This is a genomic window from Pseudomonas sp. AL 58, assembly GCF_036348395.1.
Classification (GTDB): Bacteria; Pseudomonadota; Gammaproteobacteria; order Pseudomonadales; family Pseudomonadaceae; genus Aquipseudomonas; species Aquipseudomonas defluvii.
Window position 1 is genome coordinate 394,963 of sequence record NZ_JAZBQR010000002.1, and the last position, 56,566, is coordinate 451,528.

At 59.2% G+C, this 56,566-nt stretch carries 54 protein-coding genes (2 of these 54 running past the window's edge); 41 read left to right on the top strand and 13 right to left on the bottom strand.

The window, feature by feature from the left end; all coding sequences use genetic code 11:
• A protein-coding gene (gene tcdA, locus UIA24_RS02220) for a tRNA cyclic N6-threonylcarbamoyladenosine(37) synthase TcdA (RefSeq protein WP_102052874.1) crosses the window boundary here: on the top strand, positions 1-176 show its 3' portion. It extends 649 nt beyond the left edge of the window; only the last 176 of its 825 coding nucleotides appear in the window; its start codon lies off the left edge, out of view; its stop codon occupies positions 174-176.
• Here tcdA and UIA24_RS02225 read toward each other — a convergent pair.
• Genes UIA24_RS02225 through UIA24_RS02240 form a run of 4 tightly spaced genes read right to left on the bottom strand, consistent with a single transcriptional unit; the run spans position 155 to position 3,239 of the window.
• Positions 155-565 (bottom strand): SufE family protein, encoded by a 411-nt coding sequence (locus UIA24_RS02225; RefSeq protein ID WP_330522081.1) that lies wholly within the window; start codon positions 563-565, stop codon positions 155-157. The genes tcdA and UIA24_RS02225 overlap by 22 nt on opposite strands.
• Entirely contained in the window at positions 562-1,767 is a 1,206-nt protein-coding gene (locus tag UIA24_RS02230) for an aminotransferase class V-fold PLP-dependent enzyme (protein WP_102052912.1), read from the bottom strand. Before UIA24_RS02230 ends, UIA24_RS02225 begins: the two co-directional genes overlap by 4 nt.
• A gap of 54 nt (positions 1,768-1,821) precedes the next feature.
• On the bottom strand, positions 1,822-2,856 hold the full coding sequence (dapD, locus tag UIA24_RS02235; protein ID WP_099773709.1) for a 2,3,4,5-tetrahydropyridine-2,6-dicarboxylate N-succinyltransferase: 1,035 nt from the start codon (positions 2,854-2,856) through the stop codon (positions 1,822-1,824).
• Between the two features lie 41 nt (positions 2,857-2,897).
• Positions 2,898-3,239: an ArsC family reductase gene (locus tag UIA24_RS02240; protein WP_256587616.1), complete on the bottom strand. Its 342-nt coding sequence runs from the start codon at positions 3,237-3,239 to the stop codon at positions 2,898-2,900.
• Positions 3,240-3,493: 254 nt separating this feature from the next.
• On the opposite strand from UIA24_RS02240, the gene UIA24_RS02245 reads away from it, so the two are divergent.
• Positions 3,494-5,152 (top strand): Na+/H+ antiporter, encoded by a 1,659-nt coding sequence (locus UIA24_RS02245; protein WP_102052911.1) that lies wholly within the window; start codon positions 3,494-3,496, stop codon positions 5,150-5,152.
• 98 nt (positions 5,153-5,250) lie between these two features.
• Here the strand turns inward: UIA24_RS02245 and dapC are convergent, their stop codons facing one another.
• Genes dapC through map form a run of 3 tightly spaced genes read right to left on the bottom strand, consistent with a single transcriptional unit; the run spans position 5,251 to position 9,977 of the window.
• Positions 5,251-6,444 (bottom strand): succinyldiaminopimelate transaminase, encoded by a 1,194-nt coding sequence (gene dapC, locus UIA24_RS02250; RefSeq protein WP_330522082.1) that lies wholly within the window; start codon positions 6,442-6,444, stop codon positions 5,251-5,253.
• 22 nt (positions 6,445-6,466) lie between these two features.
• Positions 6,467-9,166, bottom strand: coding sequence for a [protein-PII] uridylyltransferase (locus tag UIA24_RS02255; RefSeq protein ID WP_099773712.1), 2,700 nt, complete (start codon positions 9,164-9,166; stop codon positions 6,467-6,469).
• 28 nt (positions 9,167-9,194) lie between these two features.
• Positions 9,195-9,977: a type I methionyl aminopeptidase gene (gene map, locus UIA24_RS02260; protein WP_102052870.1), complete on the bottom strand. Its 783-nt coding sequence runs from the start codon at positions 9,975-9,977 to the stop codon at positions 9,195-9,197.
• Between the two features lie 341 nt (positions 9,978-10,318).
• On the opposite strand from map, the gene rpsB reads away from it, so the two are divergent.
• The 23 genes from rpsB (at position 10,319) to ispD (ending at position 36,314) form a co-directional block, all read left to right on the top strand.
• Positions 10,319-11,059, top strand: a complete 741-nt coding sequence (rpsB, locus tag UIA24_RS02265) for a 30S ribosomal protein S2 (RefSeq protein ID WP_099773714.1) — start codon at positions 10,319-10,321, stop codon at positions 11,057-11,059.
• 195 nt (positions 11,060-11,254) lie between these two features.
• Positions 11,255-12,118, top strand: coding sequence for a translation elongation factor Ts (gene tsf / locus UIA24_RS02270; RefSeq protein WP_099773715.1), 864 nt, complete (start codon positions 11,255-11,257; stop codon positions 12,116-12,118).
• 181 nt (positions 12,119-12,299) lie between these two features.
• Complete coding sequence (pyrH, locus tag UIA24_RS02275) at positions 12,300-13,043, top strand: UMP kinase (protein WP_099773716.1); 744 nt, start codon at positions 12,300-12,302, stop codon at positions 13,041-13,043.
• Positions 13,040-13,597, top strand: a complete 558-nt coding sequence (frr, locus tag UIA24_RS02280) for a ribosome recycling factor (protein WP_099773717.1) — start codon at positions 13,040-13,042, stop codon at positions 13,595-13,597. Before pyrH ends, frr begins: the two co-directional genes overlap by 4 nt.
• A gap of 15 nt (positions 13,598-13,612) precedes the next feature.
• Positions 13,613-14,368, top strand: coding sequence for a polyprenyl diphosphate synthase (uppS, locus tag UIA24_RS02285; RefSeq protein ID WP_099773718.1), 756 nt, complete (start codon positions 13,613-13,615; stop codon positions 14,366-14,368).
• Positions 14,368-15,183: a phosphatidate cytidylyltransferase gene (locus tag UIA24_RS02290; protein WP_099773719.1), complete on the top strand. Its 816-nt coding sequence runs from the start codon at positions 14,368-14,370 to the stop codon at positions 15,181-15,183. Before uppS ends, UIA24_RS02290 begins: the two co-directional genes overlap by 1 nt.
• Positions 15,180-16,370: a 1-deoxy-D-xylulose-5-phosphate reductoisomerase gene (gene ispC / locus UIA24_RS02295; protein WP_099773720.1), complete on the top strand. Its 1,191-nt coding sequence runs from the start codon at positions 15,180-15,182 to the stop codon at positions 16,368-16,370. Before UIA24_RS02290 ends, ispC begins: the two co-directional genes overlap by 4 nt.
• Positions 16,371-16,427: 57 nt before the next feature.
• Positions 16,428-17,780: a sigma E protease regulator RseP gene (gene rseP / locus UIA24_RS02300; protein ID WP_330522083.1), complete on the top strand. Its 1,353-nt coding sequence runs from the start codon at positions 16,428-16,430 to the stop codon at positions 17,778-17,780.
• A gap of 74 nt (positions 17,781-17,854) precedes the next feature.
• Positions 17,855-20,203 carry an outer membrane protein assembly factor BamA gene (bamA, locus tag UIA24_RS02305; RefSeq protein ID WP_102052869.1) on the top strand — a complete coding sequence of 783 codons (2,349 nt, stop codon included), beginning with the start codon at positions 17,855-17,857 and terminating at the stop codon, positions 20,201-20,203.
• 44 nt (positions 20,204-20,247) lie between these two features.
• The gene (locus UIA24_RS02310) at positions 20,248-20,751 is read left to right on the top strand and encodes an OmpH family outer membrane protein (RefSeq protein WP_099773723.1); all 504 of its coding nucleotides are present in this window, start codon (positions 20,248-20,250) and stop codon (positions 20,749-20,751) included.
• A gap of 1 nt (position 20,752) precedes the next feature.
• Positions 20,753-21,808: a UDP-3-O-(3-hydroxymyristoyl)glucosamine N-acyltransferase gene (lpxD, locus tag UIA24_RS02315; protein WP_330522084.1), complete on the top strand. Its 1,056-nt coding sequence runs from the start codon at positions 20,753-20,755 to the stop codon at positions 21,806-21,808.
• Between the two features lie 111 nt (positions 21,809-21,919).
• Positions 21,920-22,360 carry a 3-hydroxyacyl-ACP dehydratase FabZ gene (gene fabZ, locus UIA24_RS02320; RefSeq protein WP_099773725.1) on the top strand — a complete coding sequence of 147 codons (441 nt, stop codon included), beginning with the start codon at positions 21,920-21,922 and terminating at the stop codon, positions 22,358-22,360.
• Positions 22,357-23,133: an acyl-ACP--UDP-N-acetylglucosamine O-acyltransferase gene (gene lpxA / locus UIA24_RS02325; RefSeq protein WP_099773726.1), complete on the top strand. Its 777-nt coding sequence runs from the start codon at positions 22,357-22,359 to the stop codon at positions 23,131-23,133. The genes fabZ and lpxA overlap by 4 nt, the downstream gene beginning before the upstream one ends.
• Positions 23,134-23,135: 2 nt before the next feature.
• Positions 23,136-24,263, top strand: coding sequence for a lipid-A-disaccharide synthase (gene lpxB / locus UIA24_RS02330; protein ID WP_330522086.1), 1,128 nt, complete (start codon positions 23,136-23,138; stop codon positions 24,261-24,263).
• Positions 24,264-24,893 (top strand): ribonuclease HII, encoded by a 630-nt coding sequence (rnhB, locus tag UIA24_RS02335; protein WP_099773728.1) that lies wholly within the window; start codon positions 24,264-24,266, stop codon positions 24,891-24,893. It begins immediately after the preceding gene.
• A 104-nt stretch (positions 24,894-24,997) separates the two neighbouring features.
• A complete protein-coding gene (dnaE, locus tag UIA24_RS02340; RefSeq protein WP_330522087.1) occupies positions 24,998-28,519 on the top strand; it encodes a DNA polymerase III subunit alpha in 3,522 nt (1,173 codons plus the stop codon).
• A 98-nt stretch (positions 28,520-28,617) separates the two neighbouring features.
• Positions 28,618-29,565 carry an acetyl-CoA carboxylase carboxyl transferase subunit alpha gene (gene accA / locus UIA24_RS02345; RefSeq protein WP_099773730.1) on the top strand — a complete coding sequence of 316 codons (948 nt, stop codon included), beginning with the start codon at positions 28,618-28,620 and terminating at the stop codon, positions 29,563-29,565.
• A 100-nt stretch (positions 29,566-29,665) separates the two neighbouring features.
• A complete protein-coding gene (tilS, locus tag UIA24_RS02350; protein ID WP_330522088.1) occupies positions 29,666-30,973 on the top strand; it encodes a tRNA lysidine(34) synthetase TilS in 1,308 nt (435 codons plus the stop codon).
• Between the two features lie 271 nt (positions 30,974-31,244).
• A complete protein-coding gene (locus tag UIA24_RS02355) occupies positions 31,245-32,873 on the top strand; it encodes a CTP synthase (protein ID WP_099773732.1) in 1,629 nt (542 codons plus the stop codon).
• A 3-nt stretch (positions 32,874-32,876) separates the two neighbouring features.
• Complete coding sequence (gene kdsA / locus UIA24_RS02360; RefSeq protein ID WP_099773733.1) at positions 32,877-33,722, top strand: 3-deoxy-8-phosphooctulonate synthase; 846 nt, start codon at positions 32,877-32,879, stop codon at positions 33,720-33,722.
• Positions 33,723-33,881: 159 nt separating this feature from the next.
• Positions 33,882-35,171 (top strand): phosphopyruvate hydratase, encoded by a 1,290-nt coding sequence (eno, locus tag UIA24_RS02365; RefSeq protein ID WP_099773734.1) that lies wholly within the window; start codon positions 33,882-33,884, stop codon positions 35,169-35,171.
• A gap of 160 nt (positions 35,172-35,331) precedes the next feature.
• Positions 35,332-35,610, top strand: a complete 279-nt coding sequence (gene ftsB, locus UIA24_RS02370) for a cell division protein FtsB (protein WP_099773735.1) — start codon at positions 35,332-35,334, stop codon at positions 35,608-35,610.
• Positions 35,607-36,314, top strand: coding sequence for a 2-C-methyl-D-erythritol 4-phosphate cytidylyltransferase (gene ispD, locus UIA24_RS02375; RefSeq protein ID WP_099773736.1), 708 nt, complete (start codon positions 35,607-35,609; stop codon positions 36,312-36,314). Before ftsB ends, ispD begins: the two co-directional genes overlap by 4 nt.
• 26 nt (positions 36,315-36,340) lie before the next feature.
• Here the strand turns inward: ispD and UIA24_RS02380 are convergent, their stop codons facing one another.
• Positions 36,341-37,240 (bottom strand): LysR substrate-binding domain-containing protein, encoded by a 900-nt coding sequence (locus tag UIA24_RS02380; RefSeq protein ID WP_330522089.1) that lies wholly within the window; start codon positions 37,238-37,240, stop codon positions 36,341-36,343.
• Between the two features lie 108 nt (positions 37,241-37,348).
• Between UIA24_RS02380 and UIA24_RS02385 the strand changes: the two genes are divergently transcribed.
• From UIA24_RS02385 to rpoS, 8 genes are all read left to right on the top strand, one after another.
• On the top strand, positions 37,349-38,461 hold the full coding sequence (locus UIA24_RS02385; protein ID WP_163938001.1) for an S-(hydroxymethyl)glutathione dehydrogenase/class III alcohol dehydrogenase: 1,113 nt from the start codon (positions 37,349-37,351) through the stop codon (positions 38,459-38,461).
• Positions 38,462-38,469: 8 nt separating this feature from the next.
• Positions 38,470-39,312: an S-formylglutathione hydrolase gene (gene fghA / locus UIA24_RS02390; protein ID WP_099773739.1), complete on the top strand. Its 843-nt coding sequence runs from the start codon at positions 38,470-38,472 to the stop codon at positions 39,310-39,312.
• Positions 39,313-39,388: 76 nt separating this feature from the next.
• Positions 39,389-39,862, top strand: coding sequence for a 2-C-methyl-D-erythritol 2,4-cyclodiphosphate synthase (ispF, locus tag UIA24_RS02395; RefSeq protein WP_330522090.1), 474 nt, complete (start codon positions 39,389-39,391; stop codon positions 39,860-39,862).
• Positions 39,859-40,917 (top strand): tRNA pseudouridine(13) synthase TruD, encoded by a 1,059-nt coding sequence (truD, locus tag UIA24_RS02400; protein WP_102052862.1) that lies wholly within the window; start codon positions 39,859-39,861, stop codon positions 40,915-40,917. The genes ispF and truD overlap by 4 nt, the downstream gene beginning before the upstream one ends.
• Positions 40,905-41,654 (top strand): 5'/3'-nucleotidase SurE, encoded by a 750-nt coding sequence (surE, locus tag UIA24_RS02405; RefSeq protein WP_099773742.1) that lies wholly within the window; start codon positions 40,905-40,907, stop codon positions 41,652-41,654. Before truD ends, surE begins: the two co-directional genes overlap by 13 nt.
• Positions 41,655-41,689: 35 nt before the next feature.
• On the top strand, positions 41,690-42,328 hold the full coding sequence (locus UIA24_RS02410) for a protein-L-isoaspartate(D-aspartate) O-methyltransferase (protein ID WP_177442435.1): 639 nt from the start codon (positions 41,690-41,692) through the stop codon (positions 42,326-42,328).
• Positions 42,329-42,506: 178 nt separating this feature from the next.
• A complete protein-coding gene (locus UIA24_RS02415; RefSeq protein WP_099773744.1) occupies positions 42,507-43,364 on the top strand; it encodes a peptidoglycan DD-metalloendopeptidase family protein in 858 nt (285 codons plus the stop codon).
• 107 nt (positions 43,365-43,471) lie between these two features.
• Entirely contained in the window at positions 43,472-44,479 is a 1,008-nt protein-coding gene (rpoS, locus tag UIA24_RS02420) for an RNA polymerase sigma factor RpoS (RefSeq protein ID WP_099773745.1), read from the top strand.
• 512 nt (positions 44,480-44,991) lie between these two features.
• On the opposite strand, the gene fdxA is transcribed toward rpoS, so the two are convergent.
• Positions 44,992-45,315 carry a ferredoxin FdxA gene (fdxA, locus tag UIA24_RS02425; RefSeq protein ID WP_065760817.1) on the bottom strand — a complete coding sequence of 108 codons (324 nt, stop codon included), beginning with the start codon at positions 45,313-45,315 and terminating at the stop codon, positions 44,992-44,994.
• 139 nt (positions 45,316-45,454) lie between these two features.
• Positions 45,455-48,025, bottom strand: coding sequence for a DNA mismatch repair protein MutS (gene mutS / locus UIA24_RS02430; protein WP_330522091.1), 2,571 nt, complete (start codon positions 48,023-48,025; stop codon positions 45,455-45,457).
• A 318-nt stretch (positions 48,026-48,343) separates the two neighbouring features.
• On the opposite strand from mutS, the gene UIA24_RS02435 reads away from it, so the two are divergent.
• The 3 genes from UIA24_RS02435 (at position 48,344) to recX (ending at position 50,476) form a co-directional block, all read left to right on the top strand.
• Positions 48,344-48,826: a CinA family protein gene (locus tag UIA24_RS02435; protein WP_065760815.1), complete on the top strand. Its 483-nt coding sequence runs from the start codon at positions 48,344-48,346 to the stop codon at positions 48,824-48,826.
• Between the two features lie 103 nt (positions 48,827-48,929).
• Positions 48,930-50,000 carry a recombinase RecA gene (gene recA / locus UIA24_RS02440; RefSeq protein WP_065760814.1) on the top strand — a complete coding sequence of 357 codons (1,071 nt, stop codon included), beginning with the start codon at positions 48,930-48,932 and terminating at the stop codon, positions 49,998-50,000.
• Positions 50,001-50,008: 8 nt separating this feature from the next.
• Positions 50,009-50,476, top strand: coding sequence for a recombination regulator RecX (gene recX, locus UIA24_RS02445; RefSeq protein ID WP_065760813.1), 468 nt, complete (start codon positions 50,009-50,011; stop codon positions 50,474-50,476).
• A gap of 32 nt (positions 50,477-50,508) precedes the next feature.
• On the opposite strand, the gene UIA24_RS02450 is transcribed toward recX, so the two are convergent.
• A complete protein-coding gene (locus UIA24_RS02450; protein WP_330522092.1) occupies positions 50,509-51,627 on the bottom strand; it encodes a TIGR00730 family Rossman fold protein in 1,119 nt (372 codons plus the stop codon).
• A gap of 421 nt (positions 51,628-52,048) precedes the next feature.
• Between UIA24_RS02450 and UIA24_RS02455 the strand changes: the two genes are divergently transcribed.
• The gene (locus UIA24_RS02455) at positions 52,049-52,243 is read left to right on the top strand and encodes a hypothetical protein (protein ID WP_330522093.1); all 195 of its coding nucleotides are present in this window, start codon (positions 52,049-52,051) and stop codon (positions 52,241-52,243) included.
• 5 nt (positions 52,244-52,248) lie between these two features.
• On the opposite strand, the gene UIA24_RS02460 is transcribed toward UIA24_RS02455, so the two are convergent.
• Positions 52,249-52,668, bottom strand: coding sequence for a quorum-sensing-regulated virulence factor family protein (locus UIA24_RS02460; protein WP_330522094.1), 420 nt, complete (start codon positions 52,666-52,668; stop codon positions 52,249-52,251).
• Between the two features lie 204 nt (positions 52,669-52,872).
• Here UIA24_RS02460 and UIA24_RS02465 point away from each other — a divergent pair, with 204 nt between their 5' ends.
• From UIA24_RS02465 to UIA24_RS02475, 3 genes are all read left to right on the top strand, one after another.
• Complete coding sequence (locus UIA24_RS02465; RefSeq protein WP_163931816.1) at positions 52,873-53,583, top strand: tRNA-uridine aminocarboxypropyltransferase; 711 nt, start codon at positions 52,873-52,875, stop codon at positions 53,581-53,583.
• Positions 53,584-53,828: 245 nt separating this feature from the next.
• Positions 53,829-54,479: a response regulator transcription factor ErdR gene (erdR, locus tag UIA24_RS02470; RefSeq protein WP_065760808.1), complete on the top strand. Its 651-nt coding sequence runs from the start codon at positions 53,829-53,831 to the stop codon at positions 54,477-54,479.
• A gap of 74 nt (positions 54,480-54,553) precedes the next feature.
• Positions 54,554-54,916, top strand: coding sequence for a diacylglycerol kinase (locus UIA24_RS02475; RefSeq protein ID WP_065760807.1), 363 nt, complete (start codon positions 54,554-54,556; stop codon positions 54,914-54,916).
• Here the strand turns inward: UIA24_RS02475 and UIA24_RS02480 are convergent.
• The gene (locus UIA24_RS02480; protein WP_065760806.1) at positions 54,913-55,839 is read right to left on the bottom strand and encodes a LysR family transcriptional regulator; all 927 of its coding nucleotides are present in this window, start codon (positions 55,837-55,839) and stop codon (positions 54,913-54,915) included. The genes UIA24_RS02475 and UIA24_RS02480 overlap by 4 nt on opposite strands.
• Positions 55,840-55,959: 120 nt before the next feature.
• Between UIA24_RS02480 and fpr the strand changes: the two genes are divergently transcribed.
• Positions 55,960-56,566, top strand: partial view of a ferredoxin-NADP reductase gene (fpr, locus tag UIA24_RS02485; RefSeq protein WP_065760805.1) — the 5' portion only. Its footprint extends 173 nt past the window's final position; only the first 607 of its 780 coding nucleotides appear in the window; its start codon is at positions 55,960-55,962; its stop codon lies beyond the right edge, outside the window.

Genomic DNA, 56,566 nt, shown 5'->3' on the forward strand with positions numbered 1-56,566 from the left:
AGAAAAGTTTTGTCGGTGATGGGGTCAAGCTGGACTGCTCTGGTGGCTTCGGTGCGGTCATGATGGTCACCGCGACCTTCGGCATGGTCGCGGCGAGCAAGGCACTGGACAAACTGGTGGCGGGTACCCGGCGCCCATCCGAGCGCAAGCCGGCTCAGGCGCCAGAGGCGAGCTGAGCCATACGTTGCAGCACGGCATTGAGGCCGTTGCTGCGCGAGGGCGATAGTTGTCGCCCCAGGCCCAACTGGTTGAACCAGCCGGGCAGATCCAGCTGTTGCAAGGCGCTGCTGGACAGGCCTTCAACCCGGACCAGCAGCAGGGCGAGCAAGCCACGGATCATCCGGGCATCGCTGCTGGCGCGAAAGTGCCAGTGCCCGGCGCGCTGTTCGGCTACCAACCACACCTGGCTTTCACAGCCATGCACGCGGTTGGCTTCGCACTGTTCGTCACTGCTCAAGGCTGGCAGGCGCTCGCCCCATTGCATCAGCAAGCGGGCACGTTGCTCCCAGCCTGCGGCCTGTTCAAAGCTATCAAGTGCCTCTTGGGCAGCGATTGGCAGGGTCATCGCAGCAGCTCCAAGGACTGGTCCAGTGCTTCAAAAAAGCGTTGCAGGTCATCCGAATCGCTATACAGGGCCAGTGACACCCGTACCGCACCTGCAAGGCCGAGGCTTTTCAGCAGTGGCATGGCGCAGTGGTGGCCGGCACGTACGGCGACGCCCTGCTCGGTCAACAGGTGGGCCAGATCGGCGCTGTGTACACCGTGGATGACGAAGCTGGCCACTGCCACGTCGGGCGTACCGAGCACCCGCACACCTTCACGGTCGTTCAGGCCGCGCAGCAGCAGGCGGTGCAGGGTGGCCTCGTGTTCGTCAACGGCGGATGGGTCCAGGCTGGCCAGGTAATCAAGGCTGGCGCCCAGGCCGATGACGCCGGCTATCGGCGGTGTACCCGCTTCAAAACCCAACGGGGCGGGGCGGAACGTGGCCTCTTGATAGTCGGCCAACTGCACCATCTCGCCGCCGAACTGCCAGTGCTGCAGCAGGTTCAGTGCCTGGTACCGACCGTAAAGCACGCCGACACCGTCCGGGCCATAGAGCTTGTGGCTGGAAAAGACATAGAAGTCACAGCCCAGTTGCTGGACATCATGCCGCCCATGGACCACGCCCTGGGCGCCATCGACCACACTCAGTGCTCCTTGAGCCCGGGCATGGGCCAGCAAGGGCGCGAGGGGTTGCCAGGTACCCAGTACATTCGACAGTTGACTGAGTGCGACAAGGCGTGTGCGCGGGCCAATCAACTGCAGCGCAGCCTCGACATCGATGAAGCCCTCAGGGGTGATGGGCAATATCACCAGCGTGAGGCCGCGTCGCCGGGCCAACTGCTGCCAGGGCAGCAGGTTGGCATGGTGTTCCAGGGCGCTGACCGCGATCTCATCGCCGGGATGAAAGCGCGCTTCCAGGCCGTAGGCCAGCAGGTTCAGTGCCGAAGTGGCGCCGTGGGTGAAGATGATCTCGTCGGTGCTGGCGGCATTCAGCCAGCCGGCAACCTTCTCCCGGGTGCGTTCAAAGGCTTGTGTCGCCAGCGCGCCGGGCAGGTGTTGGGCACGGTGAACATTGGCGGCACCGTGACTGTAATAGTGGCTCAGGGCATCGAGCAGGGCTTGAGGCTTCTGAGTAGTCGCAGCATTGTCCAGATAGGTCTGGTGCTGTCGTTGCAGGGCAGCGATGGCCGGAAAGTCAGCGCGCCATGGAGAAGGCAGGAACATGATGGTCGGGCTCTGGGCATCGGGCTTGGCAAGCGCCAAGCCCGATCGTACCACTTAGTTGTGAGCGTGCAGCGCTTCGTTCAGCTCGATAGCCGACTTGTGGGTCTTGCACTCCACTGCGCCGCTGACCGAGTTGCGACGGAACAGCAGGTCTGGCTGGCCAGCCAGGTCGCGTGCCTTGACCACTTTGACCAGTTGGTTCTGCTCGTCAAGCAGGGCCACCTTTGTGCCTGCTGTGATGTACAGGCCTGCTTCAACGGTATTGCGGTCGCCCAGCGGAATACCGATACCGGCGTTGGCGCCGATCAGGCAGCCTTCACCGACCTTGATCACGATATTGCCGCCACCCGACAGGGTGCCCATGGTCGAGCAGCCGCCGCCCAGGTCCGAGCCCTTGCCGACGAATACGCCTGCCGAAACACGGCCTTCGATCATGCCCGGGCCTTCGGTGCCAGCGTTAAAGTTGACGAAGCCTTCGTGCATGATGGTGGTGCCTTCGCCGATGTAAGCACCCAGGCGTACCCGTGCGCTGTCGGCGATACGTACGCCGCTCGGCACGACGTAGTCGGTCATCTTCGGGAACTTGTCTACCGAGAAGACTTCCAGCAACTCGCCCTTCAGACGTGCTTCCAGTTGCAGCTCGGCCAGCTCGGCCAGGTCGATGGCGCCCTGGCTGGTCCAGGCCACGTTCGGCAGCAGCGGGAAAATGCCGGCCAGGCTCACGCCATGCGGTTTGACCAAGCGGTGCGAGAGCAGGTGCAGCTTCAGGTACGCTTCTGGGGTGGAGGTCAGGGCACCGTCTTCGGCCAGCAGGGTAGCGACCAGCGGCTTGCTGCTTTCTGCCAGGCGAGTCAGCAGGGCGGCCTGTGCGGCGTCGACGTTTTTCAGCGCTTCGGCCAGTTGTGCGGCCTGGGTGGTGTTGAAGGCAATGGCCTGGTTGCCACCTTCGTAACCGAGGATCGGGGCAATGGCCGCGATCAGTTCGGCAGCCGGGTTCACCAGCGGTTGTGCGTAGAAGACTTCCAGCCAGGCGCCTTGGCGGTTCTGGGTGCCAACACCAAAGGCCAGGCTGAACAGGGTAGTGGACATGCGGTTACCTCTTGGGAAATTGAATGAATGCGTGGCGCCGGTCAGGACAGGGCGGCCGCGTAAAGGTCGGGCTTGAAGCCGACCAGGGTTCGTTCACCCAGGTCGAGTACCGGGCGTTTGATCATCGAGGGCTGGGCGAGCATCAACGCGACGGCCTTGGCCTGATCAAGGTCGGCCTTCTGCGCATCGTCGAGCTTGCGGAACGTCGTGCCTGCACGGTTGAGGACAACCTGCCAGCCATGCTCGTCACACCAGCGTTCGAGGCTTTCGCGGTCGATACCCTGGCTCTTGTAATCGTGAAAGTCGTAGGCAATGGCATTTTCTTCGAGCCAGGTACGGGCTTTCTTCATGGTGTCGCAGGCCTTGATTCCGTAAAGGCGCAATGGCGTGTCGCTCGTAGTCAAGTCATGCCCCTCCTGGGAAAAAATGATGACGGATTATGCCACGACCTACACCGGGGAGTGGCGCTGGTCATGGTTCTTTGTAGCATTGTGTTACAGGTTGCGGCAGTGCTTGCGACTTTTGTGCAGCGGTGTGCGCGCAGCCTAAGCGGCTAATATGTCGCTTCAATGGCGTTTTCCGGCGCAGGATGCCTATCGCTATTGAACGCTTTGAAATCGAACAGGAATTACGCCGCATGCAGTCAGCCTATACCGTCTTAATTCTGCTGATGCTGGTCAGCGTTTCCAAGTTGGTCGGAAGGCTTGTTCCGCTACCTTTGCCGTTGGTACAGATTGCCGCTGGAGCCTTGCTGGCCTGGCCAACCCTGGGGCTTCACGTTGCCCTCGACCCTGAGCTGTTCCTCTTTTTGTTCCTTCCGCCGCTATTGTTTTCCGATGGTTGGCGCATGCCCAAGCGCGAGTTGTGGCGCCTGCGAGGGCCAATCCTGACCCTGGCGGTCGGGCTGGTGCTGTTTACCGTCGTCGGCGCGGGCTACTTCATCCATTGGATTCTGCCGAGTATTCCGCTGCCGGTGGCCTTTGCCTTGGCGGCCGTGCTGTCGCCGACTGATGCCGTTGCCGTTTCGGCCATTACCCAGGACCGTCTGCCGACACCCTTGATGCACATGCTTCAGGGCGAAGCCCTGATGAACGATGCCTCGGGCCTGGTGACCTTCAAGTTTGCCCTGGCAGCAGCCATTACCGGGGTATTTTCCCTGGCCGAAGCAAGCCTGACCTTTGTTTTGGTTGCGGTAGGCGGGCTGGCTATCGGCGTGGCGTTGAGCTGGCTGGTCGGACGTTTGCGTGCCTGGATGATTGCACGGGGGTGGGATGATCCGGCCACCCACGTCGTATTTATGTTGTTACTGCCGTTTGCCGCCTACGTGTTGGCCGAGCGTCTTGGGGCTTCGGGCATTCTGTCTGCCGTAGCGGCAGGCATGATGCAGAGCTGGCTTGATCTGTTGCCACGTCAGACCAGTACTCGCCTGCTCAATCGCAGTGTCTGGTCGCTGTTGGAGTTCGCCTTCAATGGTCTGATCTTCTTACTGCTGGGCCTGCAGTTGCCGGATATCGTCAAGGCGGTGACCAGTCACGAAGCGTCACTGTGGCCAACCCTGCTGTGGCGCTGCCTGGATGTACTGGCGATTTTCCTGGTGTTGATCGCACTGCGTTTTGTATGGGTGCAGAGCATCTGGCGCCTGATCGGTGCGATTCGCCGCTGGCGGGGCAAGGACGACCTGGTTCTGGTGCCCACCGCTCGTTCGTGCTGGCTGTTGACCCTGGGCGGTGTGCGTGGTGCGGTGACCCTGGCGGGTGTCATGTCGGTCCCGCTGTTGATCAGCGCAGGTAAAGCCTTCCCGGAGCGAGACCTGCTGATCTTCATCGCTGCCGGAGTGATTTTGCTTTCGTTGATCTCGGCCTGCATTACCTTGCCAGTGCTGCTGCGCGGTGTGACCAAAAGCCCGGACGATACCTTGCGCCAAGAGGCCAAGGAGGCCTGGCGGCGCACGGCTGAGGCGGCCATTCATGCGCTGGAGGCAGAGGAGGCGGTGGAATCAAGCCTGCCTCAGGATGCCGCGCAGGATGCCAATCACGCGGCGTTGGCGATAGAACTCAAGGGGCGTTTGATGGCGGAGTATCGGCATCAGCTCGATACCTTCAATGACAGCGCCGAAGCACAGGCGTTGGCCGAGCAGATGGACCATTTGGAGCGGCGTCTGCGCTTGCGCGCTCTGCGTGCGCAGCGGCTGGAGCTGTACAACCTGCGTCGCAATCATGAAATTGGTGATGACGTACTGCGTCAGGTATTGGGCGAGCTGGACATGAGTGAGGCCAACCTGGGGCCGGTCAAGTAGCCGGCTCAGGTGAAAAGCAGCGCCGACGGTCGCTCACGTGTGCCGACTCCCGTTTACTGTCTACGGGGGCCGGCTTGCCACGGTACTGGAGCCGCTGCTTAACCCTCGATGAACGCACGAATCCGCTGTGCGGCTTCAACGCACTCGGCCAGTGGTGCGACCAGTGCCAGGCGCACGCGGCTGGCGCCAGGGTTGACGCCATTGACCTCGCGAGACAGGTAAGAGCCCGGTACCACGGTCACGTGCTGCTGTTCGAACAGGTTGCGGCAGAAGGTGGCGTCATCCATCGGCACTTTCGGCCACAGGTAGAAGCCGCCGTCCGGTTTCTTCACATCCAGCACCGGCCCGAGGATTTCCAGCACAGCGTCGAATTTTTCGCGGTACAGGTCGCGGTTGGCGCGTACATGCGCTTCATCGTTCCACGCAGCAATGCTTGCCAGTTGGGTTTGTACCGGCATGGCGCAGCCGTGGTAGGTGCGATAGAGCAGGAAGCCCTTGAGTACATCGGCATCACCGGCGACGAAGCCTGAGCGCAGGCCCGGCAGGTTGGAGCGTTTGGACAGGCTGTGGAACACCACGCAACGCTTGAAGTCGCTGCGACCCAGTTCCGCACACGCACTCAGCAGGCCCGGTGGTGGGCTTTGCTCGTCGAAGTACAGTTCGCTGTAGCATTCGTCGGCGGCGATGATGAAATCGTACTGGTCAGCCAGGGCAATCAGTTTTTTCAGGGTATCGAGCGGAATCAGTGCGCCGGTCGGGTTGCCCGGGGAGCAGAGGAAGAGAATCTGGCAGCGTTGCCAGATTTCGGCTGGCACGGCGTCGAAGTCCGGGTTGAAGCCGTTCTGATCCAGGCATGGCAGGTAGTGTGGCTGTGCACCTGCCAGCAGGGCCGCACCTTCGTAGATCTGGTAGAAAGGGTTGGGGCTGACCACCAAGGCATCGTCGCTACGGTTGACGACGGCCTGGGTGAAGGAGAACAACGCCTCCCGGGTGCCGTTGACCGGCAGTACATGGCGGGCCGGGTCGATCCAGCCCGTTGGCACGTTGAAACGGCGCTCGCACCAGTGCGCAATCGCCTCGCGCAGTGCCGGCAGGCCCAGGGTAGTGGGGTAAACAGCCATCTGATCCAGATTGTCGGCCAGTGCCTTGGCGACGAACGCCGGTGAGGTGTGCTTCGGCTCACCGATCGACAGGGCGATGGCGCGTTTGTCCGCGGCCGGTTGTACAGCGCCGAGCAGGGCGCGCAGTTTTTCAAACGGGTAAGGCTGAAGCTTTTGCAAGGCGTTGTTCATCGGCGCTGAATCTCGTCAAACGTTAAATGGTCAAGCGGGACATTTCGACACCGGCCTGGTCGGCCTGCAGCTGCTGCACGATCGCATCCTGCAGGCGGCTGCACAGCTGCGGGTCGGAGAGCGGCTGGTTGTTGGCATCGGTAATGAAGAACACATCTTCCACGCGTTCGCCCAAGGTGGCGATCTTGGCGTTCTGCAGCGACAGGTCGAACTGCAGGAAGATGAGGCCGATCCGCGCCAGCAGGCCAGGGCGGTCGGGGGCGTTCAGCTCAAGCACGGTGACCGGGCGCTGGGCATCGTTGTGGATGGTCACCTGCGGGGCAAAGTTGAAATGCTTGAGTTGGCGCGGTACTCGGCGCTGGATGATGGTCGGGTAGTCATCCGGGTTGCGCAGTGCTTCAGTCAGGCCGTCGCGGATTTGCTTGACCCGTTTTGGATTGTCGCCAATTGCACCGCCGTCGTTGTCGAGCACGATGTAGGTGTCGAGGGTGAATTGACTGCTGGAGGTGATGATCCGGGCGTCATGGATGTTCAGGTTGAGCTGGTCCATGGCCGCCACGGTCACGGCGAAGAAGTCATGCTGGTCGGGGGCATAGATGAAGATCTGGGTGCCGCCCTCGAACTCGCGTTGCGTGGTTTCCTTGATCAGCACCAGTGGCCCGCCATCCGCGGGTTGCTGCAGGATCGCATCGCTGTGCCAGGCCACATCGGCCGCGGTGTGGCGCAGGAAATAGTCGTCGCCCAGTTGTGACCAGAGTTGCTCGACGTCATCCGGGTCTGTGCCCTCTCGCACCAGGATGTCCAATGCGGCGCTCTGGGTCTGGCGGATCTGTTCCTCGCGGTCCAGCGGGTTCTCAAGGCCACGACGCAGGGCGCGCTTGGTCTCTGTGTAGAGTTGGCGTAGCAGGCTGGCTCGCCAGGAGTTCCACAGGCTCGGGTTGGTGGCATTGATGTCGGCCACGGTCAGTACATAGAGGTAGTCAAGGTGAACCTCGTCGCCGACCAACTGGGCGAAGTCGTAGATCACCTGCGGGTCAGAGAGGTCTTTTCGCTGGGCTGTGGTGGACATCACCAGGTGGTTCTGCACCAGCCAGACGATCAAGCGACTGTCCCAGACGGGCAACTGATGACGCTTGCAGAAGCTTGCGGCATCAATGGCGCCGATCTCGGAGTGGTCGCCTTTACGGCCTTTGCCGATATCGTGGTACAGCCCGGCCAGGTAGATCAGTTCAGGCTTGGGCAGGCGGCCCATGAGCTTGCTGGCCAGCGGGAATTTTTCCGATACAGGCGTGTACTGCAATTTTCGCAGGTGCTTGATCAGGTTCAGCGTGTGCGCATCGACCGTATAGATGTGGAACAGGTCGTGCTGCATCTGCCCAATGATCAGGCCGAACTCCGGCAGGTAGCGACCGAGGATGCCGTAACGGTTCATGCGGCGCAGGTTACGGTGAATACCGATCTCACACTTGAACAGCTCGATGAACAGGCTGGTGTTGCGGATGTCGTGGCGAAATTCGCTGTCGATCAGGTGGCGATGCTGGCGCAGCAAGCGGATGGTGTCGGCGCGTACGCCCTTGATCTCCGGGTGCTGGGCCATCAGCACGAAGATTTCCAGCATGGCGAATGGTGTGCGCTTGAACACATTCGGGCGCACCGCTTCGATGTAGCCGTCGTGCAACTGGAAGCGCGGATTCAGCGGCTGAGTGCTGCTGCAGCTGTCATCGGCGAGGATCACTTCCTCGAAGTGCTGGATGATCAGATCGCTCAGCTCGGCGATGCTCATGACCACCCGGTAATACTGCTGCATGAACTGTTCGATGGCGCGCTTGGGGTTCTCGTCGGTGAAACCCAGCAGCGCGGCAATGCTGCGCTGGTGATCGAACAGCAGGCGGTCTTCGGCGCGCCCTGCAAGCATGTGCAAGGCATAGCGGACCTTCCACAGGAACTCCTGGGAAGAAGCCAGCAGCTCGTTTTCGCTTTCCAGCAGGAAGCCTTCATCTGCCAGGGCGTGCAGGTTGAGCGTGCCGTACTGGCGGCGCGCAACCCAAAGTACGGTCTGGATGTCGCGCAGGCCGCCAGGGGAGCCTTTGACATTGGGCTCCAGGTTGTACTCGGTGTCGTTGTACTTGTGGTGCCGAGCTTTCTGCTCGGCGCGCTTGGCCAGGAAGAACTCCCGGCTTGGCCACATGTGCGCCGTGCTGGTGACTTCGAGCATGCGCTGGCGCAGGCGCTCGGGGCCGGCAATGGTGCGGCTTTCCATCAGGTTGGTAATCACCGTCAGGTCGGCGCGGGCCTGTTCGGCGCACTCGTCGACCGAGCGCACGCTCTGGCCGACTTCAAGTCCGATATCCCACAGCAGGGTCAGGAAGCGCTCAATCGAGTCGCGGAACACTTCATGGTCGGCGCTGTCGAGCAAAATCAGCAGGTCGATGTCCGAGTAGGGGTGCAGTTCGCCGCGACCATAGCCGCCGACCGCAACCAGGGCGATATCGGCCTCGTCACTCCACTCGAAGTGGTTCCAGGCCTGCTGCAGGATATTGTCGACGAACCAGGCGCGGTCTTCGATCAGTCGGCGGATCTCGCGGCCATCGCGAAAGCGCTGATCCAGCACCTCTCGAGCCTGGCGGATGGCCTTCTTGAAGGCGGCGATGGGGCTTGCCTTGAGAGCCAGTTCCGCCTGGAACTGGCCTCGGTCGAACAGCTCGGGATCCACCTGGGGCATCGAATCAAGTTCCTACAGTAGGGCGGGTTCAGGCCGAAGTGCGGGGGATGGTGTCGTCTTTGCGCAGGGTGAAGATCTCATACCCGGTGGCCGTTACGACCAGGGTGTGTTCCCACTGCGCAGAGAGCTTGCGGTCCTTGGTGATGGCTGTCCAGCCGTCGCCCAGTACCTTGGTGTCGGCACGCCCCTGGTTGATCATCGGTTCAATGGTGAAGGTCATGCCTTCCTGAAGTTCCATGCCGGTGCCGGCACGCCCATAGTGCAGGATCTGTGGTTCTTCATGGAATACCTTGCCGATACCGTGGCCGCAGAATTCGCGAACCACCGAGAAACCGTTCTTCTCGGCATGCTTCTGGATCACTTCACCGATATCACCGAGGCGGCAGCCAGGCTTGACCAGCTCGATGGCCTTGTACATGCATTCCTGAGTGACCTTGGACAGCCGCTCGGCCCAGACCGGCACGGTGCCGACGTGGAACATGCGGCTGGTGTCGCCATGGTAGCCGTCCTTGATGACGGTGACGTCGATGTTCAGGGTATCGCCATCTTTCAGCGGCTTCTCATTCGGAATGCCGTGGCAGACCACGTGGTTGATCGAGGTGCAGATCGACTTCGGGTAACCCTTGTAGTTGAGCGGTGCAGGGATGGCCTGCTGGACATTGACGATGTAGTCGTGGCAGATGCGGTCCAGCTCTTCAGTGGTCACGCCGGGTTTGACGTACTCTTCGATCATCTCCAGAACGTCGGCGGCCAGGCGGCCGGCGATGCGCATCTTTTCGATGTCTTCGGCGGTTTTGATGGTGACGGTCATTGCAGGCTCTCTACAGCGCGGTGTCGCGCGAATAAACGGATAAAGGCAGGATTCTAACAGAGCGACGTAGCCAGCAGGCGCCAGCAGCGTGTTTGCTGCCACTATTAGGGCGCATAATGGCGTGATTGCGCAGGCGGTGCAAAAGTCGCCCGGTTGCGTTGGTATTTCGGGTTTCGCTGCGCGCGCTTCTGTGGTATAAAATGCGCCGCTTTCCGGGGATAGCCCCGAAAGCACTAACCCACACACGTGTCGACACGATGGCCTGGGTGCCTTCGATCTTAGGATCGCTGGTTGGTCATTGGGATGCGTGGAGGCCCAACCCGACTTATCAAGGAACTATCATGTCCCAAGTCAACATGCGCGATATGCTGAAGGCCGGTGTGCACTTCGGTCACCAAACCCGTTACTGGAACCCGAAAATGGGCAAGTACATTTTCGGCGCGCGCAACAAGATTCACATCATCAACCTTGAAAAAACCCTGCCAATGTTCAACGAAGCACTGACTTTCGTTGAGCGCCTGGCTCAGGGCAAAAACAAGATTCTGTTCGTCGGCACCAAGCGTTCCGCTGGCAAGATCGTTGCTGAACAAGCAGCTCGTTGCGGCTCGCCGTACGTCGATCACCGCTGGTTGGGCGGCATGCTGACCAACTACAAGACCATCCGTGCTTCCATCAAGCGTCTGCGCGAGCTGGAAACTCAGGCTGAAGACGGCACTTTCACCAAGCTGACCAAGAAAGAAGCCCTGATGCGCTCCCGTGATCTGGAAAAACTGGATCGCAGCCTGGGCGGTATCAAGGACATGGGCGGCCTGCCTGATGCACTGTTCGTCATCGACGTTGATCACGAGCGCATCGCGATCACCGAAGCCAACAAGCTGGGCATCCCTGTTATCGGCGTTGTCGATACCAACAGCAGCCCAGAAGGTGTTGACTACATCATCCCAGGTAACGACGACGCCATCCGCGCCATCGAACTGTACATGGCTTCCATGGCAGACGCCGTTATCCGTGGCCGTAACAACGTCGCTGGCGGTACCGAAGAGTACGTCCAAGACGCTCCAGCTGCTTCGGTAGAGGGCTGAGTCGGTAACGCTTTGCGTTGACTCAGTGCGCAAAAAGGGGGCTAGGCCCCCTTTTTGCCACCTTGAAATCCGCTTGTCAGCATTGTCGTTGCATCATCTTTGTCTGTGTGTGCAGTTGGCAGTGGATTTCCACAGAATTGAACGCCCGTTCCGATCGGGTGGAATGGTTGAAAACCTATCCAAGAGGATTTTGAAATGGCAGCAATTACTGCAGCGCTGGTAAAAGAACTGCGCGAGCGTACTGGCGAAGGCATGATGGACTGCAAGAAAGCCTTGGAAAAGGCTGGCGGCGACATCGAAAAAGCCATTGATGACATGCGTGCTTCGGGCGCCATCAAGGCTGCCAAGAAGGCTGGCAACGTTGCCGCCGAAGGCGCCATCGCCATCAAGGCTGACGACAAGTCCGCCGTCCTGCTGGAAGTGAACTCGCAGACCGACTTCCTGGCTCTGCAAGATGACTTCAAAAACTTCGTTGCCGAAAGCGTTGAACAGGCTTTCGCTGAAAAGCTGACCGATGCCGCTCCGCTGATCGCTTCGCGTGAAGCTGCTCGTGAAGCCCTGGTTGCCAAGTGCGGCGAAAACGTCAACATCCGTCGCCTGGTGCGCGTTGAGGGTGACGTTGTCGGTACCTACCTGCACGGTAACAAGATCGGTGTTGCTGTTGTCCTGAAGGGCGGCGACGTCCAGCTGGCCAAAGAAATCGCCATGCACGTTGCTGCCAGCAACCCTGAGTTCCTGCTGCCATCGCAGGTTTCTCCTGAGGCCATCGAGCGTGAGAAGAACGTCTTCATGACCCTCAACGAAGACAAGATGAAGGGCAAGCCAGCTGAAATCGTCGAGAAGATGATTGCTGGTCGTATCACCAAGTTCCTGGCTGAAGCCAGCCTGGTCGAGCAAGCCTTCGTGATGAACCCAGAAGTCACCGTTGGTGCTCTGGCCAAGAAAGCTGGCGCTGAAATCGTTTCCTTCACCTACTTCAAGGTCGGCGAAGGCATCGAGAAGCCAGTTGACAACTTCGCTGAAGAAGTTGCCGCTCAGCTGGCTGCTGCCAAGCAATAAGACGGATTCATCTGTCTGCCCCAAAGAGGCTGCCCGCTCACGCGCGCAGCCTCTTTGTCAAAGCGGGGGTGGTTTACGAGACCTGTTCCCGCAGGCGCTGTAGCAGCGCCACGCTAGAGTTAGAGCCGGCTGAAAACAGCCCGCCAAGAATTTTATACAAACGCCGCAGGAGAGATTCGCAATGGCTCAGCAGGTGAGTGGTCGTCAACCTCGCTATAAACGCATTTTGCTCAAACTTAGCGGCGAGGCCCTGATGGGCTCGGAAGAGTTCGGCATCGACCCGAAAGTCCTGGATCGCATGGCCCTTGAAGTCGGTCAGCTGGTTGGCATCGGTGTTCAGGTTGGCCTGGTCATTGGTGGCGGTAACCTGTTCCGCGGCGCCGCCCTGAGTGCTGCGGGCATGGATCGCGTTACTGGCGACCACATGGGGATGCTGGCTACCGTGATGAACGCCCTGGCCATGCGTGATGCGCTTGAGCGCTCGAACATCCCGGCAATCGTCATGTCGGCTATCTCCATGGTCGGTGTGACTGATCACTACGACCGCCGCAAAGGTGTGCGTCATCTCAATTCCGGCGATGTGGTGATCTTTGCCGCCGGTACCGGTAACCCGTTCTTTACCACCGATTCGGCCGCGTGCCTGCGCGCCATCGAAATCGATGCCGATGTGGTATTGAAGGCGACCAAGGTCGATGGCGTGTACACTGCCGATCCATTCAAGGATCCGCATGCTGAGAAGTTTGACCGTCTGACGTACGATGAAGTGTTGGATCGCAAACTCGGCGTGATGGACCTCACCGCAATCTGCCTGTGCCGTGATCACAAGATGCCATTGCGGGTATTTAACATGAACAAGCCTGGCGCTCTGCTGAATATCGTAGTGGGCGGCGCTGAAGGAACTCTGATCGAGGAAGGCGAAGAATGATCAACGAAATCAAGAAAGACGCTGAAAGCCGCATGGGCAAGTCCCTGGAATCGCTGGCTCGTAACCTGGCTTCCATTCGTACTGGCCGTGCGCACCCAAGCATTCTCGATAGCGTCAAGGTGCCGGCCTATGGCAGCGACATGCCATTGAATCAGGTCGCCGGTATCAGCGTGGAAGATGCGCGTACCCTGAAAATCGTTGCGCACGACAAGACGCTGATCGCTGCCATTGAAAAGGCGATCATGACCTCTGATCTGGGCCTGAACCCAAGCAGTGCCGGCACCACCATCCGTGTGCCAATGCCTGCCCTGACGGAAGAAACCCGTAAGGGTTACACCAAGCAGGCGCGTGGCGTTGCCGAAGATGCCAAGGTCGCCGTGCGTAACGTGCGTCGTGATGCCCTGGCAGACCTGAAGAAGCTGTCCAAGGACAAAGAGATCAGCGAAGACGAAGAACGTCGTGCGGCCGATGAGTTGCAGAAGCTGACCGACAAGTTCGTCGCGGAAGTCGACAAGGCGCTGGAAGCCAAGGAAAAGGATCTGATGGCTGTTTGAGGCCGGGACTTTTTCATGGAAAAGAGCAAGCAGGGTGTGTCCCCGTCGGTGCCGCGCCATGTCGCGATCATCATGGACGGAAACAATCGCTGGGCGAAGAAACGTCTGCTGCCCGGCGTTGCCGGGCACAAGGCTGGTGTTGATGCCGTCCGTGCGGTGATCGAGGTGTGCGCCGAAGCCAAGGTCGAGGTACTGACCCTGTTCGCGTTCTCCAGTGAGAACTGGCAGCGGCCGGCTGATGAGGTCGGTGCGTTGATGGAGCTGTTCTTCTCGGCCTTGCGCCGCGAAGCCAAGCGCCTGAACGAGAACAACATCAGCCTTCGGATCATTGGCGATCGGTCGCGCTTTCATCCGGAGCTGCAGGCTGCCATGCGTGAGGCTGAAGCGCTGACTGCGGGCAGTGGTCGCTTTATCCTGCAAATCGCTGCCAACTACGGTGGCCAGTGGGATATCGCCCAGGCTGCCCAGCGCTTGGCGCGGGAAGTTCAGGCGGGGCATTTGCGCCCGGAGGACATCACGCCGGAGCTGCTGCAACCCTGCCTGGCTACCGGTGATCTGCCGTTGCCTGATCTGTGTATTCGCACAGGGGGGGAGCACCGTATCAGCAACTTCCTGCTTTGGCAGTTGGCCTATTCCGAGTTGTATTTCTCCGACCTGTTCTGGCCGGACTTCAAACACGAAGCCATGCGCAAGGCGCTGGCCGATTTTGCTTCGCGTCAGCGCCGCTTTGGTAGAACCAGCGAGCAGGTCGAAGCAGGAGCCCGTGCTTAATGCTTAAACAACGCATCATCACTGCGCTGATCCTGTTGCCGATCGCTCTGGGTGGTTTCTTTCTGCTCGAAGGTGGCGATTTCGCCTTGTTCATTGGTGGAGTTGTGACCCTGGGCGCTTGGGAATGGGCGCGTTTGTCGGGGCTGGTCGCCCAGGCATTGCGTATCGCTTACGCCGCCGTGGTAGCCGGTTTGCTGATGCTGCTGCACCTGATGCCGGATCTGGCCCCTTGGGTGCTCGGTGCGTCGGTGTTGTGGTGGGGGGTGGCAACCTGGCTGGTCTTGACCTATCCCGCGAGTAGCGAGTTGTGGGCCAGTGCCGCCTGCAAGCTGCTGATCGGTTTATTGATCCTTCTGCCGGCATGGCAGGGGCTTATCCTGCTCAAGCATTGGCCGCTCGGTAACGGGTTGATCATGTCGGTCATGGTGCTGGTGTGGGCTGCCGATATTGGGGCCTACTTCTCCGGTAAGGCCTTTGGCAAGCGTAAGCTGGCACCGCAGGTCAGCCCAGGCAAGAGCTGGGAAGGCGTTTATGGTGGTGTAGCGCTGAGCCTGGCCATTACCGTGGCGGTCGGCGTGAATCGTGGCTGGTCGGCCACTGAGTTGCTGTTGGGGGTGCTTGGCGCGGCATTGGTTGTTGCTGTTTCGGTCGTGGGTGACTTGACCGAGAGCATGTTCAAGCGCCGTGCAGGGATCAAGGACAGCAGCAATCTGCTGCCAGGTCATGGCGGTGTGCTGGATCGTATCGACAGCCTGACGGCTGCCATTCCGCTATTTGCTGTGCTGCTTTGGGCAGCTAACTGGGGCGCGATGTGAGCGGTCTGCAACGTATTACCGTGCTTGGGGCCACTGGCTCCATCGGTCTCAGCACGCTTGATGTAATTGCTCGTCATCCCGAGCGATACCAGGTGTTCGCATTGACCGGTTACTCGCGCTTGAGCGAGTTGCTCGCACTTTGCATTCGCCATGCCCCGTCCTATGCCGTGGTGCCAAGCGTCGAAGCCGCGCAGCAGTTGCGTGCTGACCTGCGCGCAGCCGGCTCGGCTACCGAAGTGCTGGTTGGCGAAGCGGGTTTGTGCCAGGTTGCGGCTGCCTCTGAAGTGGATACCGTCATGGCGGCCATTGTCGGTGCGGCGGGTTTGCGTCCTACCTTGGCAGCTGTCGAAGCTGGCAAGAAAGTGTTGTTGGCCAACAAGGAGGCGCTGGTCATGTCCGGCGCACTCTTCATGCAGGCTGTGCGTCAGAGTGGCGCAGTGTTGTTGCCGATCGACAGCGAGCATAATGCGATATTCCAGTGCCTGCCGGGCGATTTCTCCCGCGGCCTGCCTCAGGTTGGCGTACGGCGAATCCTGTTGACTGCGTCAGGTGGCCCGTTCCGGCAAACCCCGCAAAGCGAACTGGCTGACGTGACGCCAGAGCAGGCGTGTGCGCACCCGAACTGGTCGATGGGGCGGAAAATCTCTGTCGACTCGGCAAGCATGATGAACAAGGGGCTGGAATTGATCGAGGCCTGTTGGCTGTTCGATGCCCGGCCGGCCCAGATTGAGGTGGTCGTTCACCCACAAAGCGTAATCCACTCTCTGGTCGATTATGTGGATGGCTCTGTGCTGGCGCAGTTGGGCAATCCCGATATGCGTACACCGATTGCCAATGCGCTGGCCTGGCCTGAGCGGATTGACTCAGGGGTTGCACCACTGGATCTGTTTGCGATTGCCCGGTTGGATTTTCAGGCGCCGGATGAGCAGCGTTTCCCTTGCCTGCGCCTGTCGCGTCAGGCTGCTGACGCTGGGGGTAGTGCCCCGGCGCTGCTCAACGCAGCCAATGAGGTGGCGGTGGCTGCATTTCTTGAGCGGCGCATCCGCTTCCCGGAGATCGCGAGTATGATCGAAGATGTACTCGATCATGAGTCGGTGGTAGCGGTCGATACGCTTGAAGCCGTGTTTGCGGCTGATCACCAGGCGCGCCTTTTGGCCGGTCAGTGGTTGAGCCGTCACGGACGCTGATGCGCCGCGCTTCATGGCGCAGCGTCAGCGTCCGATGAACGTCATTCGGAGAGAGACATGAGTGCGCTCTATATGATTATCGGCACCCTGGTTGCATTGGGTGTGCTGGTCACCTTTCACGAGTTCGGTCACTTCTGGGTGGCGCGCCGCTGCGGCGTCAAGGTTTTGCGTTTTTCAGTGGGTTTCGGTCTGCCACTGTTTCGCTGGCATGATCGGCACGGCACTGAGTTTGTGGTCGCGGCGATCCCGTTGGGTGGCTACGTCAAGATGCTCGATGAGCGAGAGGGTGAGGTGCCGCCCGATCAGCTGGATCAGTCGTTCAATCGAAAGTCGGTGCGCCAGCGCATCGCTATCGTCGCAGCCGGCCCAATTGCCAATTTTTTGCTCGCCATTCTGTTTTTCTGGGTGCTGGCCATGTTGGGCAGCCAGCAGGTGCGCCCGGTCATTGGTGCAGTCGAGGCCGATAGTATTGCTGCGGCTGCCGGTCTGGGCGCCGGTCAGGAAGTCATTGCCGTAGACGGCGAGTCGATCAACGGTTGGGCTGCGGTCAATCTCCAGTTGATCCGTCGCCTTGGTGAGACCGGTTCGCTGCAGGTGACGGTCAGGGAAGAGGGCAGCAATGCTGAGAGCACCCATGTGCTCAAGCTCGATAAGTGGCTAAAGGGTGCTGATGAGCCGGACCCGATCAATTCCCTGGGGATTCGTCCGTGGCGTCCTGCGTTGCCGCCAGTGTTGGCCGAGCTCGACCCTAAAGGCCCCGCTCAGGCTGCGGGCCTGAAACCCGGTGATCGTCTGCTGGCACTCGATGGTCAGGCGGTGAATGAGTGGCAGCAGGTGGTCGACAAGGTGCGCAGTCGTGCCGGCGGTCGCGTAACGCTGAGCGTTGAGCGCGATGGTGCCACGCTGGAGTTGCCGGTGAACCTGGCCACGCGTGGCGAAGGCAAGGCTGCCAGTGGTTATCTTGGTGCTGGGGTGAAGGCAGTCGAATGGCCGCCAAGCATGCTGCGCGAGGTGCGTTACGGGCCGCTTGCAGCGGTTGGCGAAGGGCTTTCTCGCACGTGGAACATGAGTGTTCTGACCCTGGATTCGCTCAAGAAAATGCTGTTCGGCGAGCTCTCGGTAAAAAACTTGAGCGGACCGATAACCATTGCTAAAGTGGCGGGCGCTTCGGCCCAGTCCGGTGTAGGTGATTTCCTTAATTTCCTCGCCTATCTGAGCATTAGCCTGGGGGTTCTGAATTTGCTGCCTATTCCAGTGTTGGATGGGGGGCATTTGCTGTTTTACCTGATCGAGTGGGCGCGTGGTCGCCCGCTCTCTGATCGGGTGCAAGGTTGGGGAATCCAGATCGGTATCAGTTTGGTAGTCGGGGTGATGTTGCTCGCCCTGATCAACGATTTGGGTCGTCTGTAACGCTTCGCTCAATTGCGAACCCGCCGTCTTTCGCGGAGGGTCGTTTATTGCCAGTTGGAATAAGAAAGGACTTCATGAAACGTCTGCTGCTAACTGCGGTTCTCGCCGTACTGATGATCGCTGAAGTTCACGCCGAGTCCTTCACCATCTCCGATATCCGTGTCAATGGCCTGCAGCGGGTTTCCGCTGGCAGCGTATTTGGCGCATTGCCGTTGAACGTCGGTGACGACGCCGATGACCGCCGCTTGGTGGAGTCCACCCGTGCGTTGTTCAAAACCGGCTTCTTTCAGGACATCCAACTGGGGCGTGAAGGCAACGTTTTGATCATCAACGTGGTCGAGCGTCCTTCGGTTTCGAGTATCGAGATCGATGGTAACAAGGCCATCAGTACCGAGGACCTGCTCAAGGGCTTGAAACAGTCCGGGCTGTCCGAAGGTGAAATCTTCCAGCGCGCAACCCTCGAAGGTGTGCGTAACGAGTTGCAGCGTCAGTATGTTGCCCAGGGTCGTTATTCGGCTGAGGTTGACACTGAGGTTGTACCGCAGCCGCGTAACCGCGTAGCACTGAAGATCAAGATCAACGAAGGCACCGTTGCGGCGATTCAGCACATCAACGTGGTTGGTAATACCGTCTTCTCCGATGAAGAGCTGGCCAGCCTGTTCGAGCTCAAGACCACCAACTGGCTGTCGTTCTTCAAGAACGATGACAAGTACGCTCGCGAAAAGCTCTCGGGTGACCTGGAGCGTCTGCGCTCCTACTACCTGGACCGCGGCTATATCAACATGGATATCGCCTCCACCCAGGTATCCATCACCCCAGACAAGAAACATGTCTATATCACGGTGAACGTCAACGAAGGCGAGAAGTACACCGTGCGTGACGTCAAGCTGTCCGGTGACCTGAAGGTGCCGGAAGACCAGGTCAAGGCACTGCTGCTGGTGCAACCAGGGCAGGTGTTTTCGCGCAAGGTGATGACCACCACCTCCGAGCTGATCACCCGTCGTCTGGGTAACGAAGGCTACACCTTCGCCAACGTTAACGGCGTACCCCAGCCGCACGATGATGACAAGACTGTCGACATCACCTTTGTAGTCGACCCGGGCAAGCGTGCTTACGTCAATCGCATCAACTTCCGTGGTAATACCAAGTCCGAGGATGAGGTACTGCGTCGTGAAATGCGTCAGATGGAAGGTGGTTGGGCATCGACCTATCTGATTGATCAATCCAAGACGCGTCTGGAGCGTTTGGGCTTCTTCAAGGAAGTGAACGTTGAAACCCCGGCAGTTCCGGGTACCGATGACCAGGTAGACGTCAACTACAGTGTAGAAGAGCAGGCTTCCGGTTCGATTACCGCCAGCGTTGGTTTCGCTCAGAGTGCCGGCCTGATCCTTGGCGGTTCGATCAGCCAGAACAACTTCCTCGGTACCGGTAACAAGGTTTCCATTGGCCTGACCCGTAGTGAGTACCAGAGTCGTTACAACTTCAGCTTTGTAGACCCTTACTGGACTGCCGATGGCGTCAGCCTGGGCTACAACGCGTTCTATCGCACCACTGACTACCAGGATCTGGATGTCGACGTTGCCAGCTATGCCGTGGACAGTCTCGGTGCCGGTGTCAGCGTTGGTTACCCGATCAGTGAAACCTCGCGTTTGACCTTCGGCCTGACTGCGCAGCAGGATGAGATCAAGACTGGTCGTTACACCGTTGACGAGATCTTCGATTTCGTCAAACAAGAGGGCGACAAGTACCTGAACTTCAAGGCATCCGCAGGTTGGTCCGAATCGACCCTGAACAAGGGCGTGCTGGCTACCCGTGGCCACTCACAAAGCCTGGTGCTCGAGGCGACCACGCCAGGTAGCGACCTGTCGTTCTTCAAGCTGGACTACCGTGGCCAGATGTTCAAGCCGATCACCAACGACTACACACTGCGGCTGCATACCGAGCTCGGCTACGGAGACGGCTTCGGTTCTACCGAGGGCCTGCCGTTCTACGAGAACTACTATGCAGGTGGCTTCAACTCGGTTCGTGGCTTCAAGGACAGCAGTCTTGGCCCGCGTAGTACGCCAAGTACCGGCAAGAACCCAGGCACGATTGCTGACCCGGATCAGGATCCCTTGCCGTTCGGTGGTAACGTCCTTGTACAGGGTGGTGTCGAGTTGCTGTTCCCTCTACCGTTCGTCAAGGATCAGCGCTCCCTGCGCACCTCGGTTTTCTGGGATGTGGGTAACGTGTTTGACACGCAATGCGGTTCTCAACCGGACTGTGAAAAGGTTGGCCTTTCCGGGCTGGCCAGTTCCGTTGGTTTGGGCGTGACCTGGATCACGGCGCTTGGCCCGCTGAGCTTCAGTCTGGCGATGCCGGTCAAAGAGCCGGACAGCGCCGATACCCAGGTGTTCCAATTCTCTCTGGGCCAGACCTTCTAAGGGTCTGATCCTTGTAACGACAACGGATTCTGTAGGAGTGCATCGTGCGTAAGTTGACTCAACTGGCTGTTCTGGCCGCAGCCCTGGTTGCGACCCCGGCGTTCGCCGAAATGAAAATCGCCGTGCTGAACTATCAGATGGCATTGCTGGAGTCGGATGCGGCGAAGAAGTACGCCGTTGATGCCGAGAAGAAATTCGGCCCTCAGTTGACCAAGCTGAAAAATCTGGAGAGCAGCGCCAAGGGCATCCAGGACCGCCTGGTCAAGGGTGGCGACAAGATGCCTCAGGGTGAGCGTGAGCGCCTGGAGCTTGAGTTCAAGCAGAAAGCACGTGACTTCCAGTTCCAGTCCAAGGAGTTGAACGAAGCCAAGGCTGTCGCTGATCGTGACATGCTCAAACAACTGAAACCTAAGCTGGATGGTGCTGTTGAGGAAGTCATCAAGAAAGGTGCTTTCGACCTGGTGCTTGAGCGCGGCGCGGTAATCGATGTCAAACCTCAATACGACATCACCCGCCAAGTCATCGAGCGCATGAACCAGTCCCGCTGATATGGCATTCAGTATGAAGCTGGGGCAACTGGCAGAGTTTCTCGGGGCGACGCTCAGTGGCCCCGCTGAGCTTGAAATCGTCGGTCTGGCAACCTTGCAGGATGCCGGTCCGGGGCAGTTGAGCTTCCTGGCCAACCCTCAGTACCGCAAGTACCTGGGTGAGAGCAATGCCGCCGCGGTGTTGCTCAAGGCAAGCGATGCTGAAGGTTTTGCCGGTCACGCACTGATCGTGCCTGACCCTTATCTTGCGTATGCGCGCATTTCCCACCTGTTTGATCCCAAACCAAAGGCTGTGGCGGGAGTTCATCCCAGCGCCGTGGTGGCTGCGGACGCTCAGGTGGATGCGAGCGCCAGTATTGGAGCCTTCGCTGTTATCGAAAGCGGTGCGCAGATCGGCCCGGGTGTGACCGTTGGCGCACAGTGTTATATCGGTGCACGTTGCGTGATTGGCGAGGGTGGTTGGCTCGCACCCAAGGTGACCCTGTATCATGACGTGCGCATTGGCAAGCGTGTCGTGATTCAGTCGGGTGCCGTGTTGGGTGGCGAAGGTTTCGGATTTGCCAACGAGAAGGGTGTCTGGCAGAAAATCGCGCAGATTGGTGGTGTGACGATCGGCGATGATGTCGAGATTGGTGTCAACACCGCTATTGATCGTGGTGCCTTGGCCGATACCTGTATTGGCAATGGCGTCAAACTCGACAACCAGATCCAGATTGCGCACAACGTTCAGATCGGCGATCACACGGCCATGGCTGCTTGTGTCGGCATTTCCGGCAGTACCAAGATCGGCAAGCATTGCACGATCGCAGGCGGCGTCGGCATGGTCGGTCATATCGATGTCTGCGATGGTGTGTTCGTTTCCGGTATGACGATGGTCACCCGCTCAATCACTGAGCCGGGCGCCTACTCCTCCGGTACGGCCATGCAGCCGTTGGCAGAGTGGCGCAAGAGCGCGGCGCGAATTCGCCAGTTGGATGAGATGGCAAAACGCCTCGTCCAAGTGGAAAAGCGCGTCGACACCGTGACCTCGGACGGCAAAGCTTCATCAGAAGGCTGATACCATTTCCTGATCAGGCGTGCTCAACTGCTGGATAGCCGCCTTGATTTGCAAAAGGAGCGTTAAACCAAGGTTTACGCTCCCTATCTTTACTACAGGCTTCCCCCCGAAATGATGGACATCAACGAGATTCGCGAATACCTGCCTCACCGTTACCCGTTCCTGTTGGTGGACCGGGTAGTGGACTTGGACGTAGAGGCTCAGCGCATTCGTGCCTACAAGAATGTCAGCATCAACGAGCCTTTCTTCAATGGTCACTTCCCGGCGCACCCGATCATGCCGGGCGTATTGATCATCGAGGCCATGGCCCAGGCAGCCGGTATCCTCGGCTTCAAGATGCTCGACGTCAAACCTGCGGACGGCACCCTGTATTACTTCGTGGGCTCCGACAAGCTGCGCTTCCGTCAGCCAGTTCTGCCGGGCGATCAGCTGATTCTTGAAGCCAAGTTCATCAGTTGCAAGCGCCAGATCTGGAAGTTCGATTGCCAGGCTTCGGTGGACGGCAAGCCTGTCTGCTCGGCTGAGATCATCTGCGCGGAACGTAAACTATGAGTTTGATTGACCCTCGGGCAATCATCGACCCTTCGGCCAAGCTGGCCGAAGGCGTTGAGGTCGGCCCCTGGTCGATTATCGGCGCAAATGTCGAGATCGGGGAGGGGACCGTTGTCGGTCCGCATGTGATTATCAAGGGGCCAACCCGTATTGGTCGGCATAATCGCATCTATCAGTTTTCCTCTGTTGGCGAAGACACCCCTGATCTGAAATACAAGGGTGAACCTACCCGTCTGGTCATTGGCGATCACAATGTGATTCGCGAGGGTGTGACGATCCATCGTGGTACCGTACAAGACCGTTCGGAGACCACCCTGGGTGATCACAACCTGATCATGGCCTATGCTCACATCGGTCACGACAGCGTAATTGGCAACCATTGCATTCTGGTTAACAACACTGCATTGGCCGGCCATGTGCATGTCGATGATTGGGCGATACTCTCCGGCTTCACGCTGGTTCACCAGTTCTGCCATATCGGTGCTCACAGCTTCTCCGGTATGGGTACGGCAATTGGCAAGGATGTACCGGCTTTCGTGACGGTGTTTGGTAACCCTGCTGAAGCACGCAGCATGAACTTCGAGGGCATGCGCCGTCGTGGCTTCAGTGACGACGCCATCCATGCGCTACGCCGCGCTTACAAGGTGGTCTATCGCCAAGGACTGACGGTCGAGCAGGCTATCGTCGAGCTCACCGAGTCGGCCAGTCAATTCCCTGAAGTCGACCTGTTCCTCACGTCGATCAAGAACTCCACTCGCGGCATCACCCGCTGACCATGGCGCAGCTTTGTGTAGCGCTGGTGGCAGGTGAGGCCAGTGGCGATATCCTGGGTGCGGGCCTGATGCGCGCATTGAAGACCCGTCACCCGGATATCCGCTTCATCGGCGTAGGCGGCCCATTGATGCAGGCCGAGGGCCTGGATTCGTATTTCCCGATGGAACGCTTGGCTGTCATGGGCCTGGTTGAGGTGCTTGGGCGTCTGCGCGAACTGCTCAAGCGGCGCAAGGCGCTGATCCAGACACTGATCGCCGAAAAGCCCGATGTGTTCATCGGTATCGATGCCCCGGACTTTACGCTCAATATCGAACTGAAGCTGCGCCAGGTCGGAATCAAGACGGTGCATTACGTCAGCCCGTCCGTTTGGGCCTGGCGTCAGAAGCGTGTGTTGAAGATTCGCGAAGGTTGCGACCTTATGCTCACCCTGTTGCCCTTCGAGGCGAAGTTCTACGAAGAGCAGGGCGTGCCGGTGCGTTTCGTCGGTCATCCGTTGGCCGATACTATCGATCTTGAGTGCGACCGCAGTGCTGCTCGCGCTCAGTTGGGGTTACCGGATGGGCCGCTGGTGGCCTTGATGCCGGGTAGCCGTGGTGGTGAGGTGGGCCGTCTGGGCGCGTTGTTCCTGGATGCCGCGCAACGCCTGAGGGAGCGTGTCCCGGATGTGCGCTTCGTCTCCCCTTGCGCCAACGCGCTGCGTCGTGAACAGCTCGAGCAAATGCTGGTTGGTCGTGATCTGCCGGTAACCCTGCTCGACGGTCAGTCGCATCAGGCCTTGGCGGCCTGTGATGCCGTGTTGATTGCTTCCGGTACCGCCACCCTTGAAGCGCTACTGTTCAAGCGGCCAATGGTGGTTGCCTATCGCCTGGCGCCGTTGACCTACTGGATTCTCAAGCGTCTGGTGAAAAGCCCGTACGTCTCGCTGCCTAACTTGCTGGCCCAGCGCCTGTTGGTGCCGGAACTGTTGCAGGATGCAGCGACGCCCGAGGCGCTGGCAGAGACGTTGCTGCCGTTGCTTGCCGATGGCCGTGGACAGACCGACAGCTTTGATCAGATTCACCGTACGCTGCGCCGTGACGCCTCCAATCAGGCGGCTGAAGCGGTGCTGGCCTTGCTGGAAAAACGATAAATGCAAATGGGACTGGACTTCAATCTGGTCGAGGACCTTGTCGCCGGTGTTGACGAGGTCGGTCGTGGGCCTCTGTGTGGCGCGGTGGTCACCGCTGCGGTGATCCTGGACCCGAAGCGGCCGATTCTTGGCCTGAATGACTCGAAAAAACTCACCGAAGCTCGTCGTGAAAAGCTCTTCGACGAAATCTGTGAAAAGGCGCTCAGCTTTTGCATTGCCCGGGCCGAGGTCGAAGAAATTGATCAACTGAACATCCTGCATGCCACCATGTTGGCCATGCAGCGTGCGGTAGAGGGGTTGCATATCACCCCGAAACTGGCGTTGATCGACGGTAACCGCTGCCCCAAGCTCGATGTACCGGCGGCGCCGGTGGTCAAGGGTGATAGCCAGGTGCCTGCAATTGCGGCGGCCTCGATCCTGGCCAAGGTCACGCGCGACCGCGAGATGGCAGCCTTCGAGAAAGTCTACCCCGGCTACGGCATTGGCGGGCATAAGGGCTACCCGACACCCGTGCATCTTGAAGCACTGGCCCGGCTGGGCCCGACCCCCATTCATCGGCGCTCATTCGCGCCGGTGCGTGCCGCCTTCGAGGCCCGCGAGATACAGGCTGGCGGTTTCCCGGATATCTGACCGCTTGACCATTCATTTTTGGCCAGTGTTCTGCACTGGCTGATGTTTCGCTCAAGGCCCGGTACAATCCGGGCCTTGTTGTTTTGCGCTGCTATAGGATCATCATGTCGGCTTCCTTCGTTCATCTTCGCCTGCACACCGAATACTCGCTGGTCGATGGCCTGGTGCGCATCAAGCCGCTGGTCAAGGCGTTGGCCGGGATGAACATGCCGGCAGTCGCGGTCACTGACCAGAGCAACATGTGTTCGCTGGTCAAGTTCTACAAGGCAGCCATGGGCGCGGGCGTCAAGCCGATCTGTGGCGCCGACCTGTGGCTGGCAAGCGCGGACCCGGATGCGCCTCTGGCACGCATCTGCTTTCTGGCGATGGATGCCCAGGGTTATCGCAACCTCACCGAGTTGATTTCCCGCGGTTGGATGGACGGGCAGCGCAATGGTCTGGTTATCATCGAGCGTGACTGGATTGCCCAGGCCAGCGAAGGTCTGATTGCCCTCTCTGCGGCCCGCGAAGGCGATATCGGCATGGCATTGCTCGCGGGTAATCCCGACGAGGCAGAACGCCTGCTGCGTGACTGGATGGCAATGTTCCCGGAGCGCTTCTATGTGGAAGTGCAACGCACTAACCGCACGGGTGACGAAGAATACCTGCACGCTGCGGTGGCCCTGGCTGACAAGCTCGGCGCGCCGCTGGTGGCGACCAACGATGTACGGTTCATCAAACAGTCGGACTTCGATGCGCATGAAACGCGCGTCTGCATCGGCGAAGGTCGGGCGCTGGATGACCCGCGCCGCTCGCGTAACTACAGCGATCAGCAATACCTGAAAAGCCCGGCGGAAATGGCCGAGCTGTTCAGTGATCTGCCTGAGGCGCTGGAGAACACGGTTGAGATTGCCAAGCGTTGCAACATCCAGGTGCAGCTGGGTAAATACTTCCTGCCGGACTTCCCGACGCCCAATGGCATGTCCATCGACGACTACCTGCGTCATGTATCACATGAGGGCCTGGAAGAGCGTCTGGCGGTGTTGTGGCCCAAAGAGACCACGCCCGACTATGAGACGAAGCGCCAGACCTACCTGGACCGGCTGAAGTTCGAACTCGACATCATCATCCAGATGGGGTTCCCGGGTTACTTCCTGATCGTTATGGACTTCATCAAGTGGGCCAAGAACAACGGCGTGCCGGTAGGCCCAGGCCGTGGGTCGGGTGCGGGCTCACTGGTGGCTTACGTTCTGAAGATCACCGACCTCGATCCGCTGGCTTACGACTTGCTGTTTGAGCGGTTCCTCAACCCTGAACGGATCTCCATGCCCGACTTCGACGTCGACTTCTGCATGGACGGTCGTGACCGGGTGATTGACTATGTGGCCGAAGCCTATGGGCGCAATGCGGTAAGCCAGATCATTACCTTTGGCACCATGGCGGCAAAGGCGGTAGTGCGAGACGTGGCGCGGGTGCAGGGCAAGTCTTACGGCCTTGCCGACCGGTTGTCGAAGATGATCCCGTTCGAAGTCGGCATGACCCTGGAAAAGGCCTACGAGCAGGAGGAGATGCTGCGCGACTTCCTCAAGAGCGATGAGGAAGCCCAGGAGATCTGGGACATGGCCCTGAAGCTTGAAGGGGTTACGCGCGGCACGGGCAAGCACGCCGGTGGTGTGGTGATCGCCCCGACCAAGCTGACCGACTTCTCGCCGATTGCCTGTGACGAAGAGGGCGGCGGCCTGGTAACCCAGTTCGACAAGGACGATGTCGAGGCGGCGGGCCTGGTGAAGTTCGACTTCCTCGGCTTGCGTACCCTGACCATCATCAAATGGGCGATGGAGACGATCAACCGTGAGCAGGCCAAGAACGGCCTGGACGATCTGAACATCGATTTCATCCCGCTTGACGACAGAAAGACCTTCGAACTGCTGCAAAAAGCCGAAACGACGGCAGTGTTCCAGCTTGAATCGCGGGGTATGAAAGAGCTGATCAAAAAGCTCAAGCCCGACTGCCTGGAAGACCTCATTGCACTGGTTGCGCTGTTCCGTCCCGGCCCGCTGCAGTCGGGCATGGTGGACGACTTCATCAACCGTAAGCACGGCCGCGCCGAGCTGGCCTATCCGCACCCGGACTACCAGTACGAAGGCCTGAAGCCGGTACTGGCGCCTACCTACGGCATCATCCTGTATCAGGAACAGGTGATGCAGATCGCTCAGGTCATGGCGGGTTACACCTTGGGTGGCGCGGACATGCTCCGTCGGGCCATGGGCAAGAAAAAGCCCGAGGAGATGGCCAAGCAGCGCGGCGGTTTCATCGAAGGGTGTGCGAACAACAATATCGATGCTGAACTTGCCGGTAACATCTTTGACCTGGTAGAGAAGTTCGCCGGTTACGGCTTCAACAAATCTCACTCGGCAGCCTATGGCCTGGTGTCGTACCAGACCGCCTGGCTCAAGACCCACTACCCGGCACCGTTCATGGCGGCGGTGCTCTCGGCGGATATGCACAACACCGACAAGGTGGTCACGCTGATCGAGGAAGTGCGCAGCATGAAGCTGCGTCTGGACGCCCCGGACGTTAACACTTCGGACTTCAAGTTCACGGTCAACGACGACGGTCGGATTGTCTACGGCCTGGGCGCGATCAAGGGTGTTGGTGAAGGGCCGGTAGAAGCCATTGTCGAGGCTCGCGGCGACGGTCCGTTCAAGGATCTGTTCGATTTCTGCGAGCGCGTGGACCTCAAGCGCATCAACAAGCGCACCCTCGATGCATTGGTTCGTAGCGGTGCGCTGGATCGCCTGGGGCCTTATTTTCACGACGAGCTCAAAGCCTACCAGGCCAACATCGACCGCAACCGTGCGGTACTGCTGGCGGCCATGGAGGAGGCAATCAAGTCCGCGGAGCAGACTGCGCGCACCCATGACAGCGGCCACGCCGATCTGTTTGGGGGGCTGTTCGTCGAGGAAGACGCCGACGTTTATGCCAATCACCGCAAGGCCCGAGAACTTACCCTCAAGGAGCGCCTGCGGGGCGAGAAAGATACCCTTGGCCTCTATCTGACCGGGCACCCGATCGATGAGTATGAAGGTGAGATTCGTCGTTTTGCGCGCCAGCGGATCATTGATCTGAAGCCTGCCCGTGACACCCAGACCGTCGCGGGCATGATCATCGCCCTGCGGGTGATGAAGAACAAGAAAGGCGACAAGATGGGCTTTGTGACCCTTGACGACCGTTCCGGACGGATCGAGGCGTCCTTGTTCGCCGATGCATTCCATTCTGCTCAGGCATTGTTGCAGACCGACGCAATGGTCGTGGTTGAAGGGGAGGTCAGTAACGATGACTTCTCCGGCGGCTTGCGCCTGCGGGTCAAACGCGTCATGAGCATGGAAGATGCGCGTACCAACCTGGCCGAAAGCCTGCGCCTGAAGGTGCGTAGTGACGCGCTCAAAGGTGATCGGTTGACCTGGTTGGGTGAGCTGTTCAAGCGTCATCGTGGCGCCTGCCCGATCACATTGGAGTACACCGGAACCGATGCCAAGGCCTTGCTGCAGTTCGGCGAGGGCTGGCGTATCGATCCGGCCGATGGCTTGATCCAGGCACTGCGTGACCAGTTCGGACGTGAGAACGTCTTTTTGCAATATCGATGAATTTTTAATCTCGACCTGAATGCGCCCGATCCCTTAAGGTAGGGCGCCAAACGGATCAACCGGCCGGCCGCCTGGCCGTCGACCCAAGACGGAAGCCTATGAACCCGAATTTTCTGGATTTCGAACAGCCGATTGCTGACCTGCAAGCCAAGATCGAAGAGCTGCGCCTGGTTGGTAACGACAACTCGCTGAACATTGGCGAAGAAATTTCGCGCCTGCAGGACAAGAGCAGCGCCCTGACTGCCAGCATCTTCAACAATCTGACCAGTTGGCAGATTGCACGAATGGCTCGTCATCCGCGCCGTCCTTACACCCTGGACTACATCGAGCACATCTTCACCGAGTTCGACGAACTGCACGGTGACCGTCACTTCTCCGACGATGCCGCCATTGTTGGTGGTGTCGCTCGCCTGGACGGTCGGCCAGTCATGGTCATCGGTCATCAGAAAGGCCGCGAAGTGCGCGAGAAAGTTCGCCGCAACTTCGGTATGCCGCGCCCTGAAGGCTACCGCAAGGCGTGCCGCCTGATGGAAATGGCCGAGCGGTTCAAGATGCCGATCCTCACCTTCATCGACACGCCAGGTGCTTACCCGGGTATCGACGCTGAAGAGCGCAACCAAAGCGAAGCCATTGCCTGGAACCTGCGCGTCATGGCACGTCTTAAAACCCCGATCATCGCCACCGTTATCGGTGAAGGTGGTTCCGGTGGTGCGTTGGCCATTGGTGTCTGCGACCAACTGAACATGTTGCAATACTCCACCTATTCGGTGATCTCGCCAGAAGGCTGCGCGTCGATTCTCTGGAAAACCTCCGAGAAGGCCGCTGATGCTGCCGAGGCCATGGGCATTACCGCCGAGCGCCTGAAAGGCCTGGGTATTGTCGACAAGGTCATTGCCGAGCCACTGGGTGGTGCTCACCGTGATCCAGCGGCGGCGGCGGCTTCGATCCGTGGCGAGTTGCTTGAGCAACTGGACATGCTGAAGAAGTTCGATAACGACGCGCTGCTCAAGCGTCGTTACGATCGTCTGATGAGCTACGGGCTCTGATCTGAAGGCATCGGTGCCCCGCTTGCAGGTATGCCAGGCTTCTTTCAGGGGCTGGCATGCCGGTGAACGCGTGCAGAACGCTCGCTGACGAGGTGCCCCGATGACTGATCTCCCTACCAGGCTGCTTGCCAGCCTGGCACCCTGGCGCAACGCACCGTCCTGGTGTGTTGCGCTATCCGGTGGGCTGGACTCCAGTGTCCTGCTTCATCTGCTGGCGCTGTTGTCCCGCCAGCATGCCTTGCCCCCTCTACGTGCCATCCACATCCATCACGGCCTTCAGGCCGCTGCTGACGCGTGGCCGCAGCTTTGCCAGCAACGCTGCGACGCGCTTGGTATTGAGCTTCAGGTCATTCATGTCACGGTAGCGCCGGGTGCGAGCCTGGAGCAGGGCGCAAGGGATGCACGCTACCGGGCGTTTGCTGAAGCATTGCGCCCTGCTGAGGTGTTGTTGACGGCTCAACACCGTGAGGATCAGGCTGAAACCGTACTGTTTCGGTTGCTGCGTGGCGCTGGTGTGCGAGGGTTGGCGGCGATGCCGGTGCAGCGCCCATTGGGTGCGGGGCGCTTGGTGCGTCCACTTTTGGCGGTTGGGCGCGAAGAACTGGAGCGTTATGCGGCGCAGCAGGGGCTGGAGTGGATCGACGATCCCTCCAACACCGATTGTCGCTTCTCACGTAATTACTTGCGCCATGACGTGTTTCCGGTGTTGACCCGGCGCTGGCCTCAGGCGGCACAAAGCCTTGCACGCAGCGCTGCTCACCTCGAGGAAGCCCGCGTATTGCTTGAGGAACTGGCGCAGCAGGATCTGCTACAGGCCCGAACGGCTAGTGGTTTTGAATGGCTGGCATTGCCTTCGTTGGATTTGCCGACACTCCGGGCGCTTTCCCCGGCGCGCCAGCGCAACGCGTTGCAGTCCTGGCTGGCTGAGTACACTCGTTTACCCGACAGCCGGCACTGGGCTGGGTGGGAGAGCGTGCGGGATGCGGCCGACGGCAGTCGTGCCCTTTGGCGTCTCACCGATGGTGAGTTGCACCGTTGCGGCGATCGGATCTGGTGGTTGGCAGGTGACTGGCTTAAACCGCAGCCACCGACTCAGCCCTGGCGTGATCCTGGTCTACCACTGGCGTTGATCGATAACGGCTGTGTCCGTATAAGTGGTGGAGTGCCGCAGGGCTTAGTGCAGATTCGCTATCGTCAGGGCGGTGAAATGCTTCAGGTGCCAGGCCGAGGCCAGCGCGATCTCAAGCGTTTGCTCAACGAGCAGCATTTGCCGCTGTTCGTGCGCGCTCGGCTACCCTTACTGTTCGAGGGTGAGCGTCTGTTGGCAGTAGCGAACCTGCCTTCGCTGGCGCAGGACCAGTGGCAATTGCACTGGTCAGCACCGACGAACGCGCAAGGTTTGAGATGAAGGGCAGTTTCGGGTAGACTACGCTCCCTTCTTGATACAGCTTCTGTGACTTCATCGAAATCACGGGAGTTGCCGATTACCAAGCAGTTTTTTGCTGGGCGATTCTAAAAATGTTTAGCGAGCTCCTTACCGGGTTTTTTACCCCCGGTCTGTCCAGACGCGGCAGTTTTTTAAGATGCACTGTGATTGACGCAGGTGATCGGGGGCTTCGGCCTTCCTTCGCTTTCCCCGGCGGCGCAGACCGCTTTAACGCAGACTTCTAGGGTTTTTCATGACGCGCTACATATTCGTCACGGGCGGTGTTGTTTCTTCATTGGGGAAAGGCATTGCCTCGGCTTCATTGGCGGCCATCCTGGAGGCGCGGGGGCTCAAGGTCACCATGCTCAAGCTGGACCCGTACATCAACGTCGACCCGGGCACCATGAGCCCGTTCCAGCACGGTGAGGTGTTCGTCACCCACGACGGCGCCGAGACCGACCTGGACCTGGGCCACTATGAGCGGTTCATCCGCACGACCATGACCCAGAACAACAACTTCACCACCGGGCGTGTCTACGAGCACGTGCTGCGCAAGGAGCGCCGTGGTGATTATCTGGGCGCGACCATCCAGGTCATTCCGCACATCACCGACGAGATCAAGCGTCGCATCATCAAGGGCGCCGGCGATGCCGACGTGGCCCTGGTGGAAATCGGCGGTACTGTGGGTGACATTGAGTCGCAACCGTTCCTCGAAGCGATCCGTCAGCTGCGTGTTGAAGTAGGCTCCAAGCGCGCCATGCTGATGCACCTGACGCTGGTTCCGTACATTGCCACTGCCGGTGAGACCAAAACCAAGCCGACTCAGCATTCGGTCAAGGAGCTGCGCTCCATTGGTCTGCAGCCAGACGTACTGATTTGCCGCTCCGACCACCCGGTCGATGTGTCTTCTCGTCGCAAGATTGCCCTGTTCACCAACGTTGAAGAGCGTGCGGTGATCTCCCTGGAAGACGTCGACACCATCTACAAGATCCCGGCCGTACTGCACGCCCAGGGTCTGGATGATTTCGTCGTCGAGCGTTTCGGCCTGCAATGCAACGGTGCCGACCTGTCCGAGTGGGAAAAGGTTGTCGACGCCAAGCTCAACCCCGAGCATGAAGTCACCATCGCCATGGTCGGTAAGTACATGGAGCTGCTGGACGCGTACAAGTCGCTGATCGAAGCGATGAGCCACGCCGGCATCCAGAACCGCACCAAGGTCAACCTGCGCTACATCGACTCCGAAGACATCGAGAACCAGGGCACAGGCCTGCTCGAAGGTGCTGACGCCATCCTGGTACCCGGTGGTTTCGGTTTGCGCGGTGTCGAAGGCAAGATCACTGCCGTTCAGTACGCCCGTGAGAACAAGGTGCCTTACCTGGGCATCTGCCTGGGCATGCAGGTTGCCGTGATCGAATTCGCGCGTAACGTCATGGGCTGGAAAGACGCCAACTCCACCGAGTTCGATCGCAACAGCGGTCACCCGGTTGTCGGTTTGATCACCGAGTGGGCTGACGCTACCGGGGCCGTCGAAACCCGTACCGAAACTTCCGACCTGGGCGGCACCATGCGCCTTGGCGCTCAAGAGTGCCAGTTGGAGGGCGGTTCCAAGGTTCATGACTGCTATGGCAAGGACGTCATTGTCGAGCGTCATCGCCACCGCTATGAAGTGAACAACAACCTGTTGCCGCAGTTGATCGAAGCTGGCCTGAAAGTGTCCGGTCGTTCCGGCGACGGCGCACTGGTTGAAGTTGTCGAGGCCAAGGATCATCCATGGTTCGTCGCTTGCCAGTTCCACCCGGAGTTCACCTCCACGCCACGTGATGGCCACCCACTGTTCAGTGGTTTCGTGAAGGCGGCACTGGCACAACGGAACAAAGGCTGATCCATGACCCAGAAGATCATTCGCGTCGGTAACATCGAGATCGCCAACGACAAGCCAATGGTGCTGTTCGGCGGTATGAACGTGCTGGAAAGTCGTGACCTGGCACTCAAGGTCTGCGAAGAGTACGTGCGGGTGACCGAGAAGCTCGGTATCCCTTACGTGTTCAAGGCCAGCTTCGACAAGGCCAACCGTTCTTCGATCAATTCGTATCGTGGGCCGGGCCTGGAAGAGGGCATGCGGATTTTCGAGGACGTGAAGAAAGCGTTCGGCGTGCCCGTTATCACTGACGTGCATGAGCCGGACCAGGCTGCCACGGTGGCCAAGGTCTGCGACATCATCCAGTTGCCGGCCTTTCTGTCGCGTCAGACCGATCTGGTCGTGGCCATGGCCAAGACCGGCGCTGTGATCAATATCAAGAAAGCCCAGTTCCTCGCACCGCAGGAGATGAAGCACATCCTGACCAAGTGCGAGGAGGCCGGTAACGATCAGTTGATCCTCTGCGAGCGTGGTTCCAGCTTCGGCTATAACAACCTGGTGGTGGACATGCTGGGCTTCGGTATCATGAAGCAGTTTGAATACCCGGTGTTCTTCGACGTCACCCACGCCCTGCAAATGCCGGGCGGCCGCGCCGATTCGGCCGGTGGTCGTCGTGCTCAGGTCACCGACCTCGCCAAGGCTGGCATCAGCCAAGGCCTGGCAGGTCTGTTCCTGGAGGCCCATCCGGATCCGGACAATGCCAAGTGCGATGGTCCATGCGCCCTGCGCCTGGACAAACTGGAGCCATTCCTGGCCCAGCTTAAGCAACTGGATGATCTGGTTAAGAGTTTTCCGACGGTAGAAACCGCGTAATCCTCATTTCTCCGGTAAAGTACCGCACGCTCAACCCCTGACCAACCGGTCAGGGTTCTCTCCCCGCCAGGCTTGCCTTGCCTGTTTTTCCTTGTCTGGCGGCGGGCAAAGATTTTTCTCAGCTGCGTTGTTTTCGTCAATTTTGGAGTGCTTACAACAATGGCAAAGATCGTCGACATCAAAGGTCGTGAAGTTCTCGATTCGCGTGGTAACCCCACCGTCGAAGCGGACGTACTGCTCGACAACGGCATCATCGGCAGTGCCTGTGCGCCGTCCGGTGCTTCCACTGGCTCGCGTGAAGCGCTCGAGCTGCGTGATGGCGACAAGAGCCGTTACATGGGCAAGGGCGTGCTGAAAGCCGTTGCCAACATCAATGGCCCGATCCGCGACCTGCTGCTGGGCAAAGACCCAAGCGACCAGAAAGCCCTCGACCACGCGATGATCGAGCTGGACGGTACCGAGAACAAGGCCAAGCTGGGCGCCAACGCCATCCTGGCTGTCTCCCTGGCTGCCGCCAAGGCCGCTGCTCAGGACCAGGATCTGCCGCTGTACGCGCACATCGCCAACCTGAACGGTACCCCAGGCCAGTACTCCATGCCTGTGCCAATGATGAACATCATCAACGGTGGCGAGCACGCGGATAACAACGTCGACATCCAGGAGTTCATGGTTCAGCCGGTTGGCGCCAAGACCTTCTCCGACGCACTGCGCATGGGCACCGAGATCTTCCACCACCTCAAAGCCGTGCTGAAGGCCCGTGGCCTGAACACTGCGGTAGGTGACGAAGGCGGTTTCGCACCAAACCTGGCGTCCAACGAAGATGCACTGTCGGCTATCGCCGAAGCTGTGGCCAATGCAGGCTACAAACTGGGCACCGACGTGACCCTGGCACTGGACTGCGCTTCCAGCGAATTCTTCGAAGACGGCAAGTACAACCTCTCGGGTGAAGGCAAGTCGTTCGACGCCAACGGTTTCGCCGACTACCTGAAAGGCCTGACCGAGCGCTTCCCGATCATCTCCATCGAAGACGGCATGGACGAGTCCGACTGGGCTGGCTGGAAAGCCCTGACCGACAAGATTGGTGAGAAGGTACAACTGGTCGGTGACGATCTGTTCGTTACCAACACCAAGATCCTGAAGGAAGGCATCGACAAGAAGATCGCCAACTCCATCCTGATCAAGTTCAACCAGATCGGCACGCTGACCGAGACCCTGGAAGCCATCCAGATGGCCAAGGCTGCAGGCTACACCGCCGTGATTTCGCACCGCTCCGGTGAAACTGAAGACTCGACCATTGCCGACCTGGCTGTGGGTACTGCTGCGGGTCAGATCAAGACCGGTTCGCTGTGCCGTTCCGATCGCGTCTCCAAGTACAACCAACTGCTGCGTATCGAAGAGCAACTGGGCGCCAAAGCGGTATACCGCGGCCGTGCCGAGTTTCGTGGCTAAGCAAGAAATGGTAAAAAGACAGCAGTGTGCCGCCGATCGGTCATACTGATCGACAGCAACATGCTTGTTGCAGGCAATTGCCCACAAAGCCTGGCTTCGGCCAGGCTTCGTGCCATCAGCAACCTGCATTAAGCAGCGGTCTTTTCCACTGGATACCTCGATGCGCAGTCCCTATTGGTTGTTCCTCGTTCTGCTCTTGTTGCTTGCCGGCCTGCAGTATCGTCTGTGGGTGGGTAATGGCAGCCTGGCGCAGGTCACTGAGCTCAAGCAGCAGATCGCTGATCAGCACGCCGAGAATGAACGGTTGCTGGAGCGTAATCGCGTGCTCGATGCTGAAGTGCTGGAGTTGAAAAAAGGTATGGAGACCGTCGAAGAACGGGCGCGCCACGAACTGGGTATGGTCAAAGAGGGCGAAACCCTCTACCAGTTACCGCAATGAGCCAGTCCCTGCCTGCCTTCTGGGCAGTGATACCTGCTGCGGGCGTTGGTGCCCGAATGGCAGCCGATCGCCCCAAGCAGTACTTGCAGTTGGGCGGCCGGACAATCCTCGAGCATAGCCTCGACTGTTTTCTAGACCACCCCTGCCTCAAGGGCGTGGTTGTCAGCCTCGCCGCTGACGATCCTTATTGGCCAGGTCTTCGCTGCGCCGTTGATGCTCGTATCCAGCGTGCAGCCGGTGGTCGTGAGCGGGCCGACTCGGTGCTCAATGCGTTGCTGTTGTTGCATGCTCAGGGGGCTGACGACGCCGACTGGGTGCTGGTGCATGACGCTGCGCGACCGAACCTGGCACGTACCGACCTGGATCGGCTACTGGCCGAACTTGCCGATGATCCTGTGGGTGGATTGCTGGCCGTACCTGCGCGAGACACGCTTAAGCGTGCAGATGCTCAGGGCCGGGTGGCCGCAACCATCGACCGCAGTACGGTCTGGCAGGCCTATACACCGCAGATGTTTCGCCTGGGTGCCCTGCACCGTGCGCTGGCCGACAGCCTGGTCGCGGATGTGGCGATCACTGATGAAGCCTCTGCTATCGAGTGGTCGGGGCAGGCGCCGCGACTGATCGAAGGACGTAGTGACAATATCAAGGTCACTCGCCCAGAAGACCTTGAGTGGCTGCGTCAGCGCTGGGCGCTGCGCGGCTGACTGCCAACCGCCAGCCAGGCTGGCTTCTACGGGGTGCGGTACTCCGGCAGATTTGCCAATCCTTCTCGTAAGTAATCCACCAATTGACGCACCTTGGGCGACAGATGCCGTTGCTGTGGATACAGCGCCCACACGGCGGTGTTGGGGGGTTGGTGCGCTTCAAGCAGCGAAACCAGCGCACCGCTGCGCAGGTGCTCTTGCACGTAGTAGTCCGGTAGTTGGCATAAGCCTACGCCCTGCAGTGCTGCATCGAGCACCGCCTGGCCGCTGTTGCAGCGCCAGTTGCCCTGTACGCGCTGTGCGATTTCACGCCCATCCTGCTGCAAAGGCCAGCTGTCCGTACTGCCGATCAAGCAGTTGTGTCGCGCCAGTTCCGAAAGGCTGTGCGGGCGACCATAGCGCTCCAGATACGCGGGCGAGGCGCAGAGGTACATGCGCCGGGGCGCCAGGCGGCTGGCCACCAGTCGCGAGTCCTGCAGGCGCCCCAGTCGAATGGCCATGTCCATGCCTTCATGCAGCAGGTCCAGTGTACGGTTGGTCAGTTCGATATCCACCCGCAATTGCGGGTAAAGGGCCATGAAGCGGGTCACCAGCGGCACAATGAAACGCTCGCCATAGGCCACTGCGCAGGTCATGCGCAGCAGCCCCTTGGGTTCGCTACCAAGGTCGCCCATGGCTCGCAGCGCTTCGTCCCGGCCATCTTGCAAACGCTGGCAATGTTGCAGGAACGTCTGTCCTGCCTCCGTCAGGCTGACCCTTCGGGTGCTGCGATATAGCAGGCGGGTCTGCAGGCGCTCTTCGAGGCGGGCAATTTGGCGGCTGATATGGGAAGACGAAACCCCAAGGTGCTCTGCTGCTGCGGTGAACTGCCCTGATTCGGCGACGGCGACGAACTCATCGAAGCCTTCCCAGTGACTGCTTGCCATCGATTATCCCTGCTCAGCATTAATGTTTTGCGTTTGCCTGGATTATTCATCAAATGTTGATGAATTACACTTCAAGGCTGGAAACCGAACCTTTGCTGGAGAAGATTCATGATCAAGTCCCGTGCCGCCGTTGCCTTCGAGGCCAAGAAACCACTGGAGATCGTTGAGGTCGATGTGGCCATGCCCAAGGCGGGCGAAGTGCTGCTGCGCGTAGTGGCGAGTGGTGTCTGCCACACGGATGCCTACACCCTGTCCGGCGCCGATCCGGAAGGCATCTTCCCCTCGATTCTTGGCCATGAAGGCGGTGCTATCGTCGAAGCCATCGGTGAGGGTGTCACCTCGGTCGCTGTAGGTGACCACGTGATCCCGCTGTACACCCCGGAGTGTGGCAAGTGCAAATTCTGCCTCTCTGGCAAGACCAACCTGTGCCAGGCCATTCGTGCCACTCAGGGCAAGGGCCTGATGCCTGACGGCACCACACGCTTCTCCTACAAGGGCCAGCAACTGTTCCACTACATGGGCACCTCGACGTTCTCCGAGTACACCGTACTGCCGGAAATCTCCGTGGCCAAAATCCAGAAGGAAGCACCGCTGGAAAAAGTCTGCCTGCTGGGCTGCGGTGTCACTACTGGTATTGGTGCAGTGCTCAACACTGCCAAGGTCAAGCCAGGCGACACCGTCGCGATTTTCGGCCTCGGTGGCATCGGCCTGTCGGCGATCATTGGTGCAGTCAAGGCCAAGGCTTCGCGCATCATTGCAGTGGACATCAACCCGGCCAAGTTCGAGATCGCCCGTCAGTTGGGCGCAACCGATTGCGTCAACCCGAAAGACTATGACCGCCCGATTCAGGAGGTCATCGTTGACCTGACCGATGGTGGTGTGGACTTCTCCTTCGAGTGCGTTGGCAACGTGCAACTGATGCGTGCAGCGCTGGAGTGTTGCCACAAAGGGTGGGGCGAGTCCGTGATCATCGGTGTGGCCGGTGCGGGTCAGGAAATCTCGACGCGTCCGTTCCAACTGGTCACCGGTCGCGTGTGGCGCGGCTCGGCCTTCGGTGGCGTGCGTGGCCGTAGCGAACTGCCAAGCTATGTCGAGATGGCTGAAAAGGGCGAAATCCCGCTCGATACCTTCATCACCCATACCATGGGGCTTGAAGACATCAACAAGGCTTTCGACCTGATGCATGAAGGCAAGAGCATTCGCAGCGTCATCCATTTCTGAGGTCAGCCATGAGCCTGGAAAACCTATCCTGCCAAAAGAGCTTTGGTGGCTGGCACAAGCGTTATCGGCACCGCTCTGAGGTGCTGGGGTGTGACATGGTCTTTGCGGTCTACCTGCCGCCACAAGCGGAGCAGGGCGGCAAGCTGCCAGTGTTGTACTGGCTGAGCGGCTTGACCTGCACGGACGAGAATTTCATGCAGAAAGCCGGTGCGCACAAGCTGGCTGCGGAACTAGGGCTGATTATCGTTGCCCCAGACACCAGCCCGCGAGGGCCGAAGGTACCGGGTGATCCGGACGGCGCCTGGGACTTCGGTCTTGGCGCGGGCTTCTACCTCAACGCCACCGAGCAGCCGTGGGCGGAGCACTACCGCATGCACGACTATGTGGTCGAGGAGCTGCCCGCACTGGTCGAAGCGCATTTTCCCGCCTCCGACAAGCGCGGTGTCAGCGGTCACTCCATGGGAGGGCACGGGGCATTGGTTTGCGCCTTGCGCAATCCGGGTCGTTATCGCTCGGTCTCGGCGTTTGCCCCGATCAGCAACCCGATGGATTGCCCTTGGGGGCAGAAGGCGTTTTCCCGTTACCTGGGAGAGGAGCGCGCGCGTTGGCGTGAGTGGGATGCCAGCGTCTTGATTGCCGAGGCGAGCGAGCGGCTGCCATTGCTGGTCGATCAGGGTGATCGTGACGATTTCCTGGTCACTCAGCTCAAGCCGGAAGTCTTGGCCCAGGCTGCGCGTGCTGCGGATCATCCCCTGACGTTGCGCCTGCAGCCGGGGTATGACCACAGCTACTACTTCATCGCCAGCTTCATCGATGACCATCTGCGTCATCATGCCGCTGCGTTGCGCTAGGGGCTGCGGACAAATCAAGCCCAAGCCCGGGTAAAGCAGGTAGAATCACGCCCTGACTCAATCAGGGCGTTTTTCTATGCGTATTGGCCACGGCTACGATGTACATCGCTTCGCACAGGGCGATTTTATTACCTTGGGCGGTGTGCGCATTGCCCACTCTTCCGCGCTGTTGGCTCACTCCGACGGCGACGTGCTGCTGCATGCCCTGAGCGACGCCTTGCTTGGTGCGGCAGCATTGGGCGATATCGGCCGGCACTTTCCCGATACGGACCCGCAGTTCAAGGGCGCAGACAGCCGCGTGCTGTTGCGTCATGTGCTGGCCAAGGTCCAGGCCAAGGGGTGGAAAGTCGGGAATGTCGACGCAACCATCGTTGCCCAGGCTCCGAAAATGGCGCCCCATATCGAAACCATGCGCGCCCTGATTGCTGAAGACCTGCAGGTCGATATCGACCAGGTCAACGTCAAGGCCACCACCACCGAGAAGCTCGGTTTCACCGGGCGTGAAGAAGGCATTGCCGTTCACGCTGTTGCCTTGTTGCTGTCAGCATGACCGAACTTGAATTGCTTGGCCCGTGCGCATCGGGTCCATCCTTGGGGCATGCCGTGCTCAAGGCGACCGCGGAAGATTTTCAGGTCGACGAAGTACTCGATATCCCGCTCTCCGGTGACGGCGAGCACCTGTGGCTGTGGGTCGAGAAACGCGACCTCAACACCGAGGAAGCTGCCCGCCGTCTGGCTCGTGCAGCCGGCGTGCCGGTGCGTAACATCAGTTATGCCGGCCTCAAGGATCGTCAGGCCCTGACGCGCCAATGGTTCAGTCTGCACCTGCCGGGCAAGGCCGATCCGGACCTGTCTGGCGCAGAAAACGAAACCCTGCGAATCCTCAAGCGTGCCCGGCATAAGCGCAAACTGCAGCGCGGTGCGCACTCTGCCAACGGCTTCACCTTGCGCCTGACTCAACTGTCTGCAGACCCCGCTGCTCTCCAGGCTCGCCTGGAGCAGTTGCGCAGTGAGGGTGTTCCCAACTACTTCGGCACGCAGCGCTTCGGTCATAACGGCGGGAACATTGTTGATGCCCGTGACTGGGCGGCCCGCCAGGCCTTGCCGGAGCAACGCAATGTGCGGTCGCGGCTGCTTTCGGCTGCGCGCAGCTACCTGTTCAACCGGGTGCTGGCGGCCCGCGTTGCCAATGGCACCTGGAACCAGGCGCAGGTCGGTGACTTGCTGGCCTTCACCGACAGCCGCAGTTTTTTCCCGGCAGGGGAGGCTGAGTGCCAAGATCCTCGTCTTTCGATACTTGACCTGCATCCAACCGGTCCACTGTGGGGTGAGGGGCACTCTGCCACAGGTGGTGCTGTTGCTGAGTTGGAGCAGCGCATCGGCGAAGAAGAGGCGGCGTTGTGCCAATGGTTGAGCAAGGCCGGCATGAGTCACGAGCGACGCATTCTGCGGCTGCCCATTGGCGGTCTGACGTGGCATTATCCCGAGCCTGATATCCTGCAACTGGAATTCGTCCTTCCGGCCGGATGCTTCGCCACCGTTGTGGTGCGTGAACTCATCGACCTGGCGCCGGCAGGGCAGACGGACAGCCCATGCGTATTCTGATTTCAAACGATGATGGGGTTACTGCCCCCGGACTTGCCGCACTGCACGCTGCGTTGGCGGATTATGCCGAGTGTGTGGTTATTGCCCCGGATCAAGACAAAAGCGGCGCGAGCAGCTCGCTGACCCTTGACCGGCCGCTGCACCCGCAGACCCTGGCCAACGGTTACATCAGCCTCAATGGCACACCCACCGACTGCGTGCACCTGGGCCTTAATGGTCTGTTGCCGTATACCCCCGACATGGTGGTTTCGGGCATCAACCTGGGCGCCAACCTGGGCGATGATGTGTTGTATTCGGGTACGGTCGCTGCCGCACTGGAAGGGCGCTTCCTCGGTGGAACCTCGTTTGCGTTTTCGCTGTTGTCGCGTCTTCCCGACAATCTGCCAGCGGCTGCCTATATTGCCCGCAGGCTGGTCGAGGCGCAGAGCCGCCTGACATTGCCCCCGCGCACAGTGCTTAACGTCAATATTCCGAACCTCCCGCTGGAGCACATCCGTGGTATCCAGCTGACGCGTCTCGGTCACCGTGCGCGTGCAGCTGCGCCGACCAAGGTGGTTAACCCGCGCGGCAAGGAAGGCTATTGGATCGCGGTGGCTGGCGATGCTGAGGACGGCGGCCCGGGCACCGATTTTCACGCGGTGATGCAGGGCTATGTATCGATTACCCCGCTGCAGCTCGATCGCACCTTCAATGAGGCGTTTGAACAACTCGATGGTTGGTTGGAGGGTGTGCTCTGATGCGTGAGGACGATCTGGTGCGCCGCGGTATTGGCATGACCTCTCAGCGAACCCGTGAGCGACTGATCCAGCGGTTGTGTGAAGAGGGGATCTCCAATCCGCAGGTGTTGGAGGTCATTCGCCGCACGCCACGCCATCTGTTCGTCGACGAAGCGCTGGCGCACCGCGCCTACGAGGATACAGCGCTGCCGATTGGTAACAACCAGACCATCTCCCAGCCCTTTATTGTGGCGCACATGAGTGAGTTGTTGCTCGAAGCGGGTCCGTTGGACAAAGTGCTGGAGATTGGCACGGGTTCTGGTTACCAGACCGCGATTCTGTCGCAGTTGGTTGAGCGAGTGTTTTCGGTTGAACGCATCAAGGTGCTGCAAGACCGGGCCAAGGAGCGTTTGCTCGAACTCAATCTGCGTAACGTGGTGTTCCGTTGGGGCGATGGCTGTGAAGGTTGGCCAGCCCTGGCCCCTTACAATGGGATCATCGTCACTGCGGTTGCTCCCGAGGTTCCGCAAGCCTTGCTTGATCAGCTTGCGCCCGGTGGGCGCATGGTCATTCCGGTGGGCGCTACAGGAGAGTTGCAGCAGTTGATGTTGATCGTTCGTGAGGAGAACGGTTTCTCCCAGCGCGCGATGGGGGCGGTGCGTTTTGTGCCATTGCTCAACGGCCCGGTGGCTTGAGCCAGGCTTTTTTCTGCGTGAGCGAATTCTGCTGCAGGCTGCAGGTCTATTTGCCAGGCCTGAGCAAACATCCTGAGTAAATTTGTGCTGCGTGAGCCCGCCGCAATAGGCGCACGCTCAGTTATAATTGCAACATTATTTCATTTTTCTTATCGGTCACCATTAGAGGGAGCGGCGGGTGAGTCACACAGTCATTCGGCAGCGTATGGGTCTATCGAGCTTCAGGCTTCTGGTGATTGCACTTGCCTTTGGTACGCTGGTTACGGGTTGTTCCAGCACTTCTTCGAGCAGCGTTGGCGTGGTGGACCGCAATAATGCGGCGCCCAAGCGTCCTGCCGTGACCACAGGGCAGTACGTCGTACGTCCAGGTGATACCCTGTTCTCCATCGCTTTCCGATACGGTTGGGACTACAAGGCGTTGGCTGCGCGCAACAATATTGCGCCGCCCTATACCATTCGTCCTGGGCAGGCTATTCGTTTCGATGGCCGTTCCGGTGGTGCGTCGGGTACTCCCTCCCAGACCGTGGTCAGCAGCTCCTCGTCGTCAAGTAAAACTACGGTTACCCGGCGCCCGGTGGGTACCCCAGCGCCTTCCACAAGCACCTCGTCGAGTGCCGCCAGCAGCGCGCCTGCGCCCGTTCAGGTGCCGGCATCGGAGCGTGCAGTGGGGGGCTGGGCGTGGCCTGCGAGTGGTGTGTTAATTGGTAAATTTGCTTCAAACGGTAGTTTGAATAAAGGCATTGATATCGCCGGTGATTTGGGACAGCCTGTTTTTGCTGCGTCTGATGGTTCAGTGGTGTACGCCGGAAGTGGCTTGCGGGGCTACGGCGAGTTGGTAATTATCAAGCACAGCGACACCTACGTCAGTGCTTACGGTCATAACCGTAGGCTGTTGGTTCGGGAGGGGCAGCAGGTCAAGGCAGGGCAGACAATTGCCGAGATGGGGTCCACGGGTACTGACCGGGTGAAGCTTCATTTTGAGATTCGCCGTCAGGGGAAACCCGTAGATCCGTTGCAATTCCTGCCGCGTCGTTGACCGCTTGTGCCTTGCCTGTTCCTTCGCGTAGTGGGGACAGGCTCCAGCGCTACCAAGGATCAGGTGACGCTCGAGTCTGAGTTCGAACTCAGCAAAGGACTATAACAATGGCTCTCAGTAAAGAAGTGCCGGAGTTTGACATCGACGATGAGGTTCTCCTGATGGAGACCGGTATCGTTTTGGAAACGGATGTGGTGTCAGACGAACCTGCTGTATCTTCGGTTCGGACCAAAGCCAAACACGGCTCGTCACTCAAACAGCACAAGTACATCGACTACACCCGAGCACTTGATGCTACTCAGCTTTACCTGAATGAAATCGGATTCTCACCCCTGCTTTCGCCTGAGGAAGAAGTTCATTTTGCGCGGCTGTCGCAAAGTGGTGATCCTGCTGGGCGTAAGCGCATGATCGAGAGCAACTTGCGTCTGGTGGTAAAAATTGCCCGGCGCTATGTGAATCGGGGGCTTTCGCTGCTTGACCTCATCGAGGAAGGCAACCTGGGGTTGATCCGTGCTGTCGAGAAGTTCGATCCTGAACGTGGTTTCCGTTTCTCTACCTATGCCACCTGGTGGATCCGGCAGACCATCGAACGGGCGATCATGAACCAGACCCGTACCATCCGCTTGCCGATCCATGTGGTCAAGGAGCTGAACGTTTACCTGCGTGCTGCTCGGGAACTGACCCAGAAGCTCGATCACGAACCGTCGCCGGAAGAGATTGCCAGCTTGTTGGAGAAGCCTGTTGGTGAGGTCAAGCGCATGCTGGGCCTTAACGAGCGCGTGTCTTCAGTCGATGTTTCGCTGGGGCCTGATTCTGACAAGACCCTGCTTGATACCCTCACTGACGATCGACCGACTGACCCCTGCGAGTTGCTTCAGGACGATGATCTGTCCCAGAGCATCGACCAGTGGCTCAGTGAGTTGACTGACAAGCAACGTGAGGTGGTGATTCGCCGTTTTGGCTTGCGCGGCCACGAGAGCAGTACCCTTGAGGATGTTGGCCTGGAGATCGGTCTGACCCGGGAGCGGGTTCGCCAGATCCAGGTTGAGGGGCTAAAGCGCCTGCGCGAGATTCTGGAGAAGAACGGTCTGTCCAGCGAGTCGCTGTTCCAGTAACGCCGATGCAGTGAAAAACACCCCGACTGGTTCGGGGTGTTTTTGTTTGTGTTGAGCTAGCGCCGGGTCGCCCGGGGCTGAAACATGTTGGTATGAGCCAAAGACTACTCGTGTGTTGTTACTGTGCATGCTGTTGTAAGTGATCACTTACAGCGTGCGTAAGCCAAAGCTGTAGGCGCGAGTAAATCGTTGCCGCTTTCACAGTCGGTATTTGTTTATCTGTTTGATAAATAAGGATTTTTATTTTTGCTTGGGTAACCCTCAGGTCTTTTTTTGAGAGGTTTTGCCAGTTGCTCCAGGCGCTCCAGCGATTACTATCTGCCCTGTGTCCACGGATTTGGACACAGGCCTTCAAGGATGAGGGTCAAGGACATCGCAGGATGCGATTCATCAGGATGATGAAAGGGAATAAAGGGACTACGGAAAAAATGTGGGCGGGTCAAACCGCCCCTTTTTTTGTCCGCAAAAAAGAAAAGGCCCCTGTAGGGGCCTTTTGCGTAGAACGAGAGCGTTTAGCGCTCCAGATCCTTGATCTTGCCTTTGACACCGTCGAATTCCTCGGCATCGGGCAGTGCATCTTTCTTCTCGGTGATGTTTGGCCAGATCTCAGCCAGCTCAACGTTCAGCTGGATGAACTCCTGCATATCCTCAGGCACTTCGTCCTCAGAGAAAATGGCTTGTGCCGGGCATTCAGGCTCGCACAGCGCACAGTCGATGCACTCATCCGGGTGAATGACCAGGAAGTTCGGGCCTTCGTAGAAGCAGTCCACCGGACAGACTTCTACGCAGTCGGTGTACTTGCACTTGATGCAGTTGTCGGTGACGACGAAGGTCATTTCTAATTTTCTCCTCAGGCGACGGCAGCACAGCCCTTCCAGACAGGGCCGCGGGGTTTGGTAGATGGCTGCAGACCAGGCTAGTAATCTGCAGTGTCGCCAAACCGCGCGGGATTCTATCAGCTTGTGGGACGGTGCGTTAGATCAGAGTCTTTAGTGTATAGAGCATTTCGAGCGCCTGACGAGGTGTCAGGTTATCAATATCGGTTTTGCTGATTTCCTCCAGCACCGGGTGCGGCAGGCTGGCGAACAGATCGCTCTGGTGCGGCACCGCTGGCGCGCCTCTGTCGGCTACAGGCGCTGCGTCATGCGGCAGGCTCGCGGTTTCCAGGCGGCTCAGGTGTTCGCGGGCACGCTGAATAACCGGGCCAGGTACGCCGGCCAGTTGGGCAACCGCGAGGCCGTAGCTCTGGCTGGCCGGGCCAGGCAGTACATGGTGCAGGAACACGATACGTTCGTTGTGTTCGGTGGCATTGAGGTGCACGTTGGCTACCAGCGGTTCGCTCTCGGGTAGGACGGTCAACTCGAAGTAGTGCGTGGCGAACAGCGTATAGGCGCGCAGTTGCGCCAAGCGCTCGGCTGCGGCCCAGGCCAGCGACAGGCCGTCAAAGGTACTGGTGCCGCGCCCCACTTCATCCATCAGCACCAGGCTGCGTTCGGTAGCGTTATGCAGGATGTTGGCGGTTTCGCTCATCTCGACCATGAAGGTCGAGCGGCCGCCGGCCAGGTCATCGCTGGAGCCGATCCGGGTGAAGATGCGGTCAACCAGCGACAGCTCGCAACTGGCCGCCGGTACGAAGCTGCCGATGTGTGCCATGAGCACGATCAATGCGGTCTGGCGCATGTAGGTGGATTTACCGCCCATGTTCGGACCGGTTATCACCAGCATGCGGGTGTTGTCATCGAGTGCCAGGTCGTTGGCCACGAACGGGGTGGTCAGTACCTGCTCGACCACCGGGTGGCGCCCCTGGCTGATCCGCATGCACGGCTCGTCGACGAACGTTGGGCAGTTCAGATCGAGGTTCAGCGCGCGCTCTGCCAGGTTGCTCAGGACGTCCAGCTCTGCCAGTGCCGCGGCAGTGTCCTGCAAGGGCGGCAGATGGCTGATCAGGTTTTCCAGCAGCGCTTCATAGAGCATTTTCTCCCGCGCCAATGCGCGGCTTTTAGCCGACAGCGCCTTGTCTTCGAAGGTTTTCAGCTCAGGCGTGATAAAGCGCTCGGCACCTTTGAGGGTCTGGCGACGGATGTAGTCGGCAGGTGCCTGTTCAGCCTGCTTGCTGGGCAGTTCGATAAAGTAGCCGTGGACACGGTTGTAGCCGACCTTGAGGTTGGCCAGGCCGGTACGAGCTTTCTCGCGAGCCTCCAGGTCAATCAGGAACTGGCCGGCGTTTTCGCTCATCGACAGCAGCTCGTCCAGCTCGCTGTCATAGCCCGTCTTGAGGACGCCGCCGTCGCGGATCACCGCAGGCGGATTGTCGATGATCGCTTTTTGCAGCAGGTCAGCCAGTTCCGGGTAGGTGCCGGCGATAGCCGCCAGGCGTGCCAGGTGCGGTGCCTCCAGCTCGGCCATTGCGTTTTGCAGCTCAGGCAATGCACCCAGTGCATCGCGCAGGCGAGCCAGGTCGCGAGGGCGGGCATTACGCAGGCCAATCCGGGCCAGGATCCGTTCGATGTCGCCAATTTCCTTCAGCTGTGGCTGCAGCTTTTCAAAGCGGTAGCCATCGAGGAGGCAGCGAATGGAGCTCTGGCGTGCCAGCAGCACCTTCAGGTCGCGCAGGGGGCGGTTCAGCCAACGGGTCAGCAAACGGCTGCCCATGGCGGTCTGGCAGCGGTCGATGACCGATTGCAGGGTATTGTCGCGACCGCCTGCGAGGTTGACGTCCAGCTCAAGGTTGCAGCGGCTGGCACCGTCGAGTACGACAGTATCGTCAAGCCGTTCGTGTTTGAGGCTGCGAAGATGGGGCAGGGCGGTACGCTGGGTTTCCTTGGCGTAGCCCAGCAGGCAACCGGCAGCACCGATGGCCAGGGTCAGCTTCTCGCAGCCAAAACCTTTAAGGTCTTGGGTTGCGAACTGCTGGCACAGGCTCTTGCGGGCTGAGTCACGGTCGAAGTCCCAAGGTGCCCGGCGTCTGGCGCCACGACGCTTCTCGGCGGGCAAGCCCTGTGGCCAATCATCCGGGATCAGCAGTTCCACCGGGTTGATTCGCTCCAGCTCGGCCAGCAGGTTCTCCCAGCCCTTGAGCTCCTGAACGGTGAAGTTGCCGCTGGTGATGTCCAGTACTGCAAGGCCAAAGAGGCGTTCATCGCCCAGTACGGCAGCGATCAGGTTGTCACGGCGTTCATCAAGCAACGCCTCATCGCTGACCGTGCCTGGGGTGATAATACGTACGACCTGGCGCTCGACCGGCCCTTTGCTGGTTGCCGGATCGCCGATCTGCTCGCAGATCACCACCGACTCTCCCAGTTTCACCAGCTTGGCCAGGTAGCCTTCAGCTGCATGGAAGGGGATACCGCACATGGGGATCGACTGGCCCGCGGACTGCCCACGGGCAGTCAGGGTAATGTCCAGGAGTTTTGCGGCTTTCTTCGCATCTTCGTAGAAGATTTCGTAGAAATCGCCCATGCGGTAGAACATCAGCTGATCTGGGTGCTGGTTCTTCAGCTTCCAGTATTGCTGCATCATCGGAGTGTGTGCGGAAAGATCAGACATTCAAGGCCTTACAGCGAGCAGTCTTTTGGACAATTGCGAATCGTCTAATACTACAGGGATTTTTTCTGCATTGCTGGCGCTTGGGTAATGTCAATTGCATGCTGGGTCAGTGAGTTGGACGCTCTTTATGCTCATGCATTTTAAGTTCGTTCGGCTGCATTCATTGCTTAGCGCAGTCGGCCGTGGATGTCTTTGAAACTGCTGCGCGCTGCGACACTCGATACCGCAAGGGCGGAGCAGTAGTCGCGCGACCTGCCGCGAGCGTTTCTGCCAAACGATGCTTGGTGTAGGGTAGTGCAGACTTTCAAGGAGCTTGCCATGGACCCGATTACCGTTCTTGCTGCCCGGCTGGGTGAGCATCTGCGTCGCTTCAAAGCTCATGTGACCACCGCCGAGTCCTGCACGGGGGGCGGCATTGCCGAGGCGATTACCCGAATTCCTGGCAGCTCTGCCTGGTTCGAGGCCGGTTATGTGACCTATTCCAATGCACAGAAGACCCGCCAACTCGGGGTTCCTGCGGCGTTGTTCGGCCAGGTTGGTGCAGTCAGTCAGGAGGTTGTCGAGGCCATGGTGCGAGGTGCGCAGGCCGCCAGCGGGGCACGTTTTGCCGTGGCAGTCAGTGGTGTGGCCGGCCCGGAGGGTGGTTCTGCTGCCAAGCCGGTGGGCACTGTATGGCTGGCGTGGGCCGACGGCGAGCAGGTGACGGCCGAGCGCAGGCACTTCGAGGGTGACCGCGAGGCGGTTCGCCGACAAGCGGTAATCGCCGCGCTAGACGGCTTGTTACAGCTTGGGGCGGAGTAAATCGCTATTCGGGGGTAGGCGGAAACAAAACCCTGTGAAATAATACTGGCTACTTATACAGGTGTTCTGGCCGTCAGGGCCTATCGATTACGTGAGGACTTCAATGGACGACAACAAGAAGCGTGCCTTGGCTGCGGCCCTGGGTCAAATCGAACGTCAATTCGGTAAAGGCGCGGTCATGCGCATGGGTGACCATGAGCGCCAGGCGATCCCGGCCATCTCCACTGGCTCGCTGGGGCTGGACATTGCCCTGGGTATTGGCGGTCTGCCAAAAGGCCGTATTGTCGAGATCTACGGTCCTGAGTCGTCCGGTAAAACCACGCTGACCCTGTCGGTGATCGCTCAGGCCCAGAAAATGGGTGCTACTTGCGCTTTCGTCGACGCCGAACACGCACTCGACCCGGAATACGCTGGCAAGCTGGGCGTCAATGTCGACGACCTGCTGGTTTCGCAGCCTGACACGGGTGAGCAGGCACTGGAAATCACCGACATGCTGGTGCGTTCCAATGCAGTTGACGTGATCATCGTCGACTCCGTTGCCGCATTGGTGCCAAAGGCTGAAATCGAAGGTGAAATGGGCGACATGCACGTGGGTCTGCAGGCTCGCCTCATGTCCCAGGCACTGCGTAAGATTACCGGCAACATCAAGAACGCCAACTGCCTGGTGATCTTCATCAACCAGATCCGCATGAAGATCGGTGTGATGTTCGGTAGCCCGGAAACCACCACCGGTGGTAACGCGCTGAAATTCTACGCCTCGGTTCGTCTGGACATCCGCCGTACCGGCGCGGTCAAGGAAGGCGACGAAGTGGTCGGTAGCGAAACCCGCGTCAAGATCGTCAAGAACAAGGTGGCCCCGCCATTCCGCCAGGCCGAGTTCCAGATCCTCTACGGTAAGGGCATCTACCTCAACGGCGAGATCATTGACCTGGGTGTGCAGCACGGTCTGCTGGAAAAATCGGGCGCCTGGTACAGCTATCAGGGCAGCAAGATTGGTCAAGGCAAGGCCAACTCGGCCAAGTTCCTGCAGGACAACCCGGAGATCGCTGCCACCCTTGAGAAGCAGATCCGCGACAAGCTCCTGAACCCGGGTGCGGTAGAGGCTGCTGGCAAGGCTGCGGTCGCCGATGCCGCTCCTGAAGACGATCTGGTCGACGCTGACGCTGACTTCTGATCCCGCCCATGTCCGTCGTACTCGATACCCCCGTCGCCGTAAGGCGGACAGCCATGGACCTGCTCGCGCGCCGCGAGCATGGTCGTGTCGAGCTGACGCGCAAGTTGCGTCAGCGCGGCGCATCTCCCGAGATGATCGAACAGGAACTTGACCGTTTGACGGACGAGGGGCTGCTCAGTGAGGCTCGCTACCTGGAAAGCTTCATCAGTTACCGCTCTCGCTCCGGCTATGGCCCTGCTCGCATACGAGAGGAGTTGAGCCAGCGCGGTTTGCAGCGCTCGGATATCGAGCAGGCCCTGCGTGAGTCAGGGGTAGACTGGCAGGCGCAATTGCTCGATGTCTGGCAGCGCAAGTTCGCAGGGCAATTGCCAAGCGATCCTCGCGGTCGCGCCCAGCAAACCCGCTTTCTGGTTTACCGGGGCTTCCCCATGGACTTGGTCGGCCGCTTGCTGAGCGGCCGAGGTCTGGATGACTAACGTTCCGGGTACTCAGCCTCGATCACATAGCTTCACGTGACCTTCAGCGCTTCCCGTGCATGCTGTGTGGTGTGCATGGGTTGGGGTTTGGCCCAGTTTTCCGGATGGTTGATGAAGTCCACCAGTTCGCGTAGGCGACCGTAATCGCGACCATTGAAGGCGAATGCCAACCGATGCAAATGGCTGAATTGCGGGTCGTCAAGTTCCACACAGCTGTGGGTGTGTTGATGGAAATGACCATGCTGGCGTAGATCTGCAAACACTTCTGCAATATCGAGCATCGCAGCGTCGCTGAGGCGATGATGCATGCGAATGATGAACTGGTTCTTCATCCAGCGACTGGAGTGGTAGTTACTGTAGAACTGGTTGATCTCTTCGACCGCTTCCTCTGTGCTGTGCACCAGGCGCAGCAACTTCATGTCGCTTGGCAGGATGTAGCGGTTTTCTTCCAGCTGATGGGTAATGAATTTCAGGGCGTCCTGCCAGAATGAGCCGCCAGGGGCATCCAGCAGTACCACGGGTACCAACGGGCTCTTGCCCGTCTGGATAAGGGTCAGGACCTCCAGTGCTTCATCCAGCGTGCCAAAGCCACCAGGGCATAGCACCAGCGCATCGGCCTCTTTCACGAAGAAGAGTTTGCGGATAAAGAAGAAGTGGAACGGCAGCAGCTTGTCTGTGCCTTCGACTGTTGCGTTGGCGTGTTGCTCGAATGGCAGAGTGATATTGAAACCCAGGCTATGTTCCACGCCAGCGCCTTCATGGGCGGCAGCCATGATGCCACCACCAGCACCTGTGATGACCATCATGTCCGAGCGAGCCAGTGTGGCGCCCAGTTCTTTTGCCAGGCCATACATGGGGTGTTCGATCGGGGTTCGGGCCGAGCCGAAGACCGTTACCTTGCGCTGGCCTTTGTACTGTTCCAGCACGCGGAAGGCATGATCCAGTTCGCGCAGGGCCTGGAGGGTGATCTTCGCATTCCAGCGGTTGCTGTCGTCATGCGCCATCCGCAGGACGGTCAGCATCATGTCCCGGTAGAGCGACAAGTTGGGGCTGTTGGGGGCGACCAGCTTCAGTTGTTCGTCGACGTTGTCGAGGTTGATTCCGTTGTTCTTGAAGTAGTTCGCAAGAAGCTCATTCGGTTTGTTAGGCATTCAACTTCTCCTTTTGCAGCAAAACTGCTGGCCAGAACGCGTATTTCGATCTGGCTGCAACACTCATGTGTTGCTGGCTGCTTCAGTCCGATTTGCGAGGTCGGCATCTCGATAGGCTCTCTGGACCTACTGGCAGCACTGATTATCGGTATGGCTATTGTTGCCGCCAGAGGCAGTAGTGTACCGGGTGTGGATACGCCTCCTTGTTGTGCCCGAAATAAAAGTGGTGGTTGGTTATTAATCTAGACCCTGTCGGGTGTTCATGCTGTCGTGATGGCCTGTTCTTCATAGCATAACGATCATGGATTCATGCCGTTTCAGGTGCAGATGTCGACCGCTCATCTGATCGGATCCAATTAGCAGGACAATCTGATTAACTTCAAGGACGATCACAGTGTTTGAGTGCAGGGAGGCATAACCTATGCGTCGGTTGATTCTGGATGTGGATACACAGTTGTATGCGTCGCTGCAAAGCGCAGCGCAGGCCGGTGACCTGAGCCTTGAGGAGGAGTGCCTGCGACGTCTCGAAGGGGGAGAGTGTCGTTCGCGTTACATCCAGGCACTCGTGTCCGAGTTGCGTGCCGATGAAGAGCAGCGGCGCGCCAGTGAGGGGTAACCTGATTATTTCTTTTTCTGGTTCAGGCCGCAGTCGGAGGCGCTGAAGCGCTGTACGGCTACCGGGCGATTGGTTTTGTACTCGGTAAACTCGTAGCGCAGAACCGCACCGCGCGCCAGTAGCTGACGGTAGCCCGTGTTACGACAGACGCTGGCGCCCAATTGGCCACGAACCATATCCGGATTCGCTCGCATTTGCTGCGCATGGCTTTCACGTACGCTCAAATGGTTGATCAGCTCCTTGCCGTCAACGGTATAACCCTGGTCGAGAATGTCCTCGTTGATCGCCCGAGGTGTGCCAACACTGCTTTCCTTGGCAACCTTGTCCAGCATTTTGCCAAGCTCATAGTCCTGCAGCGAAGCAGCATTTGCCGCCAGAGGCAGAGCCAGCAACAGGCCGAGGGTTGGGGCGATAAAGCGCAGCATGAATTTCTCCTGGTTCGGTAACTGGCGGTTGGACCTGCGCTCTGGCGTTGCGTTCCACCATCGGCAGGCCTGTTTGCGCCAGCGCGCATCGATAGGCTGGCGATTATAGGGGAGCACAGAGCCCGGCTCCATGGCAAAAACACTCGGTGGCTGACGGCCTCTGGTAAACTGCGTCAATTGTCTCCTGCCTTCGTTGTGCCATCCATGACCCATGCTGTCTCCCGTCTGCGAGCCGATCGACTGGCCCGCAGCGTCAAACCTTTTGTTGCACGTGGTTCGCGTGCGCCTCGTTGCCCAGGCTGTCGAGTCATTGACAGCCATTGCCTGTGTGCGTGGAAGCCACGGGTTGCCGCCGAGTCGGCCATGTGCCTGTTGATGCATGATACCGAGCCACTGAAACCGACCAATACGGGATGGCTGATTGCCGACATCATTGCCGACACGACGGCTTTTGGCTGGCAGCGCACCTCAGTGGATGAGCAGTTGCTGGCACTGCTGGAGCAGCCTCACTGGCAGCCTTACATTGTGTTCCCAGGGGAGTTTGTCGAGCCGCAACGGGTGGTGACCGAGGTTGTTCGTGAGCCTGGCAAGCGGCCGCTATTCATCTTGCTGGATGCGACCTGGACCGAGGCGCGAAAAATGTTTCGCAAAAGCCCGTACCTGGACCGCTTCCCTGTACTGAGCCTGCAACCTGAGCAACTGTCACGCTATCGTCTGCGTCGGTCCAAGCGCGATGATCATTTTTGTACCGCCGAAGTGGCAGCCATGTGTCTGGAGTTGGCCGCCGATCAGCGAGCTGCCGAGGCGCTTGATGCCTATCTGGATGTCTTCAGTGCGCACTACCTGGGCGCCAAGTTCCACCGTCCTGTCGATGAACAGGATGACGTGCATCAACGGCTGCAGCCCTTCCTATAGTACAAGGGCGTCCACAGTGTGTTCGGTTCATAATGAGCACGCAGGCAGCGCCGCAAGGTGCCGAACTTGACCACCCGGTCTGAGCTCGGCATCCTTGGCGCCGATTCAGTTGTGACGAAGCTTGAAACACTTTTATCGCCTCGTTACGCCATTTTGGCATGTGGTACTGCCTCCCAAGCCTTGAGTTGCTCCCCGCCAGGCGTCCGGTCTTTAGCGCGCCTGCATAGAACAGGATCATTAGATCGATGGCCACGTACGAAATCCTGATTGCCGATGACCACCCACTTTTTCGCAGTGCGATGCGCCAGGCCGTGACGTTGGGCCTTGGCCCGGACGTGCGGCTGGTGGAAGTGGCGAGCATCGCCGAACTGGAAACCCGATTGACTGAAAAGGCCGACTGGGATCTGGTGTTGCTGGACCTCAATATGCCAGGCGCCTACGGATTCTCCGGTTTGGTCCTGCTGCGCGGGCAGTACCCGCAGATTCCTGTGGTGATGGTTTCCGCGCAGGAAGAGGCATCGGTGGTAGTGAAGTCTCGTGAATTCGGTGCTAGCGGCTTTATTCCGAAGTCGAGCCCGCTGGAGACGATTCAGGATGCCGTGCGCAAGGTTCTGGATGGTGATGTCTGGTGGCCGCCTCAGGCGTTCGAGAAAGTTGATGTTTCAGCTGAAGCCAAGGCTGCCAGTGAAGGGCTTGCCAGTTTGACGCCACAGCAATTCCGGGTGCTGACCATGGTCTGCGAAGGTTTGCTGAACAAGCAGATCGCCTATGAATTGAGTGTTTCCGAGGCGACCATCAAAGCGCACGTCACGGCGATTTTCCGCAAGCTGGGTGTGCGCACTCGCACTCAGGCGGCCTTGCTGCTGCAACAACTTGAGTCAGTTTCGGGTAGCTAAAGCCGTCTGCCTTCACGCTTTTTTGACCCGAGCTGAACTAGCCTTCAGCGTTTTTAAGGATGAAGTGGTTTTTTATGTCGCCATTCAAGGGCCAAACAGGCCTCAAGCGTATTTTCAATGCTGCTGGTTATTCGTTCGATGGCTTGCGTGCTGCCTTCACCGGCGAAGCAGCCTTTCGCCAGTTGGTATTGCTCAATGTCGTGTTGATCCCGTTGGCGTTCTGGCTTCAGGTCAGCCGTGCCGAGCGGGCGATTCTGATCGCTGTCTGCCTGCTTGGCCTGATCGTCGAGTTGCTGAACTCGGCGGTGGAAGCAGCAATCGACCGTATCTCGCTTGAGCGCCACCCACTGTCGAAGAACGCCAAGGACATGGGCAGTGCTGCTCAGTTGGTGGCCTTGAGCATGGTCGGCCTGGTCTGGGCGGTAATCCTGCTTTAAGGAATGCGGGGTAGCACGATTTCGTCGCTGCGCTGCACCCCGGCCGTGAAGGTTCTGCATAGCTCCAGGAATTCGCGCATCGCCGAGGTCTGGTACTTCTGTTTATGCCAGATGAAGTAGAACTGTCGGGCGAGGTCAAGCTCGGGGGTTTCCAAGGCTACCAGGCTGCCTCGGCGAAAGGCGTCTCGCAGGGCCAGGCGGGAAATGCAGCCGATGCCCAGCCCTGATTCCACTGCACGTTTGATTGCTTCGGTATGTTCCAGTTCAAGGCGGATATTAAGTGCCGAGCGGTGGTGGCGCATCGCTTGATCGAAGGTCAGGCGAGTGCCTGAGCCTTGCTCGCGCAGAATCCATGCCTCCCGTGTCAGCTCGTCAAGGCTGGCCTGGCCGCGCTGCGCCAAGGGGTGCTGGGGGGCGCAGAACACTACCAGTTCGTCCTCGACCCAAGGCTGAACTTCCAGGTCCGGGTGGTTGCAGTCGCCTTCGATTAGACCCAGGTCAATTTCGTAATGCGCTACCTGATGCACGATATGCGCCGTGTTCTGCACGTGCAGTTTGACCTGGCTTTCAGGGTGAACCTGCATGAAGCTGCCGATCAGCAGCGTAGCGAGGTAGTTTCCGATCGTCAGCGTAGCGCCGACAGCCAAGGAGCCAAACCCGGACTTACCATTGAGCAGGTCCTCAATTTCCTTGGCCTGGTCGAGCAGTGCGACGGCCTGAGGCAGCAGTTGCTGACCCAGTGCGTTGAGGCTAAGGCGCTTGCCGGCACGGTCGAAGAGCTGGCAACTGGATTGACGTTCAAGCTCTGTGATTGACGTGCTGGCGGCGGATTGCGACAACGCCAGTATGCCAGCGGCGCGTGAGACGCTCTGGTACTGGGCTACGGCGACGAAGACTTGAAGCTGACGAAGCGTAAATCGCATATCTATATAACCGATAAGACATATCTTGATAATTCATTTAACAGATATTGTCGCTGCCACTAAACTATTGCGCAATCGCGCTCACGGTTAGCGCCGCGTTTTTCTTCAGGAGCCCTATACATGAGCAACATGAACCACGAACGTGTTCTCAGTGTCCATCACTGGAACGACACCCTGTTCAGCTTCAAGTGCACCCGCGATCCGGGCCTGCGCTTCGAGAACGGTCAGTTCGTGATGATCGGCCTGCAACAACCTAATGGCCGTCCGCTCATGCGCGCCTATTCGATTGCCAGCCCAAACTGGGAAGAGCATCTGGAGTTCTTCAGCATCAAGGTGCCGGACGGCCCGCTGACCTCGCAGTTGCAGCACCTCAAGGAAGGCGATGAGATCATCATCAGCAAGAAGCCTACCGGCACGCTGGTCCTTGACGACCTGAAGCCGGGCAAGCACTTGTACCTGCTGAGCACTGGTACCGGCCTGGCGCCGTTCATGAGCGTCATCCAGGACCCGGAAACCTACGAGCGCTTCGAGAAAGTCATTCTGGTTCATGGCGTGCGCTATGTGAACGAAGTCGCCTACCGCGAGTTCATCACCGAGCACCTGCCACAGAATGAGTTCTTCGGCGAGGCGCTGCGTGACAAGCTGATCTACTACCCAACCGTAACCCGTGAGCCATTCGAGAACCAGGGGCGTCTGACTGACCTGATGCGCAGCGGCAAGCTGTTCA

Coding starts and splice junctions, on each gene's coding strand:
- UIA24_RS02255 (WP_099773712.1), bottom strand. CDS start 9,166: ATGCCCCAGGTGGATCCCGAGCTGTTCGACCGAGGCCAGTTCCAGGCG.
- recA (WP_065760814.1), top strand. CDS start 48,930: ATGGACGACAACAAGAAGCGTGCCTTGGCTGCGGCCCTGGGTCAAATC.
- UIA24_RS02475 (WP_065760807.1), top strand. CDS start 54,554: ATGTCGCCATTCAAGGGCCAAACAGGCCTCAAGCGTATTTTCAATGCT.
- ftsB (WP_099773735.1), top strand. CDS start 35,332: ATGCGCAGTCCCTATTGGTTGTTCCTCGTTCTGCTCTTGTTGCTTGCC.
- UIA24_RS02435 (WP_065760815.1), top strand. CDS start 48,344: ATGGACCCGATTACCGTTCTTGCTGCCCGGCTGGGTGAGCATCTGCGT.
- UIA24_RS02290 (WP_099773719.1), top strand. CDS start 14,368: ATGCTTAAACAACGCATCATCACTGCGCTGATCCTGTTGCCGATCGCT.
- UIA24_RS02460 (WP_330522094.1), bottom strand. CDS start 52,668: ATGCTGCGCTTTATCGCCCCAACCCTCGGCCTGTTGCTGGCTCTGCCT.
- recX (WP_065760813.1), top strand. CDS start 50,009: ATGTCCGTCGTACTCGATACCCCCGTCGCCGTAAGGCGGACAGCCATG.
- accA (WP_099773730.1), top strand. CDS start 28,618: ATGAACCCGAATTTTCTGGATTTCGAACAGCCGATTGCTGACCTGCAA.
- fghA (WP_099773739.1), top strand. CDS start 38,470: ATGAGCCTGGAAAACCTATCCTGCCAAAAGAGCTTTGGTGGCTGGCAC.
- map (WP_102052870.1), bottom strand. CDS start 9,977: ATGACCGTCACCATCAAAACCGCCGAAGACATCGAAAAGATGCGCATC.
- UIA24_RS02225 (WP_330522081.1), bottom strand. CDS start 565: ATGACCCTGCCAATCGCTGCCCAAGAGGCACTTGATAGCTTTGAACAG.
- pyrH (WP_099773716.1), top strand. CDS start 12,300: ATGGCTCAGCAGGTGAGTGGTCGTCAACCTCGCTATAAACGCATTTTG.
- rpsB (WP_099773714.1), top strand. CDS start 10,319: ATGTCCCAAGTCAACATGCGCGATATGCTGAAGGCCGGTGTGCACTTC.
- bamA (WP_102052869.1), top strand. CDS start 17,855: ATGAAACGTCTGCTGCTAACTGCGGTTCTCGCCGTACTGATGATCGCT.
- UIA24_RS02480 (WP_065760806.1), bottom strand. CDS start 55,839: ATGCGATTTACGCTTCGTCAGCTTCAAGTCTTCGTCGCCGTAGCCCAG.
- lpxA (WP_099773726.1), top strand. CDS start 22,357: ATGAGTTTGATTGACCCTCGGGCAATCATCGACCCTTCGGCCAAGCTG.
- dapD (WP_099773709.1), bottom strand. CDS start 2,856: ATGTCCACTACCCTGTTCAGCCTGGCCTTTGGTGTTGGCACCCAGAAC.
- kdsA (WP_099773733.1), top strand. CDS start 32,877: ATGACCCAGAAGATCATTCGCGTCGGTAACATCGAGATCGCCAACGAC.
- UIA24_RS02455 (WP_330522093.1), top strand. CDS start 52,049: ATGCGTCGGTTGATTCTGGATGTGGATACACAGTTGTATGCGTCGCTG.
- UIA24_RS02465 (WP_163931816.1), top strand. CDS start 52,873: ATGACCCATGCTGTCTCCCGTCTGCGAGCCGATCGACTGGCCCGCAGC.
- erdR (WP_065760808.1), top strand. CDS start 53,829: ATGGCCACGTACGAAATCCTGATTGCCGATGACCACCCACTTTTTCGC.
- ispF (WP_330522090.1), top strand. CDS start 39,389: ATGCGTATTGGCCACGGCTACGATGTACATCGCTTCGCACAGGGCGAT.
- rnhB (WP_099773728.1), top strand. CDS start 24,264: ATGCAAATGGGACTGGACTTCAATCTGGTCGAGGACCTTGTCGCCGGT.
- UIA24_RS02410 (WP_177442435.1), top strand. CDS start 41,690: ATGACCTCTCAGCGAACCCGTGAGCGACTGATCCAGCGGTTGTGTGAA.
- UIA24_RS02230 (WP_102052912.1), bottom strand. CDS start 1,767: ATGTTCCTGCCTTCTCCATGGCGCGCTGACTTTCCGGCCATCGCTGCC.
- UIA24_RS02380 (WP_330522089.1), bottom strand. CDS start 37,240: ATGGCAAGCAGTCACTGGGAAGGCTTCGATGAGTTCGTCGCCGTCGCC.
- lpxD (WP_330522084.1), top strand. CDS start 20,753: ATGGCATTCAGTATGAAGCTGGGGCAACTGGCAGAGTTTCTCGGGGCG.
- frr (WP_099773717.1), top strand. CDS start 13,040: ATGATCAACGAAATCAAGAAAGACGCTGAAAGCCGCATGGGCAAGTCC.
- UIA24_RS02385 (WP_163938001.1), top strand. CDS start 37,349: ATGATCAAGTCCCGTGCCGCCGTTGCCTTCGAGGCCAAGAAACCACTG.
- tsf (WP_099773715.1), top strand. CDS start 11,255: ATGGCAGCAATTACTGCAGCGCTGGTAAAAGAACTGCGCGAGCGTACT.
- dapC (WP_330522082.1), bottom strand. CDS start 6,444: ATGAACAACGCCTTGCAAAAGCTTCAGCCTTACCCGTTTGAAAAACTG.
- uppS (WP_099773718.1), top strand. CDS start 13,613: ATGGAAAAGAGCAAGCAGGGTGTGTCCCCGTCGGTGCCGCGCCATGTC.
- mutS (WP_330522091.1), bottom strand. CDS start 48,025: ATGTCTGATCTTTCCGCACACACTCCGATGATGCAGCAATACTGGAAG.
- UIA24_RS02245 (WP_102052911.1), top strand. CDS start 3,494: ATGCAGTCAGCCTATACCGTCTTAATTCTGCTGATGCTGGTCAGCGTT.
- UIA24_RS02450 (WP_330522092.1), bottom strand. CDS start 51,627: ATGCCTAACAAACCGAATGAGCTTCTTGCGAACTACTTCAAGAACAAC.
- truD (WP_102052862.1), top strand. CDS start 39,859: ATGACCGAACTTGAATTGCTTGGCCCGTGCGCATCGGGTCCATCCTTG.
- tilS (WP_330522088.1), top strand. CDS start 29,666: ATGACTGATCTCCCTACCAGGCTGCTTGCCAGCCTGGCACCCTGGCGC.
- dnaE (WP_330522087.1), top strand. CDS start 24,998: ATGTCGGCTTCCTTCGTTCATCTTCGCCTGCACACCGAATACTCGCTG.
- UIA24_RS02355 (WP_099773732.1), top strand. CDS start 31,245: ATGACGCGCTACATATTCGTCACGGGCGGTGTTGTTTCTTCATTGGGG.
- ispD (WP_099773736.1), top strand. CDS start 35,607: ATGAGCCAGTCCCTGCCTGCCTTCTGGGCAGTGATACCTGCTGCGGGC.
- surE (WP_099773742.1), top strand. CDS start 40,905: ATGCGTATTCTGATTTCAAACGATGATGGGGTTACTGCCCCCGGACTT.
- lpxB (WP_330522086.1), top strand. CDS start 23,136: ATGGCGCAGCTTTGTGTAGCGCTGGTGGCAGGTGAGGCCAGTGGCGAT.
- fabZ (WP_099773725.1), top strand. CDS start 21,920: ATGATGGACATCAACGAGATTCGCGAATACCTGCCTCACCGTTACCCG.
- fdxA (WP_065760817.1), bottom strand. CDS start 45,315: ATGACCTTCGTCGTCACCGACAACTGCATCAAGTGCAAGTACACCGAC.
- rseP (WP_330522083.1), top strand. CDS start 16,428: ATGAGTGCGCTCTATATGATTATCGGCACCCTGGTTGCATTGGGTGTG.
- rpoS (WP_099773745.1), top strand. CDS start 43,472: ATGGCTCTCAGTAAAGAAGTGCCGGAGTTTGACATCGACGATGAGGTT.
- eno (WP_099773734.1), top strand. CDS start 33,882: ATGGCAAAGATCGTCGACATCAAAGGTCGTGAAGTTCTCGATTCGCGT.